The organism is Microbacterium sp. FW305-3-2-15-F-LB2 (genome assembly GCF_058787255.1).
The window spans coordinates 726,532-783,550 of the sequence record NZ_JBYSZO010000001.1; the positions used below are offsets into that span (position 1 = coordinate 726,532).

A 57,019-nucleotide genomic window follows, 5' to 3' on the forward strand; every position below is an offset into this window, starting at 1 on the left:
GCCGACGCCGTGTTCCGTCTCACCGTCCGTGTTCCCGAGGCGGTGACCGCATGATCCGTGTGCTGATCGCTGACGACGAGGACATGATCCGCACGGCACTCGCCGCCCTCCTGCGGCTGGAGGACGACCTCGAGGTCGTCGCCGAGTGCCGCGACGGAGAGAGCGCGCTCGCCGAAGCCGAACGCCTACGGCCCGACGTCTGCCTTCTCGACCTCGAGATGCCCGGACTCGACGGCGTGGACACTGCCGCGCGAATCCTCCGGCGCGTGCCCTCGCGCTGCGTCATCGTGACGCGGCACGCGCGGCCAGGGGTGCTGCGCCGTGCCTTGGGTGCCGGGGTCGACGGCTTCCTGCCGAAGTCGAGACCCGCGGATGACGTGGCCGCAGTCATCCGGGAGGTCGCCGCCGGGCGTCGCTACGTCGACCCCGAGATCGCGGCCGACGCCCTGAGCGACGAACGCAGTCCCCTCACCGACCGCGAGCTCGATGTGCTGCGCGCCGGCGCACGCGGGGAGACGGTCGCCGAGATCGCGGTATCCCTCCACCTCTCGGCCGGGACGGTGCGCAACCACGTGTCGTCGGTGCTCGGCAAACTCGGGCTCGCGAGCCGGCAGCAGGCGACGATCCATGCGCGCGAGCGCGGCTGGATCTGAACGGCGCCGCGGCCCGGGGCCGACGGCGGCGCGGTCAGTCCCGCACGGCCGCGACCGCCTCGATCTCGACGAGCTGATCGTCGTACCCGAGGACGGTGACACCGAGCAGGGTACTCGGTACGTCGTGGTCGCCGAACGCGTCGCGGACGACCTCCCACGCCGTGACGAGATCCGCCCGACGGGTGGATGCCACGAGCACTCGCGTGCTGACGACATCAGTGATCTCGGCGCCCGCCGCGCGGAGTGCGATCCTCATGTTCTCGATGCAGGCCGCGGCCTGCGCGGCGTAGTCGGCGGCCCCGGCGGTCGAGCCGTCCGGGTTCAGCGGGCAGGAGCCGGCCAGGAAGATCAGTCGTGCATTCGCGGGAGCGGTGGCGGCGTAGGCGTACTCGGCGGCGTCGGAGAGCGCGGACGAGCGGATGAGGGTGACGGCGGAGGGCATGGTCTCATCCTCGCCGACCCACTCCGTGAGCCCGAGCCTCGCGGCGGGTTCGCTCGCGCACCAGAGAGAACGGGCTCACCCCGCGCTCAAGTAGCGGTGGACGAGGGTGACGGCCATGGCCCCCTCGCCGACGGCCGACGCGACCCGCTTGATCGAGTTCGAGCGGACATCGCCGGCCGCGAAGATCCCCGGCACGGACGTCTCCAGGAAGAAGGGGTCCCGCGCCAGCGGCCACGTCGCCCGCTGCTCCGCGGTCAGGTCTGGCCCGGTCGCGACGAAACCCCGGGCGTCGAGCACGACGTCCGTCTCCGCCGCCCACCGCGTGTTGGCCTCCCCTCCGATGCAGACGAAGAGGTGCCGGGCATCCCGCGTCGTGCGGGTTCCGCTCTCGTCCAGGACGATCTGCCGCAGTCGTGTGTCGCCGTCCAGCTCGACGACACGGGTGTCGGTGAGCACCCGGATGCGGGGGTGCGTGAGCACGCGGGTCGAGAGGTAGCTCGACATGGTCGACGACAGTGAGGGACCCCGCACGATCAGGGTGACACGTCGCGCGTAGGCGGCGAGGTTCATCGCGGCCTGGCCCGCGGAGTTCGCGCCGCCCACGACGTAGACGTCCTGATCGGTGCAGGCCGGCGCCTCGCTGGTGCCGGCGCCGTAGTAGACGCCCGCCCCGACCAACTCTTCTTCGCGCGCCAGTCCCAAGCGCCGCCACTGGATGCCGGTGGCGCACACGGCTGCGTCCGCCGTCAGTCGAGAACCATCCGCGAGGACTGCGCGGACATCGTGGTCGCGAAAGGTCCGGTCGACCCCCTCGCGCATGAGGATGAACTCCGCTCCGAAGCGAACGGCCTGCCGGCGGGCATGATCGGCGAGTTCTGCGCCGGAGATGCCGTCCGGGAAGCCGAGGTAATTCTCGATGAGGCTGCTGGAACCGGCTTGTCCTCCGACCGCGTCCCGTTCGATGACGGCGACGTTGAGCCCCTCGGACGCGGCGTACACCGCCGCCGACAGCCCGGCGGGCCCGGCCCCGAAGATCAGGAGGTCGTAGGTCCGCCGCCGTGGCGGCATCACCCAGCCGAGCTGCGTCGCCACCTCGGCCGGCGACGGGTCTTCCATCACCACGCTGTCGTCGATGATCAGGAGGGGAAGTCTCCGGCGCGCCAGGTCCACGCCGTGGACCACGCTCACGGATGCCGGAGTCACCGTCTCGGAGGTGAACGCGAGGGCACTGCGTGTCAGGTAGTCCCGAAGGGCGAAGCCGTCGCGGCTTTCGGCGACGTCGATGAGATGGAGGCGGGGCGCGATTCTGTCGCTCATGGCGTCTGCCGTTCGTGGTGCGCGGGACGGGTGCGCCCGAAACTAGCCCAACGTCGGCGGTCTCGCCTGCGACCAGCGTCGAAAGCTGCAGCGACGGGTGTCGGCGGCCCGCCCGGGCGGCACCCTTTCACGCTCGAGGGGCCGTGGCAACCCGCGAGAGGGACGTGATCGGCCGTCCCTAGCGTGGACGCATGAGCCAGAAGACGACCCATCGAATTCTGTCCGCCGTCCTCACCACCTCCGCCGCGGGAGTGCTGCTCGCCGGGTGCGTCGGCTCTCCCGACGCCGCGCCGGAGACCTCTCTCCCGGCAGCGTCGGCATCCGCGCCGACGTCGAGCGAGACGGCGACGCCGCCCGCGTCGGACGCCGCGGTGTCGCAAGACGACGCGATCGCGGTCGTCAAGAGCTACCTGTCGGCCGTGCAGGCCGAGCAGTGGACGGACGCCTACGCGCTGCTGTCGGACGGCGCGCGGACGGCCGTCGGCTCCGAGCAGCAGTTCGCGGATGCCGCGGCATCCGGCATCGTCCGACCGGATGCCGCCGCGGGGTATCTCGGTACGGACGGTGTGATCGAGGCGACGGAGGGCCCCGTCGCCGGGTCCGTGCTCGTGACGGCCGTCCGAGACCGAATCGCCGACGCCTGGTTGGTCCGCTCCGCGGACGCGGGTGCGCGCATCGACGACGCCGGCGTTCCCCCCACGGGACAGAGCCCCTACGAATGGGTGAACCCCGCCGCCGGTCCCGAGGACGTTCGCGACGTCGCGCCACTCGATCCGAGCGCGCCCGCCGCGATAATCTTCACCGACCTGGGAGAGGACGCGGGGGAGAACCTCGTCGGGTACCCCGATGAGCTGACCGCCTACCTCGGGACCACCGAGGCGGCGGCGTCCCTCGCATCCAGTGAGGATCAGCTCCGATGGGACATCCCGGTCGACACCGAGCAGCTGGCGAGCGGGACTGTGCCGCTCACCGTGGTGTGGAAAGCCGGCGGCGACGGCGATCTGTGGCGCACGAGCACGACGGCCCTCTTCCTCCCCTGACCGCGGAGTTCTCGTCCGGGCCGTTCAGCCCCGTCTAGTAGGGTGGACGACGGGCGAGATCTCTTGATATCGAGAGATATCCCGCCATCTCCCACCACCGATCGCCCAGCGAAGGATCATCCGTGGATCTCTACGAGTACCAGGCACGAGACCTGTTCGAAAAGTACGAGGTGCCGGTGCTCGCCGGCATCATCGCCGACACCCCTGAGGAGGCGAAGGCGGCCGCAGAGAAGCTCGGCGGAGTCGTCGTCGTCAAGGCTCAGGTCAAGACCGGAGGCCGCGGCAAGGCCGGCGGCGTCAAGGTCGCGAAGAACCCCGAGGAAGCGTTCGAGGCCGCGCAGGCCATCCTCGGCCTCGACATCAAGGGCCACGTCGTCAAGCGCGTCATGGTCGCCGCGGGCGCCCGCATCGCCAAGGAGTTCTACTTCTCGGTGCTGCTCGACCGTGCCAACCGCTCCTACCTGTCGCTGTCCAGCGTCGAGGGCGGCATGGAGATCGAAGAGCTGGCGGTCGAGCGTCCCGAGGCGCTCGCACGCGTCGAGGTCGACCCGCTCGAGGGCATCTCGCCCGAGAAGGCGCTCGAGATCGCGAAGGCTGCGAAGTTCGACGATGAGCTTGCCCCCAAGGTCGCCGACGTGTTCGTCAAGCTCTACAACGTGTACAAGGGCGAGGACGCCACGCTCGTCGAGGTGAACCCCCTCATCCAGTCCGAGGACGGCGACATCATCGCCCTCGACGGCAAGGTCTCGCTCGACGAGAACGCCGGCTTCCGTCACCCCGAGCACGAAGAGCTCGAAGACAAGGATGCCGCCGACCCCCTCGAGGCGAAGGCCAAGCAGCACGACCTCAACTACGTCAAGCTCGACGGTCAGGTCGGCATCATCGGCAACGGCGCGGGCCTGGTCATGTCGACCCTCGACGTCGTCGCCTACGCCGGCGAGAACCACGGTGGCGTCAAGCCCGCGAACTTCCTCGACATCGGCGGCGGCGCTTCGGCGACGGTCATGGCTGCCGGTCTCGACGTCATCCTCGGCGACGAGCAGGTCAAGAGCGTGTTCGTCAACGTCTTCGGTGGCATCACCTCGTGCGTCGCCGTCGCGGAGGGCATCGTGAAGGCGCTGGAGATCCTCGGCGACGCCGCCACCAAGCCGCTCGTGGTCCGTCTCGACGGCAACCAGGTCGAAGAGGGTCGCGCGATCCTCGCCGCCGCCAACCACCCGCTCGTCACGCTCGCCGCCGGTATGGACGAGGGCGCCGACAAGGCCGCCGAGCTGGCGAACGCCTGAGCCGCGGCATCGGAACAAGGAACTAGGACTATGTCGATCTACCTCAACAAGGACTCCAAGGTCATCGTCCAGGGCATCACCGGCGGCGAGGGCACCAAGCACACCGCGCTCATGCTCAAGGCCGGCACGAACGTCGTCGGCGGCGTGAACGCCCGCAAGGCCGGCACGACGGTCACGCACAAGGATGCCGCCGGCAACGACGTCGAACTGCCCGTCTACGCCTCGGTCGAAGAGGCCATCCGCGAGACCGGCGCCGACGTGTCGATCGCGTTCGTGCCCCCGGCCTTCACGAAGGACGCGATGGTCGAGGCCATCGACGCCGAGATCCCGCTGCTCGTCGTGATCACCGAGGGCGTGCCCGTCGGTGACACCGCCGAGGCGTGGGCGTACGCGAAGTCGAAGGGCGAGAAGACCCGCATCATCGGCCCGAACTGCCCCGGCATCATCACGCCCGGTGAAGCGCTCGTCGGCATCACGCCCGCCAACATCACCGGCAAGGGCCCGATCGGCCTCGTCTCCAAGTCGGGCACCCTGACCTACCAGATGATGTTCGAGCTGCGCGACCTGGGCTTCTCGACCGCCATCGGCATCGGCGGAGACCCGATCATCGGAACCACGCACATCGACGCGCTCGCCGCGTTCGAGGCCGACCCCGAGACCAAGGCCATCGTCATGATCGGTGAGATCGGCGGCGACGCCGAGGAGCGCGCGGCGGCGTTCATCGCCGAGAACGTCACCAAGCCGGTCGTCGGCTACGTCGCGGGCTTCACCGCCCCCGAGGGCAAGACCATGGGCCACGCCGGCGCCATCGTCTCCGGCTCCGCCGGTACCGCCCAGGCGAAGAAGGAGGCCCTCGAGGCTGCCGGCGTCAAGGTCGGCAAGACGCCGTCCGAGACCGCCGCCCTGATGCGCGAGATCATCGAGGCCCTCTAAGCGGTTCTGTTTCCGGGCCCGGATGCCACTGGCATCCGGGCCCTTTCGCGTGCCTCGCGTGTTCGCGGCGCCCCGGGGTCGAGGCCCCGGTCGAGCGCACACGTTCGGGTCGAGCGCCCACGGTCGGGTCGGCCGAATCGTGGGCGCTCGGCCGGATCGTGGGCGCTCGCGCTGTGAAGCGGGCCGGGCCGCGGGTCAGCCCAGCAGCGCCTCGACCGGGCCGCGCGCGAAGAACACGACGAAGCCGGCCGCGACGATCCACAGCAGGGGGCTCACGCGGCGTGCGCGACCGGACAGGGCCTGGATGACGACCCAGCTGACGAAGCCCGCGCCGATGCCGTTGGCGATCGAGTAGGTCAGGGGCATGATCGTCACGGTCAGGAACACCGGGATCAGCACCGACAGGTCGCTGAGGTCGACGTGGCGGATCTGGCCCATCATGAGCGCACCCACGATGACGAGCGCGGCGGCGGCGATCTCGGTGGGCACGATGCTCGTCAGCGGCGTGAAGAACATCGCCAGGAGGAACAGCGCTCCGGTGACGACGTTCGCCAGACCCGTGCGGGCGCCCTCGCCGATGCCCGACCCGGACTCGATGAACACGGTGTTCGACGATGACGAGGTGGCACCGCCGGCGACGGCACCGATGCCCTCGATGATGAGGGCCGAGCGCAGCCGCGGGAACGTCCCGTCGGGGGCGGCGAGGCCCGCCTCGCGGGAGAGGCCGGTCATCGTGCCCATGGCGTCGAAGAAGTTGGTGAAGACGAGCGTGAACACGAGCATCAGCGCGGCGAGCACGCCGATGCGGCCGAACGAGCCGAAGAGGTCGACCTGGCCGACCAGCGACAGGTCGGGGAGCCCGACCCACTGCGCGGGCACGGTCGGGACGCTGAGACCCCAGCCCCCGGGGTTCTCGGCGGAGCGGGCGCCGAGCTGGGCCACGGCCTCGACGATCACGGCGATCACGGTGCCGCTCAGCAGGCCGATCAACAGCGCCGCCTTGACCTTCCGCACCATCAGCACGGCGGTGATCAGCAGCGTCAGGACGAAGAGCGCGGTGGGGATCGTGGCGATGGATCCCTGAACGCCGAGTCCGACGGGCGGCGACGACAGGCCCGTCGCGGTGACCAGGCCGCTGTCGACGAAGCCGATGAACGCGATGAACAGGCCGATGCCCACCGTGATCGCGGTCTTGAGAGCGAGCGGCACCGCCTCGAAGATCATGCGACGCAGGCCCGTGACCGCGAGCAGCACGATGATGAGCCCGTTGATGACGACGAGGCCCATGGCCTCGGGCCACGTCACGCCGCCGACGATGCCGACGGCGAGGAACGAATTGATACCGAGACCGGCGGCGAACGCGAACGGCAGGCGCGTGACGAGGCCGAACAGCATCGTCATGACGCCGGCGGTGAGGGCCGTGACCGCCGCCACCTGCGGGAAGCCCAGAGCGTTCCCGGCGACATCGGGGGTGCCCGACAGGATGATCGGATTCAGGATGACGATGTAGGCCATCGTCACGAAGGTCACCACCCCGCCGCGCACCTCGGCGCTGACGGAGGAACCCCGGGCGGTGATCTCGAAGAACCGATCGAGCGCGTTCTTCGGTGCGGGGGCGGTGGTGGTCTCGGGAGCGGGCGTGCTCATGGGGGCTCCAGGAGGGGGGATGAGTCGGTGCCGAGGGCGGAAACGGGCCGTATCGTGGGGGACATGCCGCTTTCAGGACAGTATCTGCCCAGCACCAGCGAATGGGCCCGTTCGCAGGCCGAGACCTTCGAGGCCACCGGGGGTCAGGAAGGCGCCGAACTGCGCGGCGTTCCCATCATCGTCCTCACCACCGTGGGGGCAAAAACGGGTGGGCTGCGCAAGACGGCGCTCATGCGCGTCGAGCACGACGGCCGCTACCTCGTCGTGGCATCCAAGGGCGGCGCCCCCGAGCACCCCGCGTGGTTCTACAACCTCGTGAAGAACCCGCGTGTCGAGCTCCAGGACGGCGACGTCAAGCGCGAGTACGAAGCGCACCAGGCCGACGGCGTCGAGCGCGACGAGTGGTGGGACCGTGCCGTCGCCGTCTGGCCCGACTACGCCGAGTACCAGAAGAAGACCGAGCGTCGCATCGAGATCTTCGTCCTGGAGCCGGTCGACTGATCCGTTCGCGTGAGGGGTCATTTTCTGTCGCCGCGAAGCCCTCCAAGCGACGGAAACCGACCCCTCACGCGGGTGACGGAGGGGGATGCCGCCGCGCCTGAGGGGCCCGGCGGGGCAGCGCGGGTAGGGTCGGTCTGCTCATGCATCGTCTCCTCGTCGCCCTCCTCGCCGCCCTCGACGCGCTCCTGGCCGCCGCGGTCGGCATCGCCGTCGTGCTCGCCCCGCTCGCGCTCCTGTGGGTGGTCGCGCTGGGCGACGCCGATTGGTCGGCCCTCTGGCCCGCCGCCGCCGCCGTGTGGCATCTCGGTCACCTCGTCCCCGTCACGGTGACGCTGCCGGACGCCTACCTCGCTGCGACCGGCGTCGACCCGTCGCTCGCGACCTTCACGCTGTCCCTTGCGCCGCTCGCGTTCGCCGCGTTCACGGGCTTGTTCGCCGCCCGGTCCGGCATCCGCGGCGCCGAGTCGGGGGCCGCGCTCACCGGGTGGCTCTCCGGATCCCTCGTCTTCGCCGGAATCGCGGCCCTCGTGGCGTTCACGTCTACGGCTCCGCTGGTGTCGTTCGAGACCTGGCAGGCGATCCTGTTCCCCGCCCTCATCTTCGCCGTTCCGTCGTTGGTCGGCGCGTTCGCGGGCGCTTGGCGGGTGGGAGACGACGGTCCGGTCGACCGCCTGCGTGCCTGGCGCGATCGGATGCCGACCGCCTGGGCGCTCGTTCCGACCCTGGCGCTGCGCGGTGCGGCACTCACGACGTTGGGTCTCGTGGCCGTCGGCGGTGTCGTCGTCACCGTGGGGCTCCTCGCCCGGGGAACGCAGATCATCGCGCTGTTCCAGGCGAGCAACGTCGACGGGATCGGTGCGACTGTGCTCGCCCTCGGTCAGCTCGTCTACCTCCCGACACTCGTGCTGTGGGCGGTGGCGTTCGCCGCCGGCCCCGGATTCGCGCTCGGAACCGACACGGCCGTGACCCCCGCGGCCACCCAGGTCGGAGCGCTGCCCGGCATCCCGATCCTCGGAATCATTCCCGAGACGTCGTCGTCATGGCTCCTGCTCCTCGCCCTGCTGCCGGTCGCCGTCGGTGCGGTGACGGGGTGGATCCTCCGGGCGCAGATGCCCGAGCGCGACGGCCGCGAGCCGGTCGCGCCGCGGGTGACGGTCGCGGTTGCGGTCGCCGCCCTCACCGGGGGCATCGGTGCCCTGATCGCGGTGTTCTCGGGCGGATCCGTCGGCCCGGGCAGACTCGCTGAGACGGGCCCGCAGCCCGGGCCCCTTGCGCTCGCGCTCGGTCTGGAGGTCCTCGTCGGCCTCGCGATCCTGCTGCTCGCGCCGCGCACCTCCCTTCCACGGCGCGCGTCGCAGGAGCGAACGGATGCCGACCGCGTGCCCGAGACCGTGGGCGTGTTCCGCGATCGCCCGTCCGAAGCGATGCTCACCGCGGCGGCCGCGGCGCCGTGGATCGCCGATCACCGACTCGAGGACACGACGACCCCCGCGCCGTCCGTCGACGCCGCCGACGACGACGTGCAGGCCCGGATCCGCGAGGCCTGGTCGCGCGCCGAGCCGCTGCCGGACGGGTGGGGGCAGGCCCCCGACACCGACGCGACCGGTGGCCGAGACGCCCGCCCCGTAGACTGACCCCCGTGCTCACGGTCGCCGTCCTCATCTCCGGCACCGGCTCCAACCTCCGCGCCCTGCTCGAGGCGGCTGCCGCCCCCGACTTCCCGGCGCGCGTGATCGCGGTCGGTGCCGATCGCGAAGCCGACGGCTTCGCCCACGCCGAGCACTTCGGCATCCCGACCTTCCTCGTCCCCTTCGACGCCTTCGAAACGCGCGCCGAGTGGGGTGCCGAGCTCGGGGCGCAACTGCGCGTCTGGCAGCCCGACCTCGTCGTGCTGAGCGGACTCATGCGACTGCTTCCCGCCGACCTCGTCGCCGAGTGGGAGCCGCACATCATCAACACGCACCCCGCCTACCTGCCGGAGTTCCCGGGCGCGCACGGCGTCCGCGACGCCCTCCGCGCGGGTGTCGCGCAGACCGGCGCGAGCGTCATCGTCGTGGACTCGGGCGTCGACACCGGCCCGATCCTCGCGCAGGAGCGGATCCCCGTCCTCCCCGGCGACGATGAGGACGCCCTGCACGAGCGCATCAAGCCCGTCGAGCGGCGCCTTCTCATCGATGTCGTCCGTCGCATCGCCGAGGGCGATCTCGACCTGGATGCCGCAGCCACCCCCACCCCCTGATCCCGCGGCGGTCACCCCGCCGTGCCCTTCGAACCCCGACACGAGACACAGGAGCCGCAGCCATGGCCGGACCCCGCCACGACCCCGCCGACTACCGTCCCCGTGACGTCGTCCCGATCCGCCGCGCGCTGGTGTCGGTGAGCGACAAGACCGGCCTGCTGGAATTCGCGCAGGCGCTCGCCTCGGCCGGTGTGGAGATCGTGTCGACCGGCGGTTCCGCGACGCTGCTGCGCGACGCCGGGCTCGCCGTCACCGACGTCTCCGCCATCACCGGCTTCCCCGAGTCCCTCGACGGGCGCGTGAAGACGCTGCACCCGAACGTGCACGCGGGCCTCCTCGCCGACCTGCGGCTCGCCAGCCACGAGACGCAGCTCGAAGACCTCGGCATCCTGCCCTTCGAACTCGTGGTCGTGAACCTCTACCCATTCGTCGAGACCGTGGCATCCGGTGCCGAGGGCGACGACGTCGTGGAGCAGATCGACATCGGCGGCCCCGCGATGGTGCGCGCGTCGGCGAAGAATCACGCCAACGTCGCGATCGTGGTCTCGCCCGAGTCGTACCCCGCGATCGTCGAGTCGCTGCGACGTGACGGCGGCACCTCGCTCGTGCAGCGTCGCGAACTGGCCGCGCGGGCGTTCTCGCACACCGCCGCCTACGACACCGCGGTCTCGACCTGGTTCGCCGAGGGAACGATCGGCGACGACATCGACCTGCCCGCGCACCTGACGATCCAGGCGGAGCGTCTGTCGACCCTCCGCTACGGCGAGAACGCGCACCAGCGCGCCGCGATCTACACCCGCGTCGGCGGACACGGCATCGCCCAGGCGACGCAGCTGCAGGGCAAGGAGATGTCGTACAACAACTACGTCGACGCCGACGCCGCCCTGCGCGCCGCGTTCGACATGGTCAAGCCGGCCGTCGCGATCATCAAGCACGCCAACCCGTGCGGCATCGCTGTGGCGGCCCCGAACGCCCTCGACCCGATCGCCTCGGCGCACCTGCGCGCGCACGAGTGCGACCCCGTCTCGGCATTCGGCGGCGTCATCGCCGCAAACCGCACGGTCACGCTGAAGATGGCGGAGAACCTCCGCGACATCTTCACCGAGGTCATCATCGCGCCCGACTTCGAGCCCGAAGCGCTCGAGGTGTTCAAGCTCAAGAAGAACCTGCGCGTGCTGCAGCTCCCGGCCGACTGGCGTCAGGAGCCCATGGACGTGCGCCTCGTCTCGGGCGGCCTGCTGCTCCAGGATGCCGACCGGTTCCCCGCCGACATCGAGTCGGTCGCGAAGAACTGGGAGCTCGTTTCGGGGGAGCGCCCCGCCGACGAGGACATGACGAACCTCATCTTCGCCTGGAAGGCGTGCCGCGCCGTGAAGTCGAACGCCATCGTGCTCGCGAAGGGTTCGGCGACGGTCGGCATCGGCATGGGTCAGGTCAACCGCGTCGACTCGTGCCGCCTCGCCGTCGAGCGCGCGGGCGACCGTGCGGCCGGTTCGATCGCGGCATCCGACGCCTTCTTCCCCTTCGCCGACGGGCCCCAGGTGCTCATCGACGCCGGGATCTCGGCGATCATCCAGCCGGGCGGTTCGGTGCGGGATGCCGAGGTCATCGACGCCGCGCGCGCCGCCGGCGTGACGATGTTCTTCACGGGCGAGCGCCACTTCTTCCACTGACGCGCTGTTCCCTCGCGATAAACCGCGCTGTTCCCTCGCGATAAACGCGGTTTCTCGCGAGACACGCTGCGGCGCGGCGAGTCTGGGAAGAATCGGCGTTTATCGCCGTGGGCGTGCGGCAGCAGAGCGCGTGCGCGGGTGGGGCGGCGGGTGAGTGTCAGGCGCTCAGGTCGATCAGCTTCGCGATCGTGTTGGCGTTGCGCGCGGTACCGGTGACGCCGAGACGCTTCTCGAACCAGCCGGCCTGCAGCTTCGACCCGCCGATCCCCTCGGGGTAGCGCACGAACACCTCGCGCCCGTCGAGCACGGCTTCTTCCGGGATGCCGGGAGGCAAAGCCAGCACGGTGGTGGGCGCGGCGTCGAGGAAGACCGTCTGCACCCACCGCCCCTCCGCGGCGTCGGCGAACGGGTTGCGGGCGCGGGCGTCGGCAAGTTCGGCGTGCGAGCGCACGATCACCGGCAGGTCGTGGCCGAACGCCCGGCGCACGGCATCCCGGACCGTCTCGGCCGTCTCGTCGGGCGAGTGGCCCCCGTCGTCGAGCACGACGTTCCCCGCCACCTGCAGAGTGACGACCCCACCAAGGCCCGCGGATGCCAGCACCTCGCGCAGCGCGGGCATCTTCAGTGCCGTGGGTCCGCCGACACCGCGGATGAGTGCGATGGCCTTCGGCATCCTGTCTTCTTCCTTCGCGGGTGAGGAGCCGTGATGTGTCGGAGACTTACGCCGAATCGCGGCCCAGGGTCTCGAGAAGGCGCAGCCACACCTCGCTCACCGTCGGGTACGAGGGCACCGCGTGCCACAGGCGCTTCACGGGCACCTCGCCGACGATGGCGATCGTCGCGGAGTGCAGGAGCTCGGCGATGTCGGGGCCGACGAACGTCGCGCCCACGAGCACCCCGCGGTCGAGGTCGACGATCGCGCGTGCCTTGCCGACGTACGCGTCGGACTGCTCGCTCGACCCGGCGACGTGGGCGAGGTCGTAGTCGAGCACCTTCACGTTCAGTCCGCGCTCCTCGGCCTTCTTCGCGGTGAGGCCGACGGATGCCACCTCGGGGTCGGTGAACGTGACCTGAGGCACGGCGTCGTGGTCGGCGGTCGCGACGTGGGCGCCCCACGGGGCGTCGTCCACCTCGCCGTCCTGCGCGCGGGCCGCGATGACGTCGCCGGCGGCACGGGCCTGGTACTTGCCCTGGTGGGTGAGGAGCGCGCGGTGGTTGACGTCGCCGACGGCGTAGAGCCAGTCGAAGCCCCGCACGAGGAGGGTGTCGTCGACGTCGAGCCACGAGCCCTCCTCGAGCCCGACGGTGTCCAGGCCCAGGTCGATGGTGCGGGGGACGCGACCGGTGGCCACCAGCACCTCGTCGGCGGTCACAGCGCTGCCGTCGGACAGCTCGAGGACGCGGCGCCCGGCGTCGTCGCGGCGGGCGGCGGTGGCATCCACCCCCGTTTTCACCGTCACCCCGCGCTCTCGCAGCGAGTCGGCGACGAGTTCACCGGCGAACGGCTCGGTGCCGCCCAGCAGGCCCGAGCGCGCGATGATCGTCACCTGCGCGCCCAGGCTCGCGAAGGCCGTCGCCATCTCGGCGCCCACGACGCCGCCGCCGAGGATCGCGAGCGAGCCCGGGACGCTCTGCACCGCGGTGGCCTCGCGGCTCGTCCACGGCTCGATGTCGGCCAGGCCCGGGATGTCGGGGAGCAGCGCCGCGGAACCGGTGCACACCGCGACCGCGTGGCGGGCGACGAGATCGGTGGTGGTGCCGTCGTCGGCGGTCACGCGGACCGTCTTCTCGCCGGTGAGTCGGCCGTGTCCGCGAGCGAGCTCGATGCCGGCGCCCTCGAGCCACGAGACCTGCCCGGCGTCGTTCCAGTTGCTGGTCATCGAGTCGCGGCGGCGGAGCACGGCCGCGACGTCGAGGTCGCCGGTAACGGCCTGCTTCGCGCCGTCGACGTCGCGGGCGGCGCGAAGGGCGGCTCCGCTTCGCAGCAGGGCCTTGGACGGCATGCACGCCCAGTACGAGCACTCGCCCCCGACCAGTTCGGACTCGACGATCACGGCGGAGAGCCCCGCCTGCACGGCGCGGTCGGCGACGTTCTCTCCGACGGGGCCGGCACCGATGACGATCAGGTCGTATTCGCGTTCGCTCATGCCGCTCACGCTACCGACGGCCGGCGACATCGGGGAGGGGTTGCGGCGCGGGATGCCGGAGGGTGCGGCGCAACGCGGCGCCCGGGAGGAGAACACCCAGGGTTGACGCTCGCCCTGAACCGGTTTAGCCTTACCTGACTGAACCGGTTTAGACCGATGGATGCCACAACGAGGTGAAGCATGACGAACGAGACGCGACCCACGATCGCCGACGTCGCGCGCCGCGCCGGGGTCAGCAAGGGACTGGTGTCGTTCGCGTTGAACGGCCGAGCCGGTGTCGCCCCCGACACCCGCGACCGCATCCTCTCGGTCGCCGCCGAGATGGGGTGGAGCCCCAGCCTGCGAGCCCGCTCGCTCAGCGTCGGCCGCGCCTTCGCGTGCGGTCTCGTGATCGGCCGCAGCCCCGACGTCATCGCCGCCGACCCCTTCTTCCCGTCGTTCATCGCGGGCGTCGAGGACGAGTTCTCCGTCTCGGGCCAGGTGCTCGTCCTGGCGGCCGCGACACCCGGTCGCCACGAGGAGGAGACCTACCGCGGACTCGCGGCGGATCGCCGCGTCGACGGCGTGATCCTCTCCGACCTCCGCGCCGGCGACCCGCGCATCGACCTCGTCGCGAGCCTCGGCATCGCCGCCGTGACGCTCGGCGTCCCCGACGTCGACAGCCCCTTCACGTCCGTCTCCGTCGACGACGGCGCCGGCATCCGGCTCGCGGTCGACCACCTCGCCGACCTCGGGCACACCGACATCGCCCACGTCGCGGGACCCTTCGCGATGCTGCACGGACGCCACCGCGCGGCCGCGTTCGAGGCCGCGGCGCGGGCGCGTGGCATCCATGCCCGTGTCGTCGAGACCGACTTCAGCGCGGCCGACGGCGCGCGGGCCACCACCGCCCTGCTCGACGCGGACGTGCCGCCCACGGCGATCGTCTACTCGAACGACAACATGGCCATCGCGGGCCTCGGCACGGCGCAGCGCCGCGGCCTGTCCGTTCCCCGCGACCTCTCGATCACCGGCTTCGACGACACCGAACTCGGCCGGCACCTGTTCCCCGCGCTGACCAGCGTCTCCACCGATGCGCGCGGCTGGGGCGCGGTCGCGGCACGCGCGCTGCTGCAGGCCATCGCGGGAGCCGAGCCCGAGGCGCTCGTCCTCGCCGACCCCGCACTCCGCGTGCGCGACTCCACCGCGGCGCCGAACCGAAGCTGACACCCGCGGGCCCCCGCCCGCCCCACAAGGAGGAAGACATGCGACGACGCATTCTCGCCACAGCAGTAGCCGCCACCGGCATCCTCGCCCTCTCCGCGTGCAGCGGAGGCGGCGGAGGTGCCTCGGGCCTGGACGCCAAAGGCCCCATCACGATCTGGTACTCCAACAACGAGGCCGAGATCGCCTGGGGCCAGCAGATGGTCGAGGCCTGGAACGCCGACCACCCCGACGAGCAGATCACCGCGCAGGAGATCCCCGCCGGCTCCTCGAGCGAAGAGGTCATCGGCGCGGCGATCACCGCCGGGAACGCGCCGTGCCTGGTGTTCAACACCTCGCCGGCGGCGGTCCCCGGGTTCCAGCGTCAGGGCGGGCTCGTGAACCTGTCGGAGTTCCCCGACGGCGAGCAGTACATCACCGACCGCAGCGGCGACCTGGCCGACCAGTACCGGTCGGACGACGGCGGCTTCTACCAGCTGCCGTGGAAGAGCAACCCCGTGATGATCTTCTACAACAAGGACCTGTTCGCCAAGGCCGGGCTCGACCCCGAAAACCCGCAGCTGTCGACGTACGACCAGTTCCTGAGCGCCGCGCAGAAGCTGAAGGCCGCGGGCGTCTCGGACTACGCCATCAACCCCGCGCCCACGAGCGAGTTCTTCCAGTCGTGGTTCGACTTCTACCCGCTCTACGCCGCCCAGACCGGGGGGAAGCAGCTCGTCGAGGACGGCAAGGCCACCTTCGACGACGCCGACGGTGAGGCCGTCGCCGACTTCTGGCGCACGATCTACGCCGACCAGCTCGCCGGCAACGAGCAGTACCAGGGCGACGCGTTCGCCGACGGCAAGGCCGCCATGGCCATCGTCGGGCCGTGGGCCGTGTCGGTCTACAAGGACAAGGTCAACTGGGGCGCCGTGCCCGTGCCGACCGAGAAGGGCACCGCGGCCGACCAGACGTGGACCTTCAGCGACGCCAAGAACGTCGGCCTCTTCACCGCGTGCGAGAACAAGGGCACCGCGTGGGATGTGCTGAAGTTCGCGACGAGCCAGGAGCAGGACGGCAAATGGCTCGAGGAGACGGGTCAGATGCCTTTGCGCACCGACCTGACCACCACGTACGCCGACTACTTCAGCGCCAACCCGGCATACCAGCAGTTCGGCGACCAGGCCGCGCGCACCGTGGAGGTGCCGAACGTCACCAACTCGGTCGAGATCTGGCAGGCGTTCCGAGACGGCTACTCCAAGGCGGTCATCTTCGGCGAGGGAGACGTAAAGACCTTCCTCTCGGATGCCAAGACCCAGATCGACCAGCTCACGGCGGGGCAGTGACATGACCGCCGATCTCACCCGCCCAACCGGGAGGACCGGGGGCGACCCCGGCCTGCCCGGTCGGGCGGGGGGAGCGGGGGATGCCGGGAAGAAGCGGCGCCGTCCGTTCGGAGCGCAGCCGCTCGGCATCCTGTTCTCCGCTCCGTACGTCATCTTCATCGGGGTGGTGTTCGCCTACCCGATCGTGTTCGCGGTGTGGATGTCGTTCCACGACTACTTCTTCACGGCCCCGGGCGCGAAGGTGGACCGTCCGTTCGTCGGCCTCGACAATTACGTCACGGCGCTGAGCGACCCCGCCGTGTGGCGGTCGTTCGGCAACGTGGGGATCTTCCTGCTCATCAACGTCCCGCTGACGGTGGTGCTCTCGATCGTGCTGGCCACGGCCCTGGACCGAGTGGTGCGCGCCCGCGCGTTCTTCCGCGTCGCGTTCTACGTGCCCTACGTCACGGCGTCCGTCGCCGTGGTCGCGGTGTGGCTGTTCCTGTTCTCGAACTCGGGGCTGATCAACAACGCGCTCGGCCCGCTCGCGCCGACCCCGTCGTGGCTGGTGAACTCCGCCCTGGCGATGCCGACGATCGCGCTGTTCGTCACGTGGAAGGGTCTCGGGTTCTACATCCTGCTGTACCTCGCCGCGCTGCAGAACGTTCCGCGTGAGCTCCACGAGTCGGTCGCCGTCGACGGTGGTGGACGTATCCGGCAGTTCTTCTCCGTCACGGTGCCCGGAGTGCGTCCGGCGACGTTCCTCGTGGTTCTGCTGGCCACGATCACGGGCGCGAACCTCTTCACCGAGCCCTACCTGCTCACCAACGGCGGGGGACCCAACGGCGCGTCGACCTCGCCCGTGCTGCTGATCTACCAGAAGGGCATCGAACAGCAGAACCCCGACGTGGCCGCGGCCATCGGCGTGGTGCTCATCGTGTTCGTGCTGATCATCGCGGCGCTCCAGCGCCGGTTCGTGGGGAGGGAGGAATCATGAGGACCAAGGTCGTCACGTACGGTGTTCTGACGCTCGGCGCCCTGGCGTTCCTGTTCCCGTTCTATTACATGGTGGTCGGCTCGTTGCAGACGAGTCCCGACACCTCGATCGCGGGTGCGTTCCCGCACCCGTCGAACCTGACGTTCGAGAACTACACGGCGATCGACGGGCGCATCAACCTGCTGAAGGGCCTGGTGAACTCGAGCATCTTCACCGGGGGAGTGATCCTCGGCACGATCGTGTTCGGCGTGCTCGCCGGGTACGCGCTGGCGGTGCTGAAATGGCGTGGCCGGTCGGCGACCTTCGCGCTCGTGCTGCTGGTGCAGGTGATCCCGTTCCAACTGCTGATGATCCCGCTGTACGTGATGATCGCCCGCGACTACGGCCTGTCGGACAGCTACCTGGGCATGATCCTGCCGTTCTTCATCAACTCCACGGCCGTCGTGATCTTCCGGCAGTACTTCCTGCAGCTCCCCAAGGAGCTGTTCGACGCCGCCCGCATCGACGGCGCCAACGAGTTCCGGTTGCTGTGGAGCGTCGCGCTGCCGCTCGTGCGCCCCGCGTTGCTGACGGCCGTGCTGCTGACCTTCATCGGTCCGTGGAACGAGTTCCTGTGGCCCTTCCTCATCACGAAGGACGCCACGATGCAGCCGCTGGCGGTGTCGCTGGCGAACTTCATCTCCACCATCGCGGCCTCCACCGCCAACCCCTTCGGCGCGATGATGGCCGGCGCCGTCGTGCTCGCCGCCCCCGCGGTGGCGCTGTTCCTGATCTTCCAGCGCTACTTCACCTCGAACGACCTCGGATCCGGAGTGAAAGGATGACAATGACCCCCGATTCCCCCGTCCCTTACCGCCTCACACGTGTGGGTGTGGTGATGACCCCCGAGCCCGGCAACACCGACGAAGCCGAGGGCGTGCTCAACCCGGCCTCGGGCCGTGGCCCGGACGGCGAGCTGTATCTGCTCCCGCGTCTGGTCGCGGAAGGCAACGTCTCGCGCGTGGGCATCGCCCGCGTCGTCGTCGAGGACGGCGTGCCCGTCGCCGTCGAACGCGAGGGCGTGGTGCTCGAGCCCGACCGCGGGTGGGAGCGCGGAGCCGACAACGCCGGCACCGAAGACCCCCGCACGACGTGGGTCGAGGCCCTCGGGCTGCACGTCATGACGTACGTCGCGTACGGCCCGTTGGGTCCGCGCACGGCTCTCGCCGTGTCGGAAGACCTGCGCGAGTGGCGTCGCCTCGGCCCCGTGCTGTTCCGGTACCAGGACGATCTCGACATGGACCTGAACCTGTTCCACAACAAGGACACGGTCTTCTTCCCCGAACCGGTCACGGCCCCCGACGGCACCGAGGCGTTCGCGGTCCTCCACCGCCCCATGTGGGACCTCGGCGAGACCAAGCCCGGGCAGGGCGTGCGGGTGCCGGCGGGTATCGAGGACCCGCGGCAGTCGATCTGGATCAGCTACGTGCCCGTGGCATCCGTCCGCGAGGACCTCGCGAACCTCGCGCTGTGGGAGCAGCACCGGTTCGTCGCGGGCCCCGAATTCCCGTTCGAGGCCGTGAAGATCGGCGGGGGACCGCCGCCGCTGCGGATCCCCGAGGGTTGGCTCGTGCTGCACCACGGCGTGACCGGCGTCATCGACAGCGCGTTCTCGCAGCAGCAGAAGGTCAACTACGCCGCGGGCGCCCTCATCCTGGATGCCGACGACCCCAGCCGCGTGATCACCCGGACGCCCGAGCCGCTGCTGGCCCCAGAGACCGACGACGAGCGCAGCGGCATCGTGCCGAACGTCGTCTTCCCGACCGCGATCGAGGAGATCGACGGCCGTCACTTCGTGTTCTACGGCATGGCCGACTCGAAGATCGGCGTCGCCCTGCTCGAGCGCACCGACTGAGGCCCGCGTCGCGTCCGACGCCGTGACGGCTCGGGCGCGGCGCGGTCACGACTCCCGCGATCTGCCTGCAGCGTCCGTTCGACGCGGCGGCGACCGATCGTGGGAGTCGTGCCCCACCCCCATCGAAAGGATCCCCCCATGAACGCACGATGGAGTGCGCGCGGCCTCGCCCTCGCGGGCGCGGTCGCCCTGGCGGTGCCGCTGAGCGCCGCCCCCGCGTCGGCTCTGGCGCCCACCACCGCCCCGGCGGCCGCGACCCCGGCCGGGCCGCTGACGAAGCTCGACCATCTCGACTTCCTGCTGGGCGACCCCACGCCGCCCGCGGACGTCGCCGGTCACACCACCTACCGCCTGGCCGAGGAGCCGACGCTCCTCGCGCCGTGGACCTACGCCGACGCCCGCGACGGCGGGACGTTCGAGCGCGTCGGCGGCGGCACCCTCGACCCCGCGACCGGTGACTGGGGTCAGGGCGCGTACAACGCCGACGACACCACCCGCGCCGCCGTGGTGTACCTCCGCCACTGGCAGCAGACCGGTGACGCCGACAGCCGTCACAAGGCGTACGAGCTGCTCCGCACGGTCGCGTACCACCAGACCCTCGACGGCCCCGACGCCGGCAACGTCGTGCTGTGGATGCAGCCCGACGGCGAGTTGAACCCGTCCGCCGAGCCTGTGGAGCTGCCCGACCCGTCCGACTCCGGCCCCAGCTACTGGCTCGCTCGCACGGTGTGGGCGCTCGGCGAGGGGTACGCCGCGTTCGCCGCCGACGACCCCGACTTCGCCGCGTTCCTGAAGGAGCGGCTGGCCCTGTCGCGCGGCGCGATCGAGCGCGACGTGCTCTCGAAGTACGGACAGTACGTCGAGTCCGACGGCATGCGGGTGCCCGCCTGGCTCATCGTCGACGGCGCGGATGCCTCGGCCGAAGCCGTCCTCGGATTGACCGCCGCCGTGCGGGCCGGCGACAAATCCTCGACCACCGCGGCACGTCAGCTCGCCGAGGGTGTGGCGGCGATGGCATCCGGGTCCTCCCGTGAGTGGCCGTACGGCGCGGTGCTGCCGTGGGCGCAGTCGCCGGCCATGTGGCACGCGTGGGGCTCGCAGATGCCCGCGGCGCTCGCCGTGGCCGCGGACGTGCTCGACGACCCCGCACTCGCCGACCCCGCGATCGCCGACGCCACCGGCTTCACCACGACGCTGCTGACCGCGGGTGGCCCCGACAACGGCTGGTTCCCGAGCCCCACGGACCGGGTGCAGATCGCGTACGGTGCGGACTCGCGCGTGCAGTCGCTCGTGGCGCTCGCCGACACCACCGGATCGAGCGCGTTCGCCGACCTCGCCGGCATCCAGGCGGCCTGGTTCTTCGGCGGCAATCACGCCGGCGCGCGGATGTACGACCCCGCGACGGGTGTGACGTTCGACGGCCTGCAGCCCGACGGCACGGTGAACCGCAACAGCGGGGCCGAGTCGACGATGCACGGCCTGCTCACCGCTCTCGCGCTCGACGCCCATCCCGGCATCGCCGCGCGGGCGACCGCGCTCACGTCCGTCGCCGAGCGCGTGGGCCTGGAGTTCGTGCAGGCCGAGGATGCCACGGCGACCGACGGCACCGTGTCGACGCCCGAGTCGTGGACGGGGGAGTCGAGCTGGTCCGGTGACGCGCTCACCCTGCAGCCCGGACAGAGCGCGACGTGGGATCTCGGTCCCTCGGACTCGCGGCGCTGGGTGGAGCCGGTCGTGTTCTCGCGGCCGGGGGAGACCTCGATCTCGCGATGGCGGGGCAACGGCGTGCTCAAGGTCACGGGTCCCGCGCAGGGCATCTCGCCGACGCCCGGCGCGCTGCTGCCGCACGCGCTCACCGCAGCCGTGCCCGAGCGCCGAACCGAGCTGAACGTCACCGCGCTGCGCGGCGACCTCGTGCTGGACGGGCTCATCGTGCGGCCGTGGGTGTCGCGCCTGGTGTTGGAGGGCGGCGACAGCCGCAGCGAACTGATCCAGTCCAGTGCCCCGTCCCCCCAGCGGACGATCGTGTCGGGAGGCGGAACGGTCCGCGTCTACGACGCCCGCGGCACGCTGCGGCGCACGACCGCGTTCGACGGCGAGATCTCGGTGATCCTGCCCGCGGGAGGCTTCGCGGTCGCCGAGCGCTGAGTCTCGGGTGACCCCGGTTCGGGGCGCGATTCTTCGTTCGGGGCGTGCACGTCGTGCCCCGAACCGAAGAACCGCCCCGAACCCGTCCGCGGTGAGCCCGTCGCGGCGGGCAGCCGCGGTCCCTCAGCGGGCCGCGTGGATCGCCTCGACCACCGCCTGCACGTGCCGGCGATGGACGGCGGACGGGCTGACGGTCAGCGAGACGGTCCACGGTGGGAGGTCGTCCGCGACGGGACGGACATGGCATCCGGCCATCGATACCACGTCGGGGATGACGGCCACCCCGAGGCCGGCGGCGACGTACTCCGGTACGGCGGCGAGCTCGCCGACCTCCGCCACGACGTGTCGCGTCACGCCGCGGCGCGCGAGTTCGCCGTCGAGCTGCACGCGATTCCCGAATCCCGGCAGCACGTCGATCCAGTCGTCACCGGCGAGTTCCGTCAACGAGATCGGGCCGTCGACGCAGGCGAGGGGATGCGCCTCGGGCAGCACGGCCACGTAGGGGTATGAGCGGAGCGGTCTCGATACGGCACCGGATGCCGGGGGCAGAGCCGTCAGCGCGAGGTCGAGGCGGTCGCGGTCGAGGTCGTCGAAGAGTCCGCGCGAGCCCGCGGCCGAGACCGTGACCCGCACGTCGACGAGCGGGTGCGAGCGGCGGAGGCGGCCGAGGATCTCGGGGAGATCGATGACCCGCAGCCCCGCGAAGGTGCCGATGCGCACGAGTCCGCGGAGCCCGGTGCCGGACTCGGATGCCAGGCCGCGAAGCGCGTCGACGTCGGCCAGCAGCGTGCGGGCGAGGGGGAGGAGCGCCTCGCCCGCGGCCGTCGGTCGCACGGACTTCGTCGAGCGCTCGAAGAGGCGCACACCGAGGTCGCGCTCGAGGCTCGCGAGGCCCGCCGAGACGGTCGACTGCGCCGCGAACAGGCGGGTCGCCGCGGCCGTGACGTTGCGCTCGTCGGCGACGGTGACGAAGTACTCGAGGAGGCGTGTCTCCATGCCCTGATCATAGGCGTAATCGATCGTTGTCATCGGAAACGTTCGTTTCCCTCGATGGTCGGATGGAGGCATCCTGAGGTCATGACTTCCTCGATCGCCCTTCCGGTGGCCGCTCCCGCGACCTCCGCGCGCCTCTCGCACCGGACCGGGTTCTGGGTCACGGCCGCCACCTTCCTCGCGCTCATGGCCTTCAACACGGTGCCGACCCCGCTGTACGCGCTGTACCAGGCGCGAGACGGCTTCCCCACCTTCCTCATCACGGTGATGTTCGCCGCGTACTCCATCGGCGTGATGGTGTCGTTGTACCTCGCCGGGCACCTCAGCGACCGCCTCGGTCGTCGCCCGCTGATCCTGGCGGCCACGGTGCTCGAGATCGCCGCCGCCGTGGTGTTCGTCCTGCGCGCCGACGTGGCGAGCGTGATCGCCGCCCGTCTCGTCGCCGGGCTCGGCATCGGTCTGCTGACCGCTTCGGCGACGGCGCACCTCGCCGATCTGCGCCGGGTGTCGCACCCGGCGTCGCCGGGCTTCGCGGCCACGGTCGCGGGCGTCGCCAACATGGGTGGCCTGGCCCTCGGACCCCTGGTCGGCGGTCTCTTCGCGGAGTTCTCCCCCGCGCCGCTCGTCCTCCCGTACGTCGTCTTCCTCGTCGGGTTCCTCGCGCTCGGCCTCGCGTACGTGTTCGTGCCCGAGACCGTCGAGGTCGACCGCTCCTTCCAGTACCGCCCGCAGCGCGTCCGCATCCCGGCCGATGGGCGCCGCGCCTACTGGGCGGCGGGGACGGCAGCGTTCGCCGCCTTCGCGGTGACGGGCCTCTTCGGCTCGGTCGCGCCCACGTTCCTCGCCGGACGGCTCGGCGTCACCGACCACCTCGTGGCGGGTGTCGTCTCGTTCTCGGTCTTCGGTGCCGCGGCCGTGTCGCAGGTGGTGTTCGCGTCCCGCTCGACGCGCACGCAGTTGCGGCTGGGCCTGGTCGCCATGATCGTGGGCCTCGTCAGCCTCGGCGGCGCCGACCTGCTGACCTCCGGTCCGCTGTTCGTGATCGGTGGCATCGTCGCCGGTGCGGGTGTCGGGCTCCTCTTCCGCGGCGCTCTCGCCACGGCCGGGTCTCTCGCCGACCCTCGCGCCCGCGGCGAGATCACCTCGGGCGTGTTCCTCCTGGCCTTCGCCGGAATGACTCTCCCGCCGCTGGCCGTGGGCATCGCGCTGCTGGCGCTCCCGCTGGTGCCGGTGTTCCTCGGATTCGTGGTGCTCGTCCTCGCCCTCGTCGTCTGGGGTGGCGTCGTGATCCTGCGCGAGACCGCGGCGACCGCCTGACGCCGGGGCGGGTCGGTGCCCCGCCCCGTGCCCGGCCTTCGCCCGATGAGTGTCCAAGACACGCCGTATCGGCCCCACCCGACGCGGCGTGTCTTGGACACTCGACATCGTCCCCGCCCTCGTGTCCGATTTCCGCCGGAGGATGTCGGCGGTCGGTGGCAGGGTGGATGCCATGACCTTCACCGCCGCCGATGCCCGGGGCTTCGACGAGCGCTACCGCGTGATCCAGTCGCGCGACCGGCGCTTCGACGGGCAGTTCGTCACGGCGGTCCGCTCGACCGGCATCTACTGCCGCCCCAGCTGCCCGGCGCGGACGCCGAAAGAGGCGAACGTGACGTTCTACCCCACGTCCGCGGCCGCGCACGAGGCGGGGTACCGCGCCTGCAAGCGCTGTCTGCCCGAGGCCGCGCCGGGGTCTCCGGCGTGGGACGTGCGCGGTGACGTCGCCGCTCGGGCGATGCGGCTGATCGCGGACGGCGTGGTCGACCGCGAGGGCGTGCCGGGGCTCGCGCGGCGACTCGGGTACTCCTCTCGCCACCTTGGGCGGCTCCTCACGGCCGAACTCGGCGCGGGCCCGCTCGCCCTCGCCCGTGCGCAGCGCGCCCACACGGCTCGCGCGCTCCTCGTCGGCACCGATCTCTCGGTGACCGACGTCGCTTTCTCCGCCGGGTTCTCGAGCGTGCGGCAGTTCACCGAGACGATCGGCGAGGTGTTCGGCATGTCGCCGACGGCGCTCCGCGCGCGCCGCGCCCGCGCGGCCGGCGCCCTCCCCGCCGGCGAGATCGACCTGACACTTCCCGCCCGCGGGCCCATCGACACCGTCGGCCTCTTCGGCTGGATGCGGGCGCACGCGATCCCGGGCGTCGAGGTCGGCGGCGACGCCTCCTTCGCGCGAGTCGTCCGGCTGCCGGGCGGTCCGGCGTGGTTCGAGGTGCGGCGCGACGCCGACTCCCGTCTGCGCCTGCGGGCGCGGCTCACGGCGCTCGCCGACCTCGGCACCCTGATCTCGCGCGTGCGGCGTCTGTTCGACCTCGACGCCGACCCGCTCGCGATCGACGAGGCCCTCGCGCGGCATCCCGAACTCGCCCCCGCCGTCGCCGCGGTCCCCGGCGTGCGGGTGCCGGGAGCGATGGATGCCGCAGAGATGCTCCTGCGCGCGATGATCGGGCAGCAGATCAGCGTCGCCTCGGCGCGCACGATGCAGGGGCGCCTGTCGGCCGAGCTGGGCGAGCGCACCGACATCGGCGGAACCGCGATGACGTTGTTCCCCGATCCCGCGGTCATCGCGGAGCACGGCTTCGGCGTGCTGCGCGGACCCGAGGCCCGCCGCCGGGCGATCGTCGAGGCCGCCCGCGCGCTCGCGGACGGGACACTGGCGATCGGACCGGGCGACGACGGCGTCGAGCAGCGGCACCGGCTGCTGGCGATGCGGGGGATCGGTCCGTGGACGGCGGATTACGTGCGCATGCGCGTGCTCGGCGACCCCGACGTCCTCCTCCCCGGCGACGTGGCCGCGCGTGCCGGCGCCGCGGCCCTCGGCCTGCCGTCCGATCCGGCGAGCTTCACCGCGTGGTCCGAACGCTTCGCACCCTGGCGCAGCTACGCGATGGCCCACTACTGGTACGCGGCCCCGGTCACCCAGGCGTGGCGCAGCCCCGTGGCATCCCTCCCTCTCCCACCCGCCCCCGTCGAAAGCGAGCCCGCCCCGTGAGCACCGCGACCGCCCCCGCCACCTCCGTCGGAACCGCGACCCTCCAGTTCGTCGACACCCCCGACGGTCCGTTCGCGATCCTCGCCGACGCCGCCGATCGCGTGCTCGTCGCGGGATGGACGGACGACACGGATGCTGTGCTCGCGCGCCTTCGCCCGCCCCACCGGCCGGGGAAGGTCTTCGCGGGGGAGACCCGCGCGGCGACGGCGGTCGCGGCGTACTACGCCGGAGACCTGACCGCCATCGACGATGTCGAGGTCGTGCAATTCGGCACACCTCTGCAGCGTCGGGGGTGGGACGCGCTGCGGAGCATCCCGCCCGGGCGGCCGCTGACCTACACGGGGTTCGCCACGGCTCTCGGTTCGCCCACCGCCGTCCGCGCGGCGGCATCCATCTGCGCCCGTAATGCGCCCGCCCTGTTCGTCCCGTGCCATCGTGTGCTGCGCGGCGACGGCACGATGGGCGGGTTCGCCTGGGGTGTCGAGGTCAAGCGTCGCCTGCTCGAACGCGAAGCCGCCGGCTGACGCCGCGGTGCGCCGCGCATCCCTGCGCTGCGCGGCCCCCCGGGCGCCGGGCGCCGCCCCGCGCCGCGCAATCTCAGTAATTCGCGCGATGTCAGTTGGATGGCGTGGGATGCCGCTGAGCTGGTGCAGATCGCTGAGGTTGTGCCGCGGCACGTCGGCCCGCCCCCGGCCACCCCGGCTCCACCCCGCAACCGCACCCCGATCCATCGAATTCGGTCTTGCCCTCAGCGAACTCTCAGTCATATCCTGAAAGGCTGCCGCACCCCCCGGCGGCTGCGCACCGACTGAGGAGGATGCCATGGACCAGATCGACGTCACCGTCGTACGTGCCGCTCTCTCTGTCGCTGCCCGCCCCGCGCGACGCCCATAGCGCTTCTACCGCTCCCGCGTCGCACGTCCCGGCGGATTCCGCCGGCCCCTGGCATCCCTTCTTCCGCGCTGCACCCTGGCGCGTCGCTTCGACCCCACAAGGATCATGACCACCGCAGAAAACCGCCCTCAGCTGTCGACGCTCCGTTCCCTCGCCCGCCTCCTGCCGATCGCCCGGCCCGTGCTGGGGCGACTCGTCCTCGGTGCCGTCAGCGCGCTGGGAGCGAGCGTTCTCGCCCTGGCGATCCCTCTCGTCCTCGAGCAGCTCGTCGCCGGCCCCATCGGGTCCGGCGACCCGGGCCAGCTCGCGTGGGGCGCGCTCCTCATCCTGGGTCTGGGTCTGGCCGAGGCCGGCATGGTGTGGCTGCGCCGCTGGTTCGTCCTCGCCCCCGCGACGAAGGTCGAGTACGACCTCCGCCAGTCGTTCTACGCGCGGCTCCAGCGCCTCCCCGTGGCGTTCCACGACCGCTGGCAGTCGGGTCAGCTCCTCTCGCGCATGATGCAGGACATCAGCATGCTGCGTCGCTGGCTGGCGTTCGGCCTGATCCTGCTCATCGTCAACGTGCTGACGATCCTCATCGGCGCGGTGCTGTTGTTCCGCTGGCACTGGCTGCTCGGCACGCTGTTCCTCATCGCCTCCGCACCCCTGTGGTACTCCGGCTACCGCTTCGAGAAGCGCTACGGCGCGCTCACCCGCCAGAGTCAGGACCAGGCGGGTGACCTGGCGACCTCGGTGGAAGAGAGTGTCCACGGCATCCGGGTGCTCAAGGCGTTCGGTCGCGGGAAGCACGCGCTGCAGAAGTTCACGCGGCAGGCGGAGTCGTTGCGCGAGACCGAGCTCGGCAAGGCGCGCGCCGTCGGCTGGATCTGGTTCTGGCTGGTGCTGCTGCCCGAGATCGCGTTCGCGGTGTGCCTGGGCGCGGGCATCGTCCTGACGCAGGTGGGCCAGCTGCAGGTCGCCGAGCTCGTGGCGTTCTTCGCCATGGCCACGGTCCTGCGCTGGCCGATGGAGTCGATCGGCTTCCTGTTCTCGTTCCTGTTGGACGCCCGGACCGCGACCGACCGCATCTTCGAGGTGTTCGACGAGCAGAACACGATCGTCGACCCTGCTGAGCCCCGCACCATTCCGGTGGCTCGTGGCGAGCTCGTGCTCGAGGACGTCCATTTCCGGTACCAGGATGCCGCGGACACCGAACCGGACCTGCTCGACGGCGTCGACCTGAGCCTGCGACCGGGGGAGACCATGGCGCTCGTGGGCCTCACGGGGTCGGGCAAGACCACCCTGACCACGCTGCCGGGTCGCCTGTACGACGTCACCGGGGGCCGTGTGCTCCTCGACGGCGTGGATGTGCGCGACCTGCGCCTCGCCGAGCTCCGGCGGCACGTCGGGATGGCCTTCGAGGATGCCACGCTGTTCTCGCAGACCGTCCGCGCCAACGTCCTGCTGGGTCGGGAAGACCTCGAACCCGGTTCGCCGGAGGCCGAGGCGGTGCTGAACGAGGCCCTGGAGGTCGCGCAGGCGCACTTCGTCCACGACCTGCCCGACGGTCTCGACACCGTCATCGGCGAGGAGGGGTTGAGCCTGTCCGGTGGGCAGCGCCAACGTCTCGCCCTCGCCCGTGCCGTCGCGGCCCGTCCCGCGGTCCTCGTCCTCGACGACCCGCTGTCGGCGCTCGACGTCGACACGGAGGCCCTCGTCGAAGACGCTCTCCGCCAGGTGCTGAGCGAGACCACCGCGCTCGTCGTCGCGCACCGCCCCTCGACGGTGACGCTCGCCGACCGCGTCGCGCTGCTGCAGGACGGCCGCATCACCGCCGTCGGCACGCACTCCGACCTGCTGCGCGAGAGCGACGCCTACCGACACGTCATCTCGAGCCTCGAGGAGGCCGAGGCCGAGCGCGAGGCGCAGACCGGCGCCATCCCCGTCCTGCGATCGGACGGTTCCCCCGCGGCATCCGCCGACGATCCCCGGCCCGCGAAGGAGGCGACCCGATGAGTGCCACGACCGTCACCGGCACGAGCGGCGAAGACCGCTCGGACTACACGCGCGAAGAGAGTCGCGCGATCCGCCAGCGCTCGCTGCGGCTCCTCGGCTCGCTCGTGTCGCCGTTGCGCTGGCAGCTCGTGCTGGCCGCCGCCGTGCTCGTCGTCTCGACCGCGCTGCGCGTCGCCGGACCCGCGCTGATCGCGATCGGCATCGACACGGCCCTGCCCGCGGTGATCCAGAACAACGACTGGATGCCGACCATCCTCGTCGTCGCGATCTACCTCACCGCCGGGATCGGCGGCGCGGTGCTGATCGGCTGGTACGTCGTGGTCGCTGCGCGACTGACGCAGGCCATCATGCTCGACCTGCGCAAGCGGATCTTCCTCCACACGCAGCGGCTGAGCCTCGAGTTCCACGAGTCGTACACGTCGGGCCGCATCATCTCGCGTCAGACGAGCGACCTCGACACGATCCGCGAACTCCTCGACGGTGGCCTGAACGAGCTCGTGTCGGGAGTGCTGTACGGCCTGTTCACCCTCGGGGCGTTGTTCCTGATCGACTGGCAGTCCGGTCTGGTGCTGACGGTCATGGGGATTCCGCTGTACCTGCTGATGCGCTGGTTCTACGGCCGCTCTCAGATGGTGTACCGGGAGTCGCGGGTGATCAGCGCGAAGGTGATCGTGAAGTTCGTCGAGAGCATGACCGGCATCCGCGCGGTGAAGGCCTTCCGCAAGGAACCGCGCAACGACGAGGAGTTCGGCGATCTCGCCGGCCAGTACCGCGATGTGAACATGCGCTCGATCCGCCTGTTCGGCACGTTCGAGCCCGGTCTCATGGCCGTGGCATCCGTCTCCGTGGCGCTGGTGCTGCTGTGGGGTGGTGGCCGTGTCATCGGCGGCGCGCTCGAGATCGGTGTGCTGGCGGCCGCCGTGCTCTACGTGCGGAACTTCTTCGCTCCGCTGCAGGAGGTGGCGTTCTTCCTGAACTCCTACCAGTCCGCCACCGCCGCTCTCGAGAAGGTGTCCGGCGTGCTGGAGGAGGAGCCCACGGTTCCCGACCCCACCGATCCGGTCGATCTGTGGTCCGCCCGCGGTCACATCCGCTTCGACGAGGTCACGTTCGGGTACTCGGAGGATCGCGTCATCCTGCCGCACTTCTCGCTCGACATCCCCGCGGGGCAGACGATCGCGCTGGTCGGAACCACGGGTGCCGGCAAGTCCACGCTCGCGAAGCTCGTGTCGCGGTTCTACGACCCGACGAAGGGTGCCGTCACGCTGGACGACATCGACCTGCGTCGACTGCACCCGAAGGACCTCCGTCGCGCGATCGTCATGGTGACGCAGGAGGCGTACCTGTTCAGCGGCACGGTGGCCGACAACATCGCGCTCGGCAAGCCCGACGCGACGATGGAGGAGATCCGCGCGGCGGCGCGAGCGGTGGGTGCCGACGGCTTCATCGAGAAGCTGCCCGACGGGTACGAGACCGACGTGAACAAGCGCGGCGGGCGCGTTTCGGCGGGTCAGCGGCAGCTGATCTCGTTCGCGCGGGCGTTCCTCGCCGATCCTGCGGTGCTGATCCTCGACGAGGCGACCGCGTCGCTCGACATCCCCAGCGAGCGGCTCATCCAGGACGCGCTGCAGACGCTGCTGGCTGATCGCACGGCGATCATCATCGCGCACCGTCTGTCGACGGTGGCGATCGCCGACCGCGTGCTCGTCATGGAGCACGGCCGCATCATCGAGGACGACACCCCCGCGGCGCTCATCGCCGGGACGGGCAAGTTCGCTCAGCTGCACGCGTCGTGGCGGGAGTCGCTCGTCTGACCCCTCCCGCGTGAGGAGAACGGATGCCACGGCCTCGACGCCGTGGCATCCGTCCGTTCCGCTGGGGAAAGTGACACCCGCGGGCTGCGGTGGTGATCACTCTCGAACGCCGGGGTGATTCGCTCTCGCGTGGCCTCGCCGCCACCGATACACACGTATACATTCCCTTACGGGTCCCCCTCCTGAGGAGGGCCCCCGCGCTCCGGAAGTGCGCGGCGCAGTGGCGAGGGGATGGACGCGGTGACCCGACGGGCAGCGGATGCGCGCGACGCGCGCATCGTCGTGGAATGGATCACGGGGCGGCACGTGTCGTTCCAGCGCGCGGTGTTCTGCTCCCGAGGCGCCTCGACGGCCACGGCGGGCGCATCACTGGGTGTCGACGACGTCCTGTTCGCGCCCGTCGGCTCTCCGGTCGAGACGGCGGCGCACGTCGTCCGCTACGACGGCGACTTCGGCGATATCGGTGACGTCCTGCATGTGGCGGGGCACGCGGTCGAGCTCCAGCACTACTCCGCCGCCGCGTACGTCGAACTCTTCGGACCCACCGCGATGCGCTTCCTCGATGCCGACGGGTGGCGCGCCTTCCTGGCCGACGCCGACCTCGCGCGCTCCGCCGGCGTCTTCACGTCGCCGATGACCGACGCCCGGCTGCGCCTCGCGGACGCCGAGGTCTTCAGTGCGCCGTTCACAGAGACGGCCCCCGTCTCCGTCCACGTCCGCGCCGACGATCGAGTGACTGTGGGTGCTCAGGGTTGGGCGATCGGGACGCTCGACGACGTCGATCGTGTGCTCTCGATGCCCCAGCCCCGCTGGGCGGCGTTCGCCGGTGTCGTCGAGCCCGGTGATCTCATCCGCGACCTGACCTCCCGTCCCTGGCTGGCGCGCTACGTGGGTGCCGCCGGACTGTCGAGCGTCTCGGGGCTCGCCCCCACCGATCGAATCGACGGCTTCGGGTGGTCTGCCCTGTCCGACCCCTGCCCCGGAGCCATCGCGCGGTTCGACGACCCCTTCCTCGCGCGGACGTCCGAGGGTCTCCTCCTGATCTCCCCTCGCACCCGGCGCCGTCAGCGTCTCTCCGAAACGACGGCCGTCGTCGTGGCGACGCTGCACGCGTCGGTCGATGTCTCGGATGCCGTCGACCGGCTGGCGCAGACGCTCGACCTGACCGTCGTGAAGGCTCGTGCCCTGTGCGGCGAGGCGGAGGAGCGCCTGGGTGTTCACTGCGGTGTGTCGATCGAGGCATCCGCCGCCATCGCCGGGGGAGAGGCGTGACCGCTGTCTGGCCGGCGATGTCGCCCGTCGACGTCCCGCTCGGTCCGGAGCGGATCGCGGTGTCGGCGAAGGGTCACCACGTTCGATTCGCCGACGACTCCGTCCGGCTCTGCGCGACGAGCGGGTTGTGGAACGTCCCCCTCGGATACGGCCACGCCGGCGTCGCCGAGGCTGTCGCCGCAGCCCTGCGGGATGCCTCCTACCTCACGCTTTTCCGAGCTGTGCACCGTCCCGCGGAGGACGCCGCTGCCGCGTTGCTCGATCTGGCCGGTGCGGACGCTTATCGCTCCGTGGTCTTCTCGACGTCCGGTGGGGCGGCGAACGACGCGGTGATGAAGCTCGCGCGCCAGTTCCACGGCGAACGGGAAGACCCGGCGCGCACGATCGTCGTCGGCCTCCGCGGCAGCTACCACGGGACGATGTACGGCAGCCACGCGCTGAGCGGCGATGCTCTGGGGCAGGGCGCGTACGCCCTCGACCGACGGGCCGTGCGCCACGTCGACGCCGACGACCCGGCCGAGCTCTCCGCGCTGCTCCAGAGGGAGGGATCCCGGGTGGGCGCGGTGGTCGTCGAACCGCTCCTCGGCAGCGGCGCGCACCCGCTCTCCCCGGCGTTCATCGAGGCGGTACTCGATCTCCGCGACGAGCACGGTTTCCTCCTCATCGCCGACGAGGTCGCGACCGGTTTCGGTCGCACCGGGCCGCTCTTCGCCTCGGGGGAGTGGTCGCGCACGCCCGACCTGCTCGTCCTGTCCAAGGCCCTGACCAACGGTGCCCTCGGCGCCGCGGCGATCCTCGTCGGTCCCCGCGTCTCGTCGCTCTTCGCGGAACGGCGGGCGATCTTCGTCCACGGCGAGACGCAAGCCGGCACGCCGGCGGTGGCCGCGGCGATCCTCGCGGTAGTTGCGGAGTTCCGACGACCCGACGTCCTTCTCGCGGTGGACCGCGTAAGCGAGGGCGTCCGCTCCCTGGCCGATGCTCTCGTCCGCGACGGACTCGCCGTCGAGATCCGGGGGCGGGGGGCGTTCGTCGCGATCGCTCTGACCGGACCCGCCGGCGCGCGTCTCACCGCCGACCGCGTGCCGGATGCCGTCGCCGCGATCGCCGCGGCCGGCGCCATCGTGCATCCCGGGGTCGACGGCATCCAGCTCATTCCCGGGTACGGCTACGGCGACGCCGAGTTCGCCGAGCTCGACCGGGCGATCCGCGTGGGCTGGGCTCGGATGACGGAGGCCTGGTCGTGAGGGCGGCCGTGACCCGCCGGCGCACGACGCTGGTGGCGGGATCCTCGATCGCCCGCTCCGCGTGCAACCGCTGGGTCGCCGGTCGCCGCGCGGTGGTGGTCGCGGATGCCGATCTCGGGGGATTCGTCGAGGGGCTCGGGCGTTTCGTGACGGCCGTTCCGCTCGACGCCGGTCACGTGGATGCCGAAACCGTGAGAGACCTCGGCGTTCGGCTGCGCGCGTTGCGGCCGGAGGTCGTCGTGGCAGTGGGCGGCGGAACCGTCCTCGATGCCGCGACGATCGCGGCGATCGGCGTGGCCGCGCCCGCCACGCTGTCCTGGGCGCTCGACCGGACAGAGCGGGCGGCCGTCGTCTCCCTTCCCGCGCCGGAACCGGACGCGGTCGAGGTCGTGGCGGTTCCCACGACGGTCGGTACGTCGGCCGAATGCAACGCCGTCGCGATCATCCGGACGCCCCACGGCCACCGACTCCTGCTCGGTGACGCGCTGCGGCCGCGCTACGCCGTGCTCGACGCGGTGCACTACGCGACGCTGCCGCCCGCCACCGTGCGCGCCGGATGCCTCGAGGCGCTCCTGCGTCTCGCCGGGACCAGCACCTCCGAGCGCGCACATCCCCGCGCCGGCGCCCACGCCATCGCGATCGCCCGCGCACTCATCGCTCTCGGCGATGGAGGGCTGTCGGCCGAATCGCGCTTACGCATCGCTCGCTTCAGTGCGGCCACCCAGCGCAGCGCTGCGCTGCGGGGGCGTGCACCGTTCAGTCCCCGCCAGTGGTACGTCGCCAACGAGGTATCTTTCGTCGCCCGAACGACGAAGATGCGGGCGACCGCCTCGGTCGTCGCCGGTGTGTGGCGGCGCATCGAGGAGGGCGACACCCGCTGGGGGTCGATCGAGCCGCTGGAGGCGTTCTGGCGTGGAGCAGTCCGCGACGCGCGGCTGCCTCTCGCCCCGGCGGCGGGCATCAATGCCCTCATCACGCGGTGGGGACTGCCGCTCGCCCCGCGACCCGACGCGGAGGCCCGGACGTCGATGTCCGTCAGGGCAGAGCGGTGGTGGGGCGGACGGGGGCCCGCGCTTCCCGGCATCTCGGCCCCCGACGTGCGGGACGTTCTCGATCGAGCGTGGTGGGACCCGAACCCACCCGCCGAGGCATCCCGTTTCCGCCCCATGGACACACCGACACACGCGGGGGGAGGTGAACACATATGACGAGCCTCACGACCAGTCCGCTCCTGCAGTTCGAAGAACTGGACGCGCTGGAGGCGCCGAGCTGGGAGAGCTTCTACCAGGGAGTCCTGGCCGGACTCACCGTCGTCGGCATCACCGTCGCGGTCGCGACCTGAGACGTCACGACCGCGACCTGACGCACCGCGTCGACCCGCACCCGCCGAAGGAGGTGACTTGCACATGACTTCCGCTCTCGAATTCGTCGAGCTCGACGCGCTCGACGCCCCTGACGACGGATGGGACTGGTTCCGCGGCTTCAGCTACGGAGTGGCCCTCGGATTCGTCGCCCTGGCCGCCACCTGAGCGTCCTGCGGGTGCCGGGGTTTCCCGGCATCCCGATCCCTTCATGCACCCGAGGAGGTGACTCATGTCCAACGATCTCGCACTGCGCTTCGAAGAGCTCGACGAGCTCGACGCGCCCCTGGAGTGGTGGGAGCACGCCAGCTACATCATCGCCATCGTCGCCGGGACGGTCGCCATCGCCACGTGAACCGTCGAGGGGGAGACGTCGCTCACGTGTCCCCCTCGACTCCCCCGAATCCCCAGAGAGAGGTTTCATGACCGCCCCGCTCACCGACTCCGTGCGTCGCCGCCTGGCAGATGCCGGTTGTGTCGCGGCGCCCAGCGACGTGTACTCCGGCGATGGCGCCCGGTTCTACGACGACCTCGTCGGCCCCGATCGGTCCGAGATCCGCGAGGTGCTCGACATCGCACGCCGCGTCGGGCCCGACGTGCTCGACCTCGCCGCCGGAAGCGGCCGGATAACCCTTCCGCTCGTTCGGATCGGCAAGCGCGTCACGGCGCTCGACCTGTCGGCCGACATGCTGGCCCGCCTGCATGCCGCGCTCCCGACCGGCATGTCCTGCGACGTCGTCGTCGCCGACATGTGCGACGTCGAGCTCGGCCGTGACTTCGACCTGATCGTCCTCGCCGCGACCTCGATCACGCTGCTCGGGCCGACCGACCGCCGCAGAATGTTCGCGACCGTGCGCCACCACCTCGCGCCGGGCGGGTCGTTCGTGCTCTCGGTGGCGGGAGCCGGCGCCCTGCCCACGTTGCAGGAGTCGGTGGACCGAGAGATCCCGGTGGGCTCGAGCCCCTACCTGCAGTCGCAGCAGATCGAGCGCGACGGTGCCCACCGGGTCGTCAATTGGATGCCGCTTCCGCTGCCGCACCCGGCCGGTCCGGTGCCCGTGCTCACGACACGCCTGCACATCCTCGACGAGACGGTCGTGACGGGGGAGCTGCGGGATGCCGGGTTCGCGCCGCCTGACGTGATTCCGGTGCTGACGAACGGAATCCGCTCGGACGAGGGCATGGTGCTGCTGAGCACCCGGATCGATGACGGGGTCGCCGATGTCGCGTGACACTCCCGCCCCCGAGGACGCGGCTCCCCGGCTGGCAGACTCCGTTTGCATCGAGTCGGCGGCGAACGGGGAGCACTGGCTCGTGAGCGTCGACGGCGTGCCCGTCTCGCGCGCCTCGTCGACCGTCGCGGCGACCCTGCGGGCAATGGATGGAAAAGCAAGCCTCGATGCGCTGCGTCGGCGGTTCGCACCCGACCAGACGCCCGAGGAGTTCGCCGCACTCGCAGACCGCTTCCGCCGGGCCGGTCTTCTCCACGGCTCGGAACGGAGGACTGCGGGCCGCGTCACATACCGCCCGCCGCTGACGATCCAGTTCGCGACGCTTCGCGCACCGCGCTTGTTCGACCGTCTCCACCGGCTCGTCCGTCCACTGCTGCGCGGATGGGCGGTGTGGCCGCTCGCCGCGCTGATCATCGGCGGTCTTGTCGTTCTCGGTCTTCAGGCCGCCGACGCCGTCGCGGCGCTGACATCGCCACTCCGGCTGCTCGACGTCGTCATCGTGGCCCTCGTGCTCGTCTTCGCAACGTTCGTGCACGAGGCCGCCCACGGAGTGACCCTCACCCACAGCGGTGGCCGCCCTCGACGCGCCGGGCTCATGCTGCTGTACCTCGGGCCGGCGTTCTTCGTCGACGTCACGGACGCGTGGCGGCTCCCGTCCCGCGCGTCGCGCGTCAGGGTCGCTCTCGCCGGCCCCGCCGTCCATGCGGCACTGGCGGGCGCGGCGGCGCTGTGCGCGCTCGCAGTGCCCGATCCCGATGGGCGGCGATCCCTGCTCGTCCTCAGCTGTGCGTGCGTCGCCGTCGTCGCGCTCAACCTCCTCCCGTTCGTGCGGTTCGACGGCTACATCGCGCTCATGAGTGCGCTGGACGAACCGAATCTCCGCGCGCGGGCTCTGGCGGATGCCGCCGACGCACTGCGTCGCGGACTGTTCGGGGGAGCACCAGGGCACCGGGCTCTCGCCCGGTGGTGGAGCGTCCCCTTCGGCATTCTGAGCGCCCTCGTGCCGATCGTGCTCGTCGGGGCCGCGATCGAACGCACCGTACGCGCTCTGGCGGGAACGGGGCCGGTCGGTGCGCTCGTCGTGCTGGCGCTCCTGACGGCCGTGGCCGTCGCGGTCGGCGTCGTCGTGGTCCGCTGGCTCCTCGTCGGCTGGGCGCGAGGACGCGGGCGAGCACGGTTCGTCTTGGTGACCCTCGCTGTCGCCGCGACCGTCCTGGGCGTCGCGGCAGCGATCCCCGTGGACGACACTCGAATCCTCGGCTTCACGTCCACCGGCGGCCGTATCGAGCTGGTCGTGCCCGCGGGTGAGGTCGACGATGATGCCCTCCCCATCGGCCTCCCGGTCGACCTGACGACCCGTGGCATCCTCGCCGACGCCGTCGTCGCCCGGGGAATCACCCGCGGCGCACCCTCGCGGACGGTGACCGCGCCGCTCACGGCGTTCTCGCCGGTCGACGTGCGCGGCCTCGAGGTGGCGGCCCGGGTGATCGGCACTGTCGACGCGCCCGTCGTGACGATCCCCGCCTCGGGCCGCGCCGTCGTGCACCTCGGTTCGCGCTCGCTGCTGGAGGCCGTGTGGTCGACGCACGTCGTCGATCCCGCCTCCGTTCTGATCTCCCTCTTCGGCCCCCCGCTGTCCGACACGAAAGAGTCCCGATGACCGACCACGCTCTCGAGGTGCGCCACCTCACCAAGACCTACGGCTCCCGCGTCGCCGTCGACGACGTCTCGTTCGCCGTCCGTCGCGGCAGCATCCTGGGACTTCTCGGCCCGAACGGAGCCGGCAAGTCCACAACACTGCGGACGATCGTCGGGCTTTCGGCACCGACCCGTGGCGAGGCCCTCGTCGACGGGATGCCGTTCGCGCGCCTCGGCCAGCCGTCGGCGCACATCGGCGTCCAGATGGACGGCTTCGGCTTCGAGGTGGGTATCACCGCACGTCGACACCTCGAGATCGCGCGCCTTGCCGTCGGCGCCCCGCCGCGTCGAGTCGACGAGGTCCTCGACGAGGTGGGGCTCACCGCCGACGCCCGTCGGCGTGTGAAGTCGTTCTCGACCGGCATGGTGCAGCGGCTCGGCCTCGCCACGGCGCTCGTCGGTTCGCCGCGGACGCTCGTGCTCGACGAACCCTCGAACGGCCTCGACCCCGATGGCATCCGCTGGCTCCGCCGCTATCTCCGGGCGTTCGCGGATGCCGGTGGCAGCGTCCTCGTCTCGAGCCACCAACTCGCCGAACTCGAGAACACCGTCGACGAGGTCGTGATCCTGAGGCAGTCTGTGCTGTATTCCGGTGCCCTGAGCGACCTCGTCCCGGGCTACGGTGGCGCGTCGCTCGAGGAGCGCTACTTCGACCTCATCGAGGGGCGCGACGCGTGATCGGCGTGATTCGCTCCGAACTCCTCCGAGCCCGCAGCGGCGCGAACACCATCGCGGTCCTTCTTCTCGGTGCGTTCGTCCCGGTGATCGTCCTGACCAGCGAAGACACGCTCGGACAGATGACATCGATGGATGCCACCACCGCGACGCAGCGCCTTCTCGCACCGCTCGCGTGGTCGTTCGTCGTGGCGGCGTTCGCCGGCGCCTTCGGGGTGACCCGCGAGTTCTACTACGGCTCGATGGGCCGCACGATCGCGCAGATCGGCTTCCGGCGCGCGTTCCTGGGGAAGGGGATCGCGGCGATCGGTGTCGCGGTCGCTCTCACGGCGGGAGTCGCCGCCGTGTGGTGCGGGGTCGCGGCGGTCGTCCTGGGCGTGAACGGTCTCGCGTTCAGCCCCAGCTTCGGGGCAGCGCGGACCGTGCTCGGGGCGCTCCCCGGCGCGGTCCTCGGCGCGGTCCTCGGCGCCTCGATCGGCTGGATCGTCGGCAACTACTACGCCGCGGCGGCGATCGTGTTGGCGGGACCGATCGCGTTCGAGCGGGCGTTCCTCGGGTCGGCGCCTGAGGCCGCCCGCTTCTCACCGGGGCTGTCTCTCGCTGCCCTCGCGTCGCCGAGCGACCACGCGGCCCTCCTCGAACCGTGGGCCGGCCTCGCCGTGGCCCTGGGCTGGACTCTGATCCTGGCCGCCGGGGCGTGGGTCGTCGGGTATCGGAGGTTCCGATGAGCGGGTCCGCGGCTCCGCTGATCGGACTCGGGCGGGCTCTCCGGGCCCAGGTTCTTATCGCGATGGGCGATCTTCCCCTGGCCGGGACCTGCGTCGCGGCGATCGTGCTGTCGGCCTCGATCGGCACGAGTGTGCCCGGCGATCTCGTTGCGGCGCCCGATGCGGCGAAGGAGGCGATCGCAGCGGCGCTGTCGACCGTGATCGCGGTCTATTCGGCGGTGATGGCGGCGATCTATGGCTCGTTCCGGTACACGATCGACCGGCGCGGGGGAGTCGTCGCCCACCGCGCGACGCTTCAACCGCGACGGTGGGGCCTCGCCGCGCGGATCCCCTCCACCGCGCTCGGCGGTGCGCTCGTCGGCGTGGCCTCTCTGGTCGGCGGCCGCGCGGCCGTGGTCGCGGCTCTGGGCGCGTGCGGTCTCGAGCCCGCCACCGTCGGCACGGTCGCGGTCGTCGGTGCCGCCGCGGCGGTGTGGGGACTGAGCGCGGGGCTTCTGGTGCAGGCGCACCTGCCGTCGCTGTTCGTCGCCCCGCTGTCTCTCAGCGCGCCGCTGCTGATCGCGCCGCTCTGGCCCGCGGTCGCGGCGTGGTTCCCGCTGCCGACGCTCCTGCGCGCCGCAAGCTTCGACCTCACACCGCTCGGGATCGGCGCCGCCGTCGGCCCGGCAGCCGGCGCCGCGGTGGCGCTCGCCGTCGCGTGGGGTGTCCTGCTGCTCGCCGCGGGCGCGGTCTCGTTCCTCCGCCGCGACCTCCGCTGACCCGCCACGCGGCCCCTCGTCACGCGCCCCCTCGACGTGATCGAGGCGGCCGCCGGGGCTCGCGGGTTTCCGGACCTCAGACGCGAACGCGCGCCACCGTCTCGCCGTACTCCGTCTCGCCGACGGGCTCGAAGCCCGCGCGCAGGAAGAAGGCTTCGGGGCCGCCGACACCGGGTTCGTAGATGACGTCGACGTGGTCCATGCCGCGACGCCGCGCCTCTTCCAGAAGCTCGCCGAGCGCGAAGCGGCCGACGCCGCGCCCCTGATCGTCGGCGTCGACGTTGATGCGCCACAGCACCGACCGGAAGTGCTCCTCCTGCGCCTCGGGGTCGAAGTTCGCGCTCACGAACCCGACGACCTCGTCACCGTCGAGCACGACGCGCTGCCACGACGTCTGCGGATCCATCACGGTGGCGGCGATGCCGTAGCTGACCGGGGCGAGGAACTGTTCCTGCCCAGGCTTCAGCGACAGGTTGTTCACCGCCACGATCGTGGAGGCAGAGAGTTCGACGAGACGAAGGTCGGCCATGCGCCCAGGCTATCCGCCCCGCTGCCCCGCGCAACATTCCGGATGCCATTGCCCCGTCATCGCCCCCGCCCCCGCGGCGATGAACGCAATCCATGACGAGAAACGCGGTGCCGCACCGTTCCTCGTTGCGAATCGCGTTTATCGCCAGGAGTACGGCCGCGAAGTATCTCGACATCAAGAGACTTTGCGCCGGTGCGATAGGCTGAGAAGCAACCCTGGCCGCCTCTACGGAGAGATTCGACGTGCCCGATTCCACCATCATTTACACGTACACCGACGAGGCGCCGGCGCTCGCGACCGCGTCGTTCCTGCCGATCGTGCAGGCCGTCACGACGCAGGCGGGTGTCGACGTCGAGACCCGCGACATCTCGCTCGCCGGCCGCATTCTCGCGGCCTTCCCGCAGCGCCTCACCCCCGAGCAGCACGTGGGTGACGCCCTCGCCGAGCTCGGCGGTCTCGCCACCCTGCCCGAGGCGAACATCATCAAGCTGCCGAACATCTCGGCATCCATCCCGCAGCTCAAGGCCGCGATCGCCGAGCTGCAGTCGCAGGGCTATGACATCCCCGACTACCCCGACGACGCCGCGAGCGTCGAAGACAAGGACGTGCGGGCGCGCTACGACCGCATCAAGGGTTCCGCGGTGAACCCGGTGCTCCGCGAGGGCAACAGCGACCGCCGTGCCCCGCTCGCGGTGAAGAACTACGCCAAGAAGCACCCGCACCGCAACAAGCCGTTCGCGGAGGGCTCGAAGACCCGCGTCGCGACCATGGGTCACGACGACTTCAAGAGCAACGAGAAGTCCTGGGTCGCCGCCCACGACGACGTGCTCACGATCCGCCACACCGCCGAAGACGGCACGGTCACGGTCCTCAAGGACTCGCTCAAGGTCCTCCCGCGCGAGATCATCGACGCCACGTTCCTGTCCGCCGCAGCCCTCGACGCGTTCCTCGCCGAGACGGTCGCGCAGGCGAAGGCCGACGACGTGCTCTATTCGGTGCACCTCAAGGCCACGATGATGAAGGTCAGCGACCCGATCATCTTCGGCCACGTCGTCAAGGCGTACTTCGCCGACGTGTTCGCCCAGTACGGCGACAAGATCGCCGCGGCCGGGCTCAACCCCAACAACGGCCTCGGCGGCATCCTGTCGGGGCTGTCCTCGGTCGAGGGCGGCGACGAGATCGCCGCGGCGTTCGAGAAGGCCGTCGACGAGGCTGCGCGCCTGTCGTACGTCAACTCCGACAAGGGGATCACCAACCTCCATGTCCCCTCCGACGTCATCGTGGATGCCTCGATGCCCGCGCTCGTGCGCAACGGCGGCAAGCTGTGGGGCGTCGACGGGGGAGAGGGTGACACGCTCGCGGTCATCCCGGACTCGTCGTACGCCGGCGTCTACCAGGCCGTGATCGATGACGTGATCGCCAATGGTCCGCTGAACCCGGCCACGATCGGCACCGTTCCCAACGTCGGCCTCATGGCGCAGGCGGCCGAGGAGTACGGCAGCCACGACAAGACCTTCGAGATCGCCGCCGCCGGCCGTGTCGAGGTCGTCGACGGCGACGGCAACGTCGTCATCGAGCACGACGTGCAGCCGGGCGACATCTGGCGCGCGACGCAGACGAAGTACGTCGCGATCGTCGACTGGGTGGGTCTCGCCGTGCGCCGCGCCCGTGCCACGAACGTCCCCGCGGTGTTCTGGCTCGACGTCAACCGCGCCCACGACGCGCAGATCATCGCGAAGGTGTACCAGGCCCTCGCCACGATCGACACGCAGGGCCTCGAGCTGCTCATCCTGCCGCCGGCCGAAGCCACCCGCTACACGCTCGCGCGTCTGCGCCACGGCCTCGACACCATCTCGGTGACCGGCAACGTGCTGCGCGACTACCTCACCGACCTGTTCCCGATCCTCGAGGTCGGCACGAGCGCCAAGATGCTCTCGATCGTGCCGCTGCTCGCCGGCGGTGGTCTGTTCGAGACCGGTGCGGGCGGATCGGCGCCCAAGCACGTGCAGCAGCTCCTCGAAGAGGACTACCTGCGCTGGGACTCGCTCGGCGAGTTCTTCGCCCTCGCCGCGTCGCTCGAGCACTACGCCGGCTTCACCGGCAACGCCCGGGCGCAGGTGCTGGCGGACACGCTGGATGCCGCGACCGGCACGTTCCTCGAGAACGACAAGTCGCCCGGCCGCGCGCTCGGCACGATCGACAACCGCGGCAGCCACTTCTACCTGGCTCTCTACTGGGCGCAGGAGCTGGCGAAGCAGACGACGGATGCCGACCTCGCCGCCGTCTTCACACCGGTCGCCGAGGCCCTCGCCTCGAACGAGGACACCATCGTCGAGGAGCTCCTCGCCGTGCAGGGGCACCCGGCCGAGATCGGCGGCTACTACCGCCCCGACGTCGCCCTGGTCGAGAAGGTCATGCGTCCCTCCGCAACACTGAACGGGATCATCGACGGCCTCCGCTGATCGCCTGAACCCCGAGGGGCGGATGCCATCGGCATCCGCCCCTCTTCCGTTCCCGCCGCACGACTCCCCGGCCCGCGACCCCGCTCTACAACCGCGCGCATCACAACCGCCCGCCGCACGACTCCCCGCCGCGCAACCGCCCGCCGCCCGAGCATCCACGCCCGTTGCGCGCGCCCTGCGCCGCCCGTCCCCAACGAAGAAGGGGCCGGATGCCCTGGCATCCGACCCCTGTCTGCGGGTGGCTCAGTAGTGCACCGACACCTCGGTGCCGCGGTAGGCCCAGTCGTAGAGCAACTTGGCGTTGGCGATCGTGAGGTTGATGCAGCCGTGGCTCATGGGCGTTCCGAAGTTGTTGTGCCAGTAGGTGCCGTGGAAGCCCTCGTCGCCGTTGAAGTAGGCGACCCACGGAACGTCCTTGGTGCACCAGTCGTAGCCGGGCGCGCAGCCCATGTCCTGCAGGTCGGTCTTCCAGCCGATGCGGAAGTTGCCGGTGTGGGTCTCCCACCCGCTCTTGCCGGACGACATCGACCAGTGCTGGTACACCTGGCCGTTCTCGTACAGGGTGACGGTCTGCGCGCTGAGGTTGACGTCGATGTTGCGCTCGGTCTTGGTCGTCTCGAACGGCGTCTCGGCGACGGTGAGGACGTACTTGCCGTTGCCCTCGGCCAGCTGCGCGGCGAAGGCGGCGGCGACACCGGCCGTGTCGCCGAGCGAACGACCCGTCTGACCCTCGGTGAGCGTCTTGATGACCTCACCGCCGGTGTCGACGATGACGTCGGCGTTCACGGCGCCGCGGTCGACCGTCCCCGCGAGGCCATCGACGACCTTCTGGATGCCGGCCTGATCGGCGGAGATCGCGAAGGCACCGGTGCCGTCGGAGGTCACGGCCAGCCACGAGGCGGCGGTCGCACGGTCGACGGGAACGGTTCGCTCGTCGCCGATGTAGAAGCCGACCGAGTCGAGGATGCCGTTGAGCGTTGCCACGGCCGCTCCGGCCTCGTCGGTGCTGACGGGAGCGTCGACCGCGACGACCCCGGCATCCACGGAGGTCGTCGCCGAGCCGGCGTCGAAGGCGGATTGCAGGGCAGCCGTGACGGTGGCGACGTCGATGCCCTCGCCTGCCTCAGCGGGCGTCGAGACGTAGGACTGCGAGCCGGAGTCGAACGCGACGGTCGCATCGACCGGCGCGCGATAGGTCGAGGGGGCGCGCTCGCGCAGAACCGCCGAGGCCTCGGCGGGGTCGACCTGGATCTCCACGCCCGTGCCGGCGGGGAACCACGACGAGGGCTTCCACATCGGGTTGTCGGCGAAGGCCTTCTCGGCGATCGCGGTGGCGTCCACGGTCGCGCCCAGGTCGGCGCCCGAGACGGTGACTTCTCCCGCGGGGCTCTGCACGGTCACTTCGGTGCTGGCGAGCCGGGCCGAGATGGCCTGGGCCGCGGCGCCGGCGGTGAGGCCGCCGATCTGGACTCCGGCCACCGAGGCGCCGGGCGCGATGAGCACCAGCGAAGCCGCGATCAGCGCGACCGCGGTCGCTCCCGCGGGAATGCCGATCCACAGCCCCGAGCGGTTCTTCCGCTTGGCGGGCTCGGGCGGAGCCCAGGCGTACGTGGCTCCGTCGGTGCCGTTCGCGCCGTCGGTCATGAGTGAACCCCCCGGGAAAGTCAGTCTTTCCATGCTAGGTGGGCATCCTCCGGCGCAGCCGTGAGGTTTGTCACGTTCTGGTTACACCGCTGCGCGATGCGTCACGTCGCGAAGACCTTGCCCGGATTCAGGATGCCAAGCGGGTCGAACACGCGCGCGATGTCGCGCTGCAGGAGCCACTGGTCGTCGCCGAGCTCGTCGGCGAGCCACCGTCTCTTGAGTACCCCGATGCCGTGCTCTCCGGTGAGGGTGCCGCCGAGGGCGAGGGCGGCGCGGAACAGGTCTTCCGCCGCGGACCAGACGACGTCGGGCACATCAGGGCCATCGAAGACGAAGTTCGGGTGGAGGTTGCCGTCACCGGCGTGGGCGACCGTGGGAATGACGAGGCCGTACTGCCGTTCGATGCGCGCGATCGCGTCGAACATCGCGGGAAGCGCGCTCCGAGGAACGGAAACGTCCTCGATGAGCGTCGTCCCCAGGGTCTCCATCGCGGGATGGAGCGCTCGGCGCACGGCGAGCAGCGTCTCACCCTCGGCCTCGTCGGCGGCGACGGACACGTGGCCGCCGACGAGGTGCAGCACCTCGGCGATCGCGCGCGCCTCGTCGCCGGCGGCGGGCCCATCGGTCTGGATGGTCAGCTGCGCGGCACCCGGGGGAGGAGTCGACAGCGACAGCAGGCGGTGCACGGCGGCGAGGCTGGTGGCATCCATCAGCTCCATGACGGCGGGCTGGATGCCAGACGCCGTCACCGCGGCCGAGGCCACCGCCGCCGACCGGACGCCGTCGAACAACGCGGTCAGGGTCACGCGTTCACCGACGACCAGGCGGCGGAGCTTGAGCGTCGCGCCGACGACGACGCCGAGGATTCCCTCGGACCCGATGACCAGCGACGTGAGATCGAGGCCCGTGACGCCCTTGACGCTGCGGTGACCGAGCCGGAGGAGGCGTCCGTCGGCGAGCACGAGGTCGAGGCCCAGGACGGCGTCCCGGACGACGCCGTACTTCGCGCACAGCAGGCCACCGGCGCCCGTCGCGATGTTGCCGCCCACGGTCGAGATCGCGCGACTCGCGGGGTCGGGCGCCCACCACACCCCGTGCGGCTCGAGGAGCGCGTTGAGTTCGGCGTTCAGGATGCCGGGCTCCACCACCGCGAGCAGGTCGTCGGGGCGGATCTCCCGCACACGGTTCATCGCTCGCAGAGACAGCGAGATCTCACCGCCGCCGGTGTTGGCACCCCCGGCGAGGCCGGTGCCGGCCCCGCGCGGGACGACGGGCGTCCGCGTCGCCGTCGCGATCCGCATCACTGCCTGCACGTCCTCCACCGAGGCCGCGTGGACGACCGCGAGCGGGGTGCCGGTCGCCGCATGGCCGGATTTGTCGGCGCGTGCGGCCGAGAGGGAGGCGGGGGAGACGTCGACGCGGTCGCCGAGTTCGGCCCTCAGCAGCGTGACGACGTCGACGGTCACGCCAGGCGCCGGCGGCCGTTCAGGGCACCGAAGGTGACGGCGACGATCGCGAAGATCAGCCCGATCCAGGCGTGCCCCATGCTCCACCAGGCGATGGTCGCCGCCGCGTAGACGAACAGCTCGACGATCGCGCGGATGAACGGGTGCACGGCGAGGACGGCGCGCGGCGAGACGAACAGGGCCCACACGACGAGCGCGAGGAGAGGTGCGCCGATCCCGGCGACGAGGTTCCAGGGGAAGGGCCAGCCGGTGAAGCCCCAGATGGCGAGCGTCACGAACGCGGCGATTCCGCACAGGACGCTGCCGATCTCGACCGCCGTCGGACGCGGGCGCATGCCGGGGGCGAGGGGCGCCTGCGCGCGGACGTGGGGAGAGTCGGTCACGCCGCCATTTTACGCGGGCGTCGCCGGCGCGCCTGCGGGATACCTCGCGGACGAGCGACTCGCCCGGGCGCGTCGCGCGCGAAACCCGGTAGGGTGAGGGCGTCGCGACTGGCGTTGAGGTGGGGAACCACCGGGGAGCGACCGCTTGACGGTATTCGACCGCACGCCTGGGTCGGTGCGGTATCTCCGCGGACTCGCCCGAGCCTGCGGCATCCGGAACCATCGTCAAGGAGATCGCATGACCGATCCGTACTTCAACGCCCCGCTCTCGGAGGTCGACCCCGAGATCGCCCAGGTGCTCGAGCGCGAGCTCGACCGCCAGCGCGGTTATCTCGAGATGATCGCGTCCGAGAACTTCGTTCCCGTCTCGGTGCTGCAGTCGCAGGGGTCGGTGCTGACCAACAAGTACGCCGAGGGTTACCCGGGTCGCCGTTACTACGGCGGATGCGAAGAGGTCGACGTCGCCGAAGAGCTCGCGATCGAGCGTGCGAAGGCGCTGTTCGGTGCCGGCTTCGCCAACGTCCAGCCGCACTCGGGTGCAACCGCCAACGCCGCGGTGCTGCACGCGATCGCCCGTCCCGGCGACACGCTGCTCGGTCTCTCGCTCGACCAGGGCGGTCACCTGACCCACGGCATGAAGATCAACTTCTCCGGCCGCCTCTACGACATCGTCGCCTACGGCGTCGACCCCGAGACCTCGATCATCGACATGGACGAGGTCCGCCGCCTCGCCGTCGAGCACAAGCCGAAGGTCATCATCGCCGGCTGGTCGGCGTACCCGCGCCAGCTCGACTTCGCCGCGTTCCGCGCGATCGCCGACGAGGTCGGCGCGTACCTGTGGGTCGACATGGCCCACTTCGCCGGTCTCGTCGCCGCGGGCGTGCACCCGTCCCCGATCCCGCACGCCCACGTCGTCTCGACCACCGTGCACAAGACGATCGGCGGCCCGCGTTCCGGCCTCATCCTCACGAACGACCCCGACCTGGCCAAGAAGATCAACACCGCGGTCTTCCCGGGCCAGCAGGGCGGCCCGCTCATGCACGTCATCGCCGCCAAGGCCACGGCGTTCAAGCTCGCGATGACGCCCGAGTTCAAGGAGCGTCAGGAGCGCACCCTCCGCGGCGCCTCGATCATCGCCGACCGCCTCACGCAGGACGACGTGAAGAGCGCCGGCATCGCCGTCCGCTCGGGCGGCACCGACGTGCACCTCGTCCTCGTCGACCTGCGGGATGCCGAGATCGACGGCAAGCAGGCCGAAGACCTGCTCCACGAGATCCACATCACGGTCAACCGCAACGCCGTCCCCAACGACCCGCGCCCGCCGATGGTCACGTCGGGGCTGCGCATCGGCACCCCGGCGCTCGCGACGCGCGGCTTCGGTGACGCCGAGTTCACCGAGGTCGCCGACATCATCGCCCTGGCCCTGATCCCGGGCGCCGATGTCGAGGCGCTGCGCACCCGCGTCGCTGCGCTCACGGCCGCATTCCCGCTGTACCCCGGCCTGCAGCAGTGAGCCCCGCCGGGGCTCGACGTCGCGTGTTCCGCGGCGCCGGGCCCCGGCATCCGGCCTCGTCGCCGCCGTGTACGGCGTCGCGGGGAAGGTGGCCCGCGTCGGCGCCACGACGCGACACCCTACGAACGACAGAGACAGAACGAGGGATGCCATGACGGCGACGATTCTCGACGGCAAGGCCGCTGCGGCGGCGATCAAGACGGAGCTCGCCGAGCGCGTCGCCGCCCTGCGCGAACGCGGCATCGTGCCCGGCATCGCGACGGTGCTCGTCGGTGCCGACCCCGCATCGCAGCTGTACGTCGGCATGAAGCACAAGCAGTCCGAGGCGATCGGCATGAACTCGATCCAGGTCGAGCTTCCCGCAGAGTCCACGCAGGAAGAGGTCGAGGCGGTCATCGACGGCCTCAACGCCGACCCGTCCTGCCACGGGTACATCGTGCAGCTGCCGCTGCCGAAGCACCTCGACACCGACGCGATCCTCGAGCGCATCGATCCGGCGAAGGATGCCGACGGCCTGCACCCCACGAACCTCGGCCGCCTCGTGCTTAACGTCAACGCCCCCATCACGACGCCCCTCCCGTGCACGCCGCGCGGCGTCATCGAGCTGCTGCTGCGAAACGGCTACGACCTGAAGGGCAAGGAGGTCGTCGTCGTCGGCCGCGGTGTCACGATCGGCCGCTCCATCGGGCTGCTGCTGACCCGCCGCGAGATCAACGCCACGGTGACGCTCACGCACACCGGCACCGCCGACCTGGCGAAGCATCTGCGTGAGGCCGACGTGATCGTGGCTGCCGCGGGCGTGAAGCACATCGTGCGCGCCGAGGATGTCAAGCCGGGCGCCGCGGTGCTGGACGTCGGTGTGACGCGCGAGATCGACCCCGAGACCGGCAAGAACCGAGTGTACGGCGACGTGCACCCCAATGTGGCCGAGGTCGCGGGGTTCCTTTCCCCCAACCCGGGCGGCGTGGGGCCGATGACCGTGGCCCTGCTGATGACGAACGTCGTCGAGGCGGCGGAGCGCGCGGCGACCGTTTCGGACTGAGGCGCGTTCACGCGTTTCGTTGCGGCCCCTCCCCCACAAGCGGCCATACGGACGCTCGTGGAGGGTGACCGTTCGGGTGATCGATAGGTCGACCCGCCGGGCGGCGCACTGTGATGGGGCTGAATTTTCGGCGCTCCTGCAAAGTCACCCGCTCCCGTGACGCGACCCCCGTGTCTGTTCTGTTTCCCCGCAGCCTGTTACGTCGTCTCCGAGGCATACCCGATGCCTTCATTCGTATCTCGGGGCCGCGCTCGGCGGCCCGTTCGATTAGGGGAGACATTGTGACGATTGACGTGCCCGAACGGGGAGCCCGTATCGAGGGGGAGCAGCCCCCTCCCAAGTCGGTCGGCCGCCGCACCGTTCTTGCCGGCGCGGCGTGGACCGTTCCGGCCGTCGCTCTCGCGACCGCCGCGCCGGCTCACGCAGCGTCCGGTCTCACACTCGCGTTCGACAAGACGTCGTATTCAGCGGTCGGCTGCTCCACCGTTACGGGCATCACCCTGACGCTGATGAATGGAACGAGCCCCGCGCAATCCAAGGGTGTCACGGTCACGCTCCCGGCCGGTTTCGCCTTCCTCTCGGGCGGGACAACCGTGAATGGTGTAACGGACGCGAACGGTGTCTATGTCGTCCCGGGCATCTCAGTTCCCAACGCCTCGAGCACGGCCGCGATCACCGCCATCGCCGAGGGGGTGACCGCGGTCTCCACGCTCCGCGTCCAAGCCAACAGCACTGCGGAAGAAGCCCGGCTCGCGCAGACGGCGAATCGCACGTGGCCCAACACACCTCCGGGATCGATCGCGATCGGAGCCAACTACTTCCTGTCGCCGACAAACCAATTGTGGTTCGAAGGCGTCAAGGTCGAAGAAGAGGTGGTCGCGGCCGCCGGGTGGCTTTACGCGCCGAACGGTACGCAGTACGCGGACTACCTTCTCCCCGGCAACGGAGGCATGAGGCGTGCCTCCGGCACCGCACACGAAAACCCCTACCCGTCCGGTCTACCCACGGATGCGCGTCCGATCGGGCAGGCGTACTTCCTCACCGCCGACGGCGATCTCTACCACTACACCTCCCGGGTGACGGGAAACGTCAAGTCGGTCGTGACCTGGTGTGGTTCTGATGGACATCACGCGGACATCGAACTCAGAACGGGCGTGCTCCTTCGCGCTACCACATACACGATCGATCGGACTTTCTCTCCCTTGCCGGAGACTGCGCGGCCCATCGGCGCGGACTACTTCCTCTCAGACGATGGTGACCTCTTCTTCCGGAGGGATTTCGTGGCCACTCAGGTCACTTCGGCCGTCGGATGGTTCTACAACGGTGGGCCGCTTTATGCCGACTACACGACGGAGTCCGGCGAGGCGCTTCGCGCCTGGGAGAAGGCCCCGCGCGACTCGGTCTACATCGGTACCCCGGCGGGTGCACGCGCCCTCGGCACGATGTACTACCTCACAGACGTCGGCCAGCTCTACTGGAACGGGAAGTTCGCGATCAATGGCGTGGACAAGGCGATTGCGTGGTCCGCTGGCCATCAGATGACAGCTGACGTCCGCACCTTCTCGGGATTGTCGCTCCGTCTGTGGGACCAGACCATCGACTCTCAGTGGTCACCGATGCCCGAGAATGCGTTGTCGATCGGCGCTTCGTATTACTACGAGGCCGAAAAGCAGGAGTTGTACTACCAGGGCAAGCTCCTGGTGACGGGCGTAACGAGCGCGGCGGGGTACCACATTCGTGGTGCGGGAGATTTCTGTGGATACACCACGACCGCTGGTGAGTCGATCCGCGCATTCAACGCGAACCCTCGGGAGTTCGTCCACCAGAACGTCCCCGAAGGCGCGAAGGCGATTGGTTGCTTCTACTTCTTGCTCGACAAAGTGCTCTATCACCTCAACAGGGGAGCTGTTCTCCACGGTGTCTCCGCCGCGGTGTCCTGGGTCAACGGGGTGGAATCGGCGGACGTCCAGCTGGAGTCGGGCACCCTCGTGCAGATGATTGACGGCGCGATCGCCAAGACGTACTCGCCGATGCCGGCGAGCGCGGCTGCTGTCGGGGCCGACTACTTTCTCAATGACAAAGGTGAACTGTACTGGCAGGGCTCACTCATCGCGACGAATGTCGCGTCCGCAGCGGGTTTCTACATGCACAACTGGGGGCACCAGGTCTGCGACTACGTCACGCGCGACGGTGTCGGTCACCGGGCGGGCGACGCGCGGCCGGCGGACTGGACGAAGGCCGGTATCGGGTACGAGATAGCGCTTTCGCGCGGGTATTTCCTTGCGGCGGGTGGCGCACTCTATTGGTATGACAGACCCGTCCTGTTCTCGGACGGCACCCCCGTCACGTACGACCAGATCACGCCCTGGTCGGATCAGTTGTACATGCATGCTGACATCCACGCCAAGAACGGCAATCACTACCGCTTGATTGAGCACAGTGTGCAGTACCAGTACTGGCGGAACTCGACCGCTCCGAGCGGCGTTCAGGCGGTGGGGATCTACTACTTCCTCACGCCCACCGGTGACCTCTACTACTGCGGCGCTGACGATAACCCGGTTCTCGTCGCGAACGGCGTCGTCGAGGCGAAGGGGTGGTACGACGCAACTCGAACCGTCGCCTGCGCGGACTACCGTGACGGCGGAGGGGTCGTGCGCCGCGCGGATGGGGGAACCCCGAACGTGGCGACGTACTCGGGAGCGCCCGTCCAGGCCGAGTTGCTCGGGTCGGGGTACTTCCTGACGTCGGCCAAGGTCTTGTGGTTTGGCGGCACCACCGTCACCACCAACCCGGCATCATTGGACGCCTGGAACGACAGCAGCTCCGCCGGATATCACGTCACGTACCGCACCTCGGATGCCCGGGCGCTACGTGCAAAGGGCGCCGACCCCGCCGAGCAGACTTGGCTCGCGGGTGGTGCACCCCTCAATTCGAAGCTCGTCGGTTCGAAGTACGCACTGGCGGCGGACGGCGAGCTCTGGTTCGCGGGAACGTCCGTCGCAACCGGGGTGAAAGACGCCGTGGGGTGGTCGCAGCAGGCCGACAGCGGACGCTTTTTCGCTGACTACTTTGATGCAAGCGGCGCGGGTCGAGTGGACTTGCAGAATGGAGTTCCGCTGTCGTCGCCCTACAGCAACGTGCCTCTCACCGCGACGCTTCTGGGGTACGGGTTCCAGCTCGCAGGAAGCGATCTCTTGTACCAGGGGAGCACCGTTGCGGCAAATGTCGCGTCGGGGGCCGCGTGGATCGATGGCGGATATCTGCCTTTCTGCGACTACCGGACGCAGGATCTGGGTGCCTATCGGCTTCAGGAGACGAACGGTGAGCTCAAGGACTGGACTCAGGGCCGCACGCCGGTGGGGTCGGAGCCGCGCGGCGCCGACTACTTCGTCAGCGGCGATGGTGTCCTCAGCTTCGAGGGGCAGATCGTGGACACGAATGCGACTGACGTCGTCGGCTGGAACTGGGGAGGAGATCGGTACGCGGATTACCGCGTTCCGAACTCCTCGTCGACGAAGCGTGTCCAGGCAAAGGCTCTCGACAAGACCGCCTTCGTGTATGCGTCGCCAGCTCTGGGAACCGAACCCGTGGGAGCGGGGTACTGGTTGAACGGCAAGACCGGCCAACTCTGGTACGCCAACGCGATCATCGTGGACGACGTCGAGGTCTCGGACCTCGTGGGCGAAGAGGTTCAGATGGCGCGGGGATGGGTGTACGGGCAGCCTGCGGTCAACTATCGGGAGAGGGATGGTGCCGCCCGCCGTCGAGAGAAGAACGCGAATCCCCTGGTCACGACCTTCGTCCAGGGCAGTACCCCTCTGGGGTCTAAGCCGATCGGTGCAGAGTACTTCCTCAATGAAGGCGATCTCTGGTTCCAGGCAGGACAACCTGGTCCCGGTCAGATCGGCCCCGTAACGGGCGGTGTGGCCCGCGCGATCGGTTACTGGATCAACGGCTACTTCGCGGATTTCATGACGACGGACAACGTTGCGTCTTCTGCCGGAGGTTCGGACGTCACTGGTATCGACGGATCGAACACGGATCCCGCCGCGGTTCCGGTCGGCGCCCTGTATTTCCACGTCCCCAACGGCAAGCTGTACTACAACGGCGAGGCGCTCAAAGACTCACAGAACAACGAGCTCGGGAACGTGGCCAGTGTGGTGAGTTGGGCTCCAGGCGAACGGCGCGCAACATATGCGTTGATCCAGGACTGCACTCCCGGCAGGTGAGGCAGACGAGGCGGGGGTACCGGAAACGGTGCCCCCGCTTCGTCGTTCCGTCGCCGAACGAGGGGTGACGGGCGGTTGAACTCCTCCCGCATCGTTGGCAAGGGGTGCGCGGAGGTCGCCGGACGTGGCATCGTCGTCTCATGACTGACTCCGTGCTCAACGACCTCCTCCGCCGCGTCACCGAGAGCGGCCTGCTCGACGAGCCGACGATCGACGAAGACACCGTCGTGGGCCTCGCCCACTTGGATGCTGCGGGCGTCGAGGTGGAGGTCGATCTCGACCCCGAGATCGAGGACGTCGACGACCCCGATGTCGACGCGATCGTGGCATCCCTCTCCGACATCCTGACGGTCAGCGAGGATCGTTGGCGCGCGATCGTCGATGAGGTCGCCACGGAGATCGAGGAAGCCGTCGAGGACGACGAGGTGGATGCCGAGATCGACCTGCGTACCGACCTGGAGGCCGTCGGGGTGGGAGTCTTCGCGGACGCGATCATCGTGGTGTTCGCGGGGGCGACGTCGTTCCCCGACTCGCTCGTGCACGTCCAGCTCACGCCCGAACTCGAGGTCGAGGACATCGAGATCGTGAGCGACGACGACGAGGATGACGAAGACGACGACGAGGACTGAGCCTCACCGCAGGCGAGAACGGCTGGGACGTACCCACGGGTACCCCGGCCGTTCATTTTTCCGTGGAGGTCACTCCGGCGGGTGCCATCGGCGTCCGAGATCCCCCGCCTGGTCGCTCCACGCCGGTGTCTGGTGCAGGGGCGCGACGGTGAGGCGACAGCATTCTGCATCCGTGTTCGAACATCTACCGTCGGGGGCACACGGTGCGCAGAGAGGCGCTCCGCGAGAGCATCCACAGGAGGACGCATGACGAACATCGGCGTCGTCGGCGCTGGAACGGCGGGCCTGCATCTGGGCCTTCTGCTGCGGCAGCACGACATCCCCGTCACCATCTACACCGACCGCACCGCCGATCAGGTGGCCGAGGGCCGACTGCCCAACAGTGTCGCCCACCACGCGGTCACGATCGAGCGCGAGCGCGAGCTGGGTGTCGACCACTGGCCGGTGGAGGAGTTCGGCTACTTCTGCCACCACCACTGGGTGGGAGGCGCCGGCCTCTTCTTCCGTGGGAACTTCCACAACCCGTCACGCGCGGTGGACTACCGCATCTATCAGCCGACGCTCATGGGCGATTTCGAGGACCGCGGCGGTCGGATCGAAATCCGCTCGGTCGAGGCGGAGGACCTCGACGCCCTGAGCGAGAAACACGACGCGATCGTGGTCGCTTCAGGCAAGAAGTCCCTCGGCGACTTCTTCGGCATCAACGAAGCGAAGACCCCCTACGCCGGACCGCAGCGTCGCCTGATGGTGGGCCTCTGGCACGGGGTCGCGAACGAGGACACCAAGAGCGTGACGCTCAGCATTGCCCCGGGGCAAGGCGAACTGCTCGACATCCCGCTCTACAGCTTCGCCGGACACACCCACGCGCTGCTGTTCGAGAACGTCATCGGCGGAGACACCGAGGTGCTCGCCGATGCGCGGTACGACGACGATCCCGAGGCGTTCCGCCGTCTCGTGCTCGACAAGGTGCGGCAGTACCACCCGACCGTGTCGGCCCGCATCGACGAATCCACGTTCGAACTCGCCCGACCTCAGGATCTTCTGCAGGGCGCGGTGCGCCCGGTGCTGCGCAACGACTATCGCGTCCTCGACAACGGCACGGTGGTCATCGCTGCCGGTGACGTCCACTCCGTGCTGGACCCCGTTATCGGTCAGGGCGGGAACTCGGCCTCCTACTCGGGATACACCGTGGGCCAGGAGATCCTCGAAGACCGTGGCTTCGGCGCCGACCTCGGCCGCCGGGCGGCGGCACGGCGCCGTGAGCGCGTCGAGAAGGTCAGCGACTGGACGAACCTCATGGTCCAGGTCCCCCCGGCGGCGCACATGATCGATCTGCTGGGCGCGATGAGCCAATCGCCGACGTTGGCCGACGAATTCACCCAGAACTTCAATGACCCCATCGCCCAATGGGACGATGTCGTCGGATCGCCGGAGATCGCGGCCGCAGCCATCGCGCGCACCGCGGCCCACGACGCGAGCGAGGAGCCCGCCCATGCATAAGCTGCTCGTCCTCTACCCGGAGCCGGTCGATCGGGTCGCCTTCGAGGAGCATTACCGGACGGTGCATCTGCCCCTGTGCGAGAAGCTCCCCGGGGTACGCGAGATCTCGTTCACCCTGGCGGTCGACCCGGGGCCCGCTCCGTCGCCCTATTTCGCGGTGTTCGAGGCGACGTTCGATTCCGCGGACGACCTCGGGGCCGCGCTCGCGTCGCCCGAGGGCGAAGCCGTCCAGGCCGACGTTCCCCGCTACGCGACGAACGGCGCGATCGTGATGACCTTCGCCGTGGAGCAACTCGTCCGCGTGTGAGGAAGGCCCGCGCCGGGGCAGGAGCATCCGTTCCCGCCCCGGCGCGTCGTCGTGCGCGCGGCGGTCCCCCTCGGCGGGGATGCCGCGGCAGTTCAGCCGACCGTCGCCCCGCGGTACTCGCTGGGGGAGACGCCCATCTCCGCTCGGAACAGCTTGCTGAAGTGCGACGGGTCGGTGAAACCCCAGGCCGCCGCCACCGCCGCCACTCCTTCGCGGGCGTGCCGCGGATCGCGAAGATCGCGGCGCACGTGGTCGAGCCGGCGGTCGCGGACCCAGTGGGACACCGTCGTCCCACGCCGCTGGAACAGTGTGTGCAGGTGGCGCGTGGAGATGTACGCCGCCGCCGCGATGCGCTCGGGGCCCAGATCGGGTTCGTGCAGGTGCGCGTTGATGAACGTGTCGATGCGGAACATCAACTCGGCGTGCGGGTCCGACCAGGGAGCGTCGCGGAGTTCCTGTCCGACCATCGTCGCGATCAGATCCATCGTGTTGTGCGTCACCTGCACGCCGGTGGCATCGTCGAGGGTCGGCAGCGCGCTCGCCAGGCCGGCGAGGAAGTGCCCGACCGCACGGGCGAAGCCCTGGTCGCCCGGGATGCGCACCGCCGTCAGTCCGCGCAGGATCGTCGCATCGACATTGATCATGCGGTGCGGGAACATCACGACCACGGCCGCGAGGTCGTCGGCGAACGCGAGCGTGTAGGGACGGCTCGTGTCATACAGCACGATGTCGCCGGGGGAGAGCAGGGCGGTGCGATCGTCCTGCGTGAGGACGCCGGTCCCGCTGAGCTGCAGCGTCAGCTTGACGTACGACTCCGCCGACGCGTCGACAAGATCTTGCGAGCGGGTGACCGAATGTCCGCTGGCGCGAACGGTCGAGAAGAGGATGCCGTCGCTGACACGCCCCTCCAGATGTGCGCTGAAGCGCGTCCCCCGCGGGGATTCCACGGTGAGGGGGACGAAGGACCGGGAGGCGATCGCCTGCCACTGTTCCTTTCCCAGAGCGTGCTCGCGGATCAGGCCGGGGACCACCGCGGACGGCGTCGGGGATTGCATCGTCACTCACCTCACAACGTTGTGATCGAGCGAGCCGACATCGGCTCGGACACAAAGAGCGTACGTCGCCGCGCCCGCCACGCGGAGGGAACCGGCATCCATCCCGGCACTGGGAGCCAAGCCTCGTACGCGCATTCACCAGACGCTCACGCCACGGGCGGCGCACGATGGTCCCACCCGGTCAGAGAGGACCCCCCCCATGATGATGAGCTCCATCGAGACGTTCCCGCCCGAGTCGACGCTCTTCCGCCCGACCGCGCACTTCTTCCGTGGGGGACTCGGCCGGTTCGCGACGGGCGTCGCCGTGGTCACCTTCCACACGGCGGATGCCGAGGGCGAGCGGCCCCGTCACGGGATCACGGTCAACTCCTTCACATCGGTGTCGATGGAACCGCCTCTCGTCCTCGTGTCGATCCAACGCACCGTGCGAACGCACGAAATGCTGCACGACACGCCTTTCACCATCAATATCCTCGGCGCCGAGCAGCAGGGACTGGCCTTGACCTTCGCGGGTCGTCCGCAGGTCGAGCCGGTGTGGGAGGACGGGGGCGGGGCTCCGCGGCTCGCGGGGGTGCTCGGCTGGTTCGAATGCGAGCCGTGGGCGGAGTACGACGGCGGCGACCACACGCTCTTCATCGGGAAGGTCGTGGACTTCGGCTATCGGGCCGGCGACGCCCTCGGCTTCGTCAACGGCCAGTTCACGACCGTGCACGAGGCGCCCCGAGGGCACGAGCTGCTCTTCTGACCCGCGCGTCGACTCGTCCCGTCACAGGCTTTGCTCCCCGAAAGGTTCCCCCATGCCCGCACGCCCCGGTTCCGATTACCTCGCCCGCCTGAACGCTCGGCACCCGGAGGTGCACCTCGACGGCGAGGTCGTCACGGCCCGCATCGCGGAACACCCGGCGTTCGCGCCGGTCGCCCGCGAATACGCTCGGCTCGCGGACCTGTCCAACGACCCCGCGCGCCGCGACGAGGTCACGTTCGTCAGCGACACCGGTGAGGTCGAACCGATTGCTCACCTCGTCCCGCGCGCCCCCGAGGATCTGGCGCGCCGACGCCGCGGGATGCAGGTGTGGGCGGGGGAGAGCGCGGGGTTCCTGGGTCGCACGGGCGACTACCTGTCATCGGCGCTCGCCGCGTTCGC

At 70.3% G+C, this 57,019-nt stretch carries 51 protein-coding genes and 1 riboswitch (2 of these 52 running past the window's edge); of the genes, 40 read left to right on the forward strand and 11 right to left on the reverse strand.

Annotation, left to right across the window (positions count from 1 at the left end; all coding sequences use genetic code 11):
- Both AC3WLZ_RS03565 and AC3WLZ_RS03570 read left to right on the forward strand, forming a co-directional pair.
- Positions 1-54: the 3' end of a sensor histidine kinase gene (locus AC3WLZ_RS03565; protein WP_492469078.1), read on the forward strand. 1,122 nt of this gene lie to the left of the window's left edge; the window shows 54 of its 1,176 coding nt (coding positions 1,123-1,176); the start codon falls outside the window, past its left edge; it ends in the stop codon at positions 52-54.
- The gene (locus AC3WLZ_RS03570; RefSeq protein WP_492469079.1) at positions 51-653 is read left to right on the forward strand and encodes a response regulator transcription factor; all 603 of its coding nucleotides are present in this window, start codon (positions 51-53) and stop codon (positions 651-653) included. The genes AC3WLZ_RS03565 and AC3WLZ_RS03570 overlap by 4 nt, the downstream gene beginning before the upstream one ends.
- A gap of 34 nt (positions 654-687) precedes the next feature.
- Here AC3WLZ_RS03570 and AC3WLZ_RS03575 read toward each other — a convergent pair whose 3' ends face one another.
- A complete protein-coding gene (locus AC3WLZ_RS03575) occupies positions 688-1,095 on the reverse strand; it encodes a RidA family protein (protein ID WP_492469080.1) in 408 nt (135 codons plus the stop codon).
- 75 nt (positions 1,096-1,170) lie between these two features.
- Positions 1,171-2,412, reverse strand: a complete 1,242-nt coding sequence (locus tag AC3WLZ_RS03580) for an NAD(P)/FAD-dependent oxidoreductase (RefSeq protein ID WP_492469081.1) — start codon at positions 2,410-2,412, stop codon at positions 1,171-1,173.
- A gap of 191 nt (positions 2,413-2,603) precedes the next feature.
- Between AC3WLZ_RS03580 and AC3WLZ_RS03585 the strand changes: the two genes are divergently transcribed.
- The 3 genes from AC3WLZ_RS03585 to sucD all read left to right on the forward strand — a co-directional run bounded on the left by AC3WLZ_RS03585 (position 2,604) and on the right by sucD (position 5,671).
- Positions 2,604-3,452 carry a hypothetical protein gene (locus AC3WLZ_RS03585; RefSeq protein ID WP_492469082.1) on the forward strand — a complete coding sequence of 283 codons (849 nt, stop codon included), beginning with the start codon at positions 2,604-2,606 and terminating at the stop codon, positions 3,450-3,452.
- Between the two features lie 122 nt (positions 3,453-3,574).
- Positions 3,575-4,738 (forward strand): ADP-forming succinate--CoA ligase subunit beta, encoded by a 1,164-nt coding sequence (gene sucC, locus AC3WLZ_RS03590; protein ID WP_492469083.1) that lies wholly within the window; start codon positions 3,575-3,577, stop codon positions 4,736-4,738.
- A gap of 30 nt (positions 4,739-4,768) precedes the next feature.
- Complete coding sequence (sucD, locus tag AC3WLZ_RS03595) at positions 4,769-5,671, forward strand: succinate--CoA ligase subunit alpha (protein WP_412923720.1); 903 nt, start codon at positions 4,769-4,771, stop codon at positions 5,669-5,671.
- A 195-nt stretch (positions 5,672-5,866) separates the two neighbouring features.
- On the opposite strand, the gene AC3WLZ_RS03600 is transcribed toward sucD, so the two are convergent.
- Positions 5,867-7,318 carry an NCS2 family permease gene (locus AC3WLZ_RS03600; RefSeq protein ID WP_412923722.1) on the reverse strand — a complete coding sequence of 484 codons (1,452 nt, stop codon included), beginning with the start codon at positions 7,316-7,318 and terminating at the stop codon, positions 5,867-5,869.
- A 63-nt stretch (positions 7,319-7,381) separates the two neighbouring features.
- Between AC3WLZ_RS03600 and AC3WLZ_RS03605 the strand changes: the two genes are divergently transcribed.
- The 4 genes from AC3WLZ_RS03605 (at position 7,382) to purH (ending at position 11,731) form a co-directional block, all read left to right on the forward strand.
- Complete coding sequence (locus AC3WLZ_RS03605) at positions 7,382-7,819, forward strand: nitroreductase family deazaflavin-dependent oxidoreductase (RefSeq protein WP_492469084.1); 438 nt, start codon at positions 7,382-7,384, stop codon at positions 7,817-7,819.
- A gap of 140 nt (positions 7,820-7,959) precedes the next feature.
- Positions 7,960-9,453, forward strand: a complete 1,494-nt coding sequence (locus AC3WLZ_RS03610; protein WP_492469085.1) for a cell division protein PerM — start codon at positions 7,960-7,962, stop codon at positions 9,451-9,453.
- Between the two features lie 5 nt (positions 9,454-9,458).
- On the forward strand, positions 9,459-10,058 hold the full coding sequence (gene purN, locus AC3WLZ_RS03615) for a phosphoribosylglycinamide formyltransferase (protein WP_492469086.1): 600 nt from the start codon (positions 9,459-9,461) through the stop codon (positions 10,056-10,058).
- Positions 10,059-10,120: 62 nt separating this feature from the next.
- Complete coding sequence (gene purH / locus AC3WLZ_RS03620) at positions 10,121-11,731, forward strand: bifunctional phosphoribosylaminoimidazolecarboxamide formyltransferase/IMP cyclohydrolase (protein WP_412923726.1); 1,611 nt, start codon at positions 10,121-10,123, stop codon at positions 11,729-11,731.
- Between the two features lie 157 nt (positions 11,732-11,888).
- Here the strand turns inward: purH and AC3WLZ_RS03625 are convergent, their stop codons facing one another.
- Both AC3WLZ_RS03625 and AC3WLZ_RS03630 read right to left on the reverse strand, forming a co-directional pair.
- On the reverse strand, positions 11,889-12,404 hold the full coding sequence (locus AC3WLZ_RS03625; protein ID WP_492469087.1) for a DUF1697 domain-containing protein: 516 nt from the start codon (positions 12,402-12,404) through the stop codon (positions 11,889-11,891).
- Positions 12,405-12,450: 46 nt separating this feature from the next.
- Entirely contained in the window at positions 12,451-13,878 is a 1,428-nt protein-coding gene (locus AC3WLZ_RS03630) for a dihydrolipoyl dehydrogenase family protein (RefSeq protein ID WP_492469088.1), read from the reverse strand.
- A gap of 180 nt (positions 13,879-14,058) precedes the next feature.
- Between AC3WLZ_RS03630 and AC3WLZ_RS03635 the strand changes: the two genes are divergently transcribed.
- The 6 genes from AC3WLZ_RS03635 to AC3WLZ_RS03660 all read left to right on the forward strand — a co-directional run bounded on the left by AC3WLZ_RS03635 (position 14,059) and on the right by AC3WLZ_RS03660 (position 21,424).
- Complete coding sequence (locus AC3WLZ_RS03635; protein ID WP_412923730.1) at positions 14,059-15,084, forward strand: LacI family DNA-binding transcriptional regulator; 1,026 nt, start codon at positions 14,059-14,061, stop codon at positions 15,082-15,084.
- 38 nt (positions 15,085-15,122) lie between these two features.
- The gene (locus AC3WLZ_RS03640; RefSeq protein ID WP_492469089.1) at positions 15,123-16,406 is read left to right on the forward strand and encodes an extracellular solute-binding protein; all 1,284 of its coding nucleotides are present in this window, start codon (positions 15,123-15,125) and stop codon (positions 16,404-16,406) included.
- A gap of 1 nt (position 16,407) precedes the next feature.
- Complete coding sequence (locus AC3WLZ_RS03645; RefSeq protein WP_492469090.1) at positions 16,408-17,382, forward strand: carbohydrate ABC transporter permease; 975 nt, start codon at positions 16,408-16,410, stop codon at positions 17,380-17,382.
- Positions 17,379-18,206 (forward strand): carbohydrate ABC transporter permease, encoded by an 828-nt coding sequence (locus tag AC3WLZ_RS03650; protein WP_492469091.1) that lies wholly within the window; start codon positions 17,379-17,381, stop codon positions 18,204-18,206. The genes AC3WLZ_RS03645 and AC3WLZ_RS03650 overlap by 4 nt, the downstream gene beginning before the upstream one ends.
- Before the next feature lie 2 nt (positions 18,207-18,208).
- A complete protein-coding gene (locus tag AC3WLZ_RS03655; RefSeq protein ID WP_492469092.1) occupies positions 18,209-19,276 on the forward strand; it encodes a glycoside hydrolase family 130 protein in 1,068 nt (355 codons plus the stop codon).
- A 138-nt stretch (positions 19,277-19,414) separates the two neighbouring features.
- Positions 19,415-21,424, forward strand: coding sequence for a hypothetical protein (locus AC3WLZ_RS03660; RefSeq protein ID WP_492469093.1), 2,010 nt, complete (start codon positions 19,415-19,417; stop codon positions 21,422-21,424).
- A 123-nt stretch (positions 21,425-21,547) separates the two neighbouring features.
- Here AC3WLZ_RS03660 and AC3WLZ_RS03665 read toward each other — a convergent pair whose 3' ends face one another.
- Positions 21,548-22,420 carry a LysR family transcriptional regulator gene (locus tag AC3WLZ_RS03665; protein WP_492469094.1) on the reverse strand — a complete coding sequence of 291 codons (873 nt, stop codon included), beginning with the start codon at positions 22,418-22,420 and terminating at the stop codon, positions 21,548-21,550.
- An 81-nt stretch (positions 22,421-22,501) separates the two neighbouring features.
- Between AC3WLZ_RS03665 and AC3WLZ_RS03670 the strand changes: the two genes are divergently transcribed.
- The 16 genes from AC3WLZ_RS03670 to AC3WLZ_RS03745 all read left to right on the forward strand — a co-directional run bounded on the left by AC3WLZ_RS03670 (position 22,502) and on the right by AC3WLZ_RS03745 (position 39,116).
- Positions 22,502-23,734, forward strand: coding sequence for an MFS transporter (locus AC3WLZ_RS03670; protein WP_492469095.1), 1,233 nt, complete (start codon positions 22,502-22,504; stop codon positions 23,732-23,734).
- A gap of 172 nt (positions 23,735-23,906) precedes the next feature.
- Complete coding sequence (locus AC3WLZ_RS03675; protein ID WP_492469096.1) at positions 23,907-25,445, forward strand: DNA-3-methyladenine glycosylase 2 family protein; 1,539 nt, start codon at positions 23,907-23,909, stop codon at positions 25,443-25,445.
- Entirely contained in the window at positions 25,442-25,969 is a 528-nt protein-coding gene (locus AC3WLZ_RS03680; protein ID WP_492469097.1) for a methylated-DNA--[protein]-cysteine S-methyltransferase, read from the forward strand. The genes AC3WLZ_RS03675 and AC3WLZ_RS03680 overlap by 4 nt, the downstream gene beginning before the upstream one ends.
- 475 nt (positions 25,970-26,444) lie before the next feature.
- Entirely contained in the window at positions 26,445-28,334 is a 1,890-nt protein-coding gene (locus tag AC3WLZ_RS03685) for an ABC transporter ATP-binding protein (RefSeq protein ID WP_412923739.1), read from the forward strand.
- Entirely contained in the window at positions 28,331-30,148 is a 1,818-nt protein-coding gene (locus tag AC3WLZ_RS03690) for an ABC transporter ATP-binding protein (protein ID WP_492469098.1), read from the forward strand. Before AC3WLZ_RS03685 ends, AC3WLZ_RS03690 begins: the two co-directional genes overlap by 4 nt.
- 240 nt (positions 30,149-30,388) lie before the next feature.
- Complete coding sequence (mpaB, locus tag AC3WLZ_RS03695) at positions 30,389-31,420, forward strand: daptide biosynthesis RiPP recognition protein (RefSeq protein ID WP_412923741.1); 1,032 nt, start codon at positions 30,389-30,391, stop codon at positions 31,418-31,420.
- On the forward strand, positions 31,417-32,664 hold the full coding sequence (mpaD, locus tag AC3WLZ_RS03700; protein ID WP_492469099.1) for a daptide-type RiPP biosynthesis aminotransferase: 1,248 nt from the start codon (positions 31,417-31,419) through the stop codon (positions 32,662-32,664). The genes mpaB and mpaD overlap by 4 nt, the downstream gene beginning before the upstream one ends.
- 8 nt (positions 32,665-32,672) lie before the next feature.
- Positions 32,673-33,872, forward strand: coding sequence for an iron-containing alcohol dehydrogenase (locus AC3WLZ_RS03705; protein WP_492469100.1), 1,200 nt, complete (start codon positions 32,673-32,675; stop codon positions 33,870-33,872).
- Positions 33,869-34,006 (forward strand): MpaA1 family daptide-type RiPP, encoded by a 138-nt coding sequence (gene mpaA1, locus AC3WLZ_RS03710; RefSeq protein ID WP_412923744.1) that lies wholly within the window; start codon positions 33,869-33,871, stop codon positions 34,004-34,006. Before AC3WLZ_RS03705 ends, mpaA1 begins: the two co-directional genes overlap by 4 nt.
- 64 nt (positions 34,007-34,070) lie before the next feature.
- A complete protein-coding gene (gene mpaA2 / locus AC3WLZ_RS03715; RefSeq protein WP_412923745.1) occupies positions 34,071-34,193 on the forward strand; it encodes an MpaA2 family daptide-type RiPP in 123 nt (40 codons plus the stop codon).
- Between the two features lie 64 nt (positions 34,194-34,257).
- The gene (mpaA3, locus tag AC3WLZ_RS03720) at positions 34,258-34,380 is read left to right on the forward strand and encodes an MpaA3 family daptide-type RiPP (protein WP_412923746.1); all 123 of its coding nucleotides are present in this window, start codon (positions 34,258-34,260) and stop codon (positions 34,378-34,380) included.
- A 67-nt stretch (positions 34,381-34,447) separates the two neighbouring features.
- Positions 34,448-35,257 (forward strand): daptide-type RiPP biosynthesis methyltransferase, encoded by an 810-nt coding sequence (gene mpaM, locus AC3WLZ_RS03725; protein ID WP_492469102.1) that lies wholly within the window; start codon positions 34,448-34,450, stop codon positions 35,255-35,257.
- Positions 35,247-36,917: a daptide biosynthesis intramembrane metalloprotease gene (gene mpaP / locus AC3WLZ_RS03730; RefSeq protein WP_492469103.1), complete on the forward strand. Its 1,671-nt coding sequence runs from the start codon at positions 35,247-35,249 to the stop codon at positions 36,915-36,917. The genes mpaM and mpaP overlap by 11 nt, the downstream gene beginning before the upstream one ends.
- Entirely contained in the window at positions 36,914-37,633 is a 720-nt protein-coding gene (locus AC3WLZ_RS03735) for an ABC transporter ATP-binding protein (protein WP_492469104.1), read from the forward strand. The genes mpaP and AC3WLZ_RS03735 overlap by 4 nt, the downstream gene beginning before the upstream one ends.
- Positions 37,630-38,358: an ABC transporter permease gene (locus AC3WLZ_RS03740; RefSeq protein ID WP_492469105.1), complete on the forward strand. Its 729-nt coding sequence runs from the start codon at positions 37,630-37,632 to the stop codon at positions 38,356-38,358. Before AC3WLZ_RS03735 ends, AC3WLZ_RS03740 begins: the two co-directional genes overlap by 4 nt.
- A complete protein-coding gene (locus AC3WLZ_RS03745; RefSeq protein WP_492469106.1) occupies positions 38,355-39,116 on the forward strand; it encodes a hypothetical protein in 762 nt (253 codons plus the stop codon). Before AC3WLZ_RS03740 ends, AC3WLZ_RS03745 begins: the two co-directional genes overlap by 4 nt.
- A 76-nt stretch (positions 39,117-39,192) precedes the next feature.
- On the opposite strand, the gene AC3WLZ_RS03750 is transcribed toward AC3WLZ_RS03745, so the two are convergent.
- Entirely contained in the window at positions 39,193-39,645 is a 453-nt protein-coding gene (locus tag AC3WLZ_RS03750; protein WP_412923752.1) for a GNAT family N-acetyltransferase, read from the reverse strand.
- A gap of 242 nt (positions 39,646-39,887) precedes the next feature.
- Between AC3WLZ_RS03750 and AC3WLZ_RS03755 the strand changes: the two genes are divergently transcribed.
- The gene (locus AC3WLZ_RS03755; RefSeq protein ID WP_492469107.1) at positions 39,888-42,107 is read left to right on the forward strand and encodes an NADP-dependent isocitrate dehydrogenase; all 2,220 of its coding nucleotides are present in this window, start codon (positions 39,888-39,890) and stop codon (positions 42,105-42,107) included.
- Between the two features lie 243 nt (positions 42,108-42,350).
- Here AC3WLZ_RS03755 and AC3WLZ_RS03760 read toward each other — a convergent pair whose 3' ends face one another.
- The 3 genes from AC3WLZ_RS03760 to AC3WLZ_RS03770 all read right to left on the reverse strand — a co-directional run bounded on the left by AC3WLZ_RS03760 (position 42,351) and on the right by AC3WLZ_RS03770 (position 45,600).
- Positions 42,351-43,751, reverse strand: a complete 1,401-nt coding sequence (locus AC3WLZ_RS03760; RefSeq protein ID WP_492469109.1) for a L,D-transpeptidase family protein — start codon at positions 43,749-43,751, stop codon at positions 42,351-42,353.
- Positions 43,752-43,852: 101 nt separating this feature from the next.
- Positions 43,853-45,217: an FAD-binding oxidoreductase gene (locus AC3WLZ_RS03765; protein WP_492469111.1), complete on the reverse strand. Its 1,365-nt coding sequence runs from the start codon at positions 45,215-45,217 to the stop codon at positions 43,853-43,855.
- Positions 45,214-45,600, reverse strand: a complete 387-nt coding sequence (locus AC3WLZ_RS03770) for a YrdB family protein (protein ID WP_412923756.1) — start codon at positions 45,598-45,600, stop codon at positions 45,214-45,216. Before AC3WLZ_RS03770 ends, AC3WLZ_RS03765 begins: the two co-directional genes overlap by 4 nt.
- Positions 45,601-45,694: 94 nt before the next feature.
- A riboswitch (ZMP/ZTP riboswitch) is annotated at positions 45,695-45,780 on the forward strand.
- A 58-nt stretch (positions 45,781-45,838) separates the two neighbouring features.
- On the opposite strand from AC3WLZ_RS03770, the gene glyA reads away from it, so the two are divergent.
- From glyA to AC3WLZ_RS03800, 6 genes are all read left to right on the forward strand, one after another.
- Positions 45,839-47,113, forward strand: coding sequence for a serine hydroxymethyltransferase (gene glyA, locus AC3WLZ_RS03775; protein ID WP_412923757.1), 1,275 nt, complete (start codon positions 45,839-45,841; stop codon positions 47,111-47,113).
- Between the two features lie 151 nt (positions 47,114-47,264).
- A complete protein-coding gene (locus AC3WLZ_RS03780; protein WP_492469113.1) occupies positions 47,265-48,155 on the forward strand; it encodes a bifunctional methylenetetrahydrofolate dehydrogenase/methenyltetrahydrofolate cyclohydrolase in 891 nt (296 codons plus the stop codon).
- A 281-nt stretch (positions 48,156-48,436) separates the two neighbouring features.
- Entirely contained in the window at positions 48,437-52,384 is a 3,948-nt protein-coding gene (locus AC3WLZ_RS03785; protein ID WP_492469114.1) for a hypothetical protein, read from the forward strand.
- A 140-nt stretch (positions 52,385-52,524) separates the two neighbouring features.
- Positions 52,525-53,013, forward strand: a complete 489-nt coding sequence (locus AC3WLZ_RS03790; protein WP_412923760.1) for a cytochrome C5 — start codon at positions 52,525-52,527, stop codon at positions 53,011-53,013.
- A 246-nt stretch (positions 53,014-53,259) separates the two neighbouring features.
- A complete protein-coding gene (locus AC3WLZ_RS03795) occupies positions 53,260-54,513 on the forward strand; it encodes a styrene monooxygenase/indole monooxygenase family protein (RefSeq protein WP_492469116.1) in 1,254 nt (417 codons plus the stop codon).
- Complete coding sequence (locus AC3WLZ_RS03800; RefSeq protein ID WP_412923762.1) at positions 54,506-54,820, forward strand: EthD family reductase; 315 nt, start codon at positions 54,506-54,508, stop codon at positions 54,818-54,820. Before AC3WLZ_RS03795 ends, AC3WLZ_RS03800 begins: the two co-directional genes overlap by 8 nt.
- 92 nt (positions 54,821-54,912) lie before the next feature.
- Here the strand turns inward: AC3WLZ_RS03800 and AC3WLZ_RS03805 are convergent, their stop codons facing one another.
- The gene (locus tag AC3WLZ_RS03805) at positions 54,913-55,875 is read right to left on the reverse strand and encodes an AraC-like ligand-binding domain-containing protein (RefSeq protein ID WP_412923763.1); all 963 of its coding nucleotides are present in this window, start codon (positions 55,873-55,875) and stop codon (positions 54,913-54,915) included.
- A gap of 199 nt (positions 55,876-56,074) precedes the next feature.
- Here AC3WLZ_RS03805 and AC3WLZ_RS03810 point away from each other — a divergent pair, with 199 nt between their 5' ends.
- Positions 56,075-56,620 (forward strand): flavin reductase family protein, encoded by a 546-nt coding sequence (locus AC3WLZ_RS03810; protein ID WP_412923764.1) that lies wholly within the window; start codon positions 56,075-56,077, stop codon positions 56,618-56,620.
- Positions 56,621-56,672: 52 nt separating this feature from the next.
- Positions 56,673-57,019 carry the 5' end (the start) of a 4-hydroxyphenylacetate 3-monooxygenase, oxygenase component gene (gene hpaB / locus AC3WLZ_RS03815; RefSeq protein WP_492469117.1) on the forward strand. It continues 1,108 nt past the right edge of the window, so 347 of the gene's 1,455 nt are visible here — the first part of the coding sequence; it begins with the start codon at positions 56,673-56,675; the stop codon falls past the right edge of the window.

Coding starts and splice junctions, on each gene's coding strand:
- AC3WLZ_RS03570 (WP_492469079.1), top strand. CDS start 51: ATGATCCGTGTGCTGATCGCTGACGACGAGGACATGATCCGCACGGCA.
- AC3WLZ_RS03575 (WP_492469080.1), bottom strand. CDS start 1,095: ATGCCCTCCGCCGTCACCCTCATCCGCTCGTCCGCGCTCTCCGACGCC.
- AC3WLZ_RS03580 (WP_492469081.1), bottom strand. CDS start 2,412: ATGAGCGACAGAATCGCGCCCCGCCTCCATCTCATCGACGTCGCCGAA.
- AC3WLZ_RS03585 (WP_492469082.1), top strand. CDS start 2,604: ATGAGCCAGAAGACGACCCATCGAATTCTGTCCGCCGTCCTCACCACC.
- sucD (WP_412923720.1), top strand. CDS start 4,769: ATGTCGATCTACCTCAACAAGGACTCCAAGGTCATCGTCCAGGGCATC.
- AC3WLZ_RS03600 (WP_412923722.1), bottom strand. CDS start 7,318: ATGAGCACGCCCGCTCCCGAGACCACCACCGCCCCCGCACCGAAGAAC.
- AC3WLZ_RS03605 (WP_492469084.1), top strand. CDS start 7,382: ATGCCGCTTTCAGGACAGTATCTGCCCAGCACCAGCGAATGGGCCCGT.
- AC3WLZ_RS03610 (WP_492469085.1), top strand. CDS start 7,960: ATGCATCGTCTCCTCGTCGCCCTCCTCGCCGCCCTCGACGCGCTCCTG.
- purH (WP_412923726.1), top strand. CDS start 10,121: ATGGCCGGACCCCGCCACGACCCCGCCGACTACCGTCCCCGTGACGTC.
- AC3WLZ_RS03625 (WP_492469087.1), bottom strand. CDS start 12,404: ATGCCGAAGGCCATCGCACTCATCCGCGGTGTCGGCGGACCCACGGCA.
- AC3WLZ_RS03630 (WP_492469088.1), bottom strand. CDS start 13,878: ATGAGCGAACGCGAATACGACCTGATCGTCATCGGTGCCGGCCCCGTC.
- AC3WLZ_RS03635 (WP_412923730.1), top strand. CDS start 14,059: ATGACGAACGAGACGCGACCCACGATCGCCGACGTCGCGCGCCGCGCC.
- AC3WLZ_RS03640 (WP_492469089.1), top strand. CDS start 15,123: ATGCGACGACGCATTCTCGCCACAGCAGTAGCCGCCACCGGCATCCTC.
- AC3WLZ_RS03645 (WP_492469090.1), top strand. CDS start 16,408: ATGACCGCCGATCTCACCCGCCCAACCGGGAGGACCGGGGGCGACCCC.
- AC3WLZ_RS03650 (WP_492469091.1), top strand. CDS start 17,379: ATGAGGACCAAGGTCGTCACGTACGGTGTTCTGACGCTCGGCGCCCTG.
- AC3WLZ_RS03655 (WP_492469092.1), top strand. CDS start 18,209: ATGACCCCCGATTCCCCCGTCCCTTACCGCCTCACACGTGTGGGTGTG.
- AC3WLZ_RS03660 (WP_492469093.1), top strand. CDS start 19,415: ATGAACGCACGATGGAGTGCGCGCGGCCTCGCCCTCGCGGGCGCGGTC.
- AC3WLZ_RS03665 (WP_492469094.1), bottom strand. CDS start 22,420: ATGGAGACACGCCTCCTCGAGTACTTCGTCACCGTCGCCGACGAGCGC.
- AC3WLZ_RS03670 (WP_492469095.1), top strand. CDS start 22,502: ATGACTTCCTCGATCGCCCTTCCGGTGGCCGCTCCCGCGACCTCCGCG.
- AC3WLZ_RS03675 (WP_492469096.1), top strand. CDS start 23,907: ATGACCTTCACCGCCGCCGATGCCCGGGGCTTCGACGAGCGCTACCGC.
- AC3WLZ_RS03685 (WP_412923739.1), top strand. CDS start 26,445: ATGACCACCGCAGAAAACCGCCCTCAGCTGTCGACGCTCCGTTCCCTC.
- AC3WLZ_RS03690 (WP_492469098.1), top strand. CDS start 28,331: ATGAGTGCCACGACCGTCACCGGCACGAGCGGCGAAGACCGCTCGGAC.
- mpaA1 (WP_412923744.1), top strand. CDS start 33,869: ATGACGAGCCTCACGACCAGTCCGCTCCTGCAGTTCGAAGAACTGGAC.
- mpaA2 (WP_412923745.1), top strand. CDS start 34,071: ATGACTTCCGCTCTCGAATTCGTCGAGCTCGACGCGCTCGACGCCCCT.
- mpaA3 (WP_412923746.1), top strand. CDS start 34,258: ATGTCCAACGATCTCGCACTGCGCTTCGAAGAGCTCGACGAGCTCGAC.
- mpaM (WP_492469102.1), top strand. CDS start 34,448: ATGACCGCCCCGCTCACCGACTCCGTGCGTCGCCGCCTGGCAGATGCC.
- mpaP (WP_492469103.1), top strand. CDS start 35,247: ATGTCGCGTGACACTCCCGCCCCCGAGGACGCGGCTCCCCGGCTGGCA.
- AC3WLZ_RS03735 (WP_492469104.1), top strand. CDS start 36,914: ATGACCGACCACGCTCTCGAGGTGCGCCACCTCACCAAGACCTACGGC.
- AC3WLZ_RS03745 (WP_492469106.1), top strand. CDS start 38,355: ATGAGCGGGTCCGCGGCTCCGCTGATCGGACTCGGGCGGGCTCTCCGG.
- AC3WLZ_RS03750 (WP_412923752.1), bottom strand. CDS start 39,645: ATGGCCGACCTTCGTCTCGTCGAACTCTCTGCCTCCACGATCGTGGCG.
- AC3WLZ_RS03760 (WP_492469109.1), bottom strand. CDS start 43,751: ATGACCGACGGCGCGAACGGCACCGACGGAGCCACGTACGCCTGGGCT.
- glyA (WP_412923757.1), top strand. CDS start 45,839: ATGACCGATCCGTACTTCAACGCCCCGCTCTCGGAGGTCGACCCCGAG.
- AC3WLZ_RS03780 (WP_492469113.1), top strand. CDS start 47,265: ATGACGGCGACGATTCTCGACGGCAAGGCCGCTGCGGCGGCGATCAAG.
- AC3WLZ_RS03790 (WP_412923760.1), top strand. CDS start 52,525: ATGACTGACTCCGTGCTCAACGACCTCCTCCGCCGCGTCACCGAGAGC.
- AC3WLZ_RS03795 (WP_492469116.1), top strand. CDS start 53,260: ATGACGAACATCGGCGTCGTCGGCGCTGGAACGGCGGGCCTGCATCTG.
- AC3WLZ_RS03800 (WP_412923762.1), top strand. CDS start 54,506: ATGCATAAGCTGCTCGTCCTCTACCCGGAGCCGGTCGATCGGGTCGCC.
- AC3WLZ_RS03805 (WP_412923763.1), bottom strand. CDS start 55,875: ATGCAATCCCCGACGCCGTCCGCGGTGGTCCCCGGCCTGATCCGCGAG.
- AC3WLZ_RS03810 (WP_412923764.1), top strand. CDS start 56,075: ATGATGATGAGCTCCATCGAGACGTTCCCGCCCGAGTCGACGCTCTTC.